Genomic DNA, 56,412 nt, shown 5'->3' on the forward strand with positions numbered 1-56,412 from the left:
GCCGTCGACGCGGGCCACGCCGCGGCCGTCGTGGGTGAGGTCGGTGATATCGACGTCGAGATCGGTCATGCGGAGAAACGAAAAGCCCGGGCCGCGGGGCCCGGGCGTGGATGGCGTGCGCGGAAGCACGGCGCGCTTACTTGCGCTTCCAGGCGCCGGAGCTGTCCTGATAATACCAGCCGGCGTGGGCGCGCTCGATCCAGGTCCTGGCGAAGGTCTGCCGGATCTGCGTCTCCCATTCCGGATGCCCGTTGGCGACGGCGATCGCGCGGTACAGCGCGGCGCGGTCGGCGTTCTCGGCGGCGACCGCGGGGTTGAGCTGGCCGCGCTGCGCCAGCGGTGCGGCAGTGGCGTCGCGCACCGCGACCATGCCGTTGTTGGCGTAACCCACCGCGCCGCTGTCGAGCAGGCCCTGCAGCGGGCCCTGGAAGCGCGCCGCCATGCGCGCGCGGATCGCCTCGATCTCCGGCGTCTTCAGGTTGATGTCGGGCTCGGCCGCCTGCGCGGCCGGCACCACCAGGTCGAGCAGCGCGCCGAGCGCGCCGCCGCCGCTCTTGTCGTCTTCGGGTTTGGCCGGCTTGGAAGGTTCGGCCGGTTTGCTTTGCTGCGCCTCCGGGCCGATCACCTTGTCGACGAACTGCTGCGCGGCCTTCTCGGCGGCGGCGGCAGGAAAGTACACGTTGATGGTGACGCAGCCGGCCAGCAGGGCCAGCGCGGCGGCGAGCGTGACGACGGTCTTGCGCATGACGTGTGCTCCCTTGGGATCTGTGGACCGATACCGGAATCTACGCTGCGGACATGCGGGAGACCTGCTCCCATTCCCCACCCCGGCCTTCGCGCGGTTCACTGCACCACCGGCGCGCTGCCCGAGGCCGCCGCCTTGACGCGCGCCACCAGTACCGACCAGTCCACCTGCTGCTGGTGGCCGACCACCTTGATGTACGGCAGCCCGCGACCTTCGACGATAGTGTAGCCGTCATTGCCTGAATCCACTCCGCCCATGCGGCAGACGTTGCCGCTGAGCGTGCAACTCAGGCCGATGCGCCGGTAGCCGAAGCTGTCGAACATCTTCAGCACCCGCGCCTGCAGGCCAGCGACGAAGCCGCCGCCGCCGATGTCGGTGAGGCTCTTCACCGCGCGCTGGCTGATGCGCCCGCCCTGTTCCGCGTGCAGCTCGGCGGCGAACGCCACCGGCGACCAGTCGAGCAGCTTCAGGCCGCCGATGCGGCCGTCCATGCGGCCGGTGATCTTGCCGACATCGAACACGCCGGTGAGCTTCTCCAGGTCGAGGCCGCGCAGCGCGATGTCGGCGTCCAGTACCGGCGCGTCGCCGAACGGGTGCTGCACGCTGAGGTCGGTCACGTCGACGAAGCCGTCGAACACGTTCAGCGACAGGCCGCCGGCCAGCTCGACGCGGTCGTCGACGTAGCGCAGCGAGGGAATCGCACCGCCGAGCTTGCCCTGGAACGGCGGCCAGCCCAGCGCGCGGCACAGCGCCGGCATGTCGACGCCGGTCACCGCCAGCGACAGCGCCAGCCGGCCCGGCGCGGACGCCGCCGGGCGCAGCGCCAGCGACTGCAGGTTCAGCGTGCCCCGCAGCAGCGGCACGTCCACCGGTGCCAAGGTCTGCAACTGGCCGTCGCGGCCCTGCACGCGCATGCGTCCCGCGCCGAGCGGCACGCGGTACAGGTGGATGCCGCGCCAGCCGAGCGTGGTCGGCGGACGCGCGACGGCGGCATCCCAGTCGATGCTGCCGTCGAGGCCGCTCAGCGCGAGGCGGCCCTCGGCATCGGCCGCATCGACCGCGTTCGCCTGCAGCCGCAGCCGGGTCGGCTGGCCGTCGCGCAAGGCCACGCTGCCGCCGAGGCGGCCGGCGGTGCGCAGGTCCGGGTAGCCCAGCGCGGCCAGCCAACCCTGGCCGTAGCGCGCATAGGCCGCCGGCAGATGCGCGTCGAAGCGGCCGAGATCGAGGGCGGTCAGGTTGCCGTCGGCATCGAGGGCGAGGCTGCCGGCGAGCGCGAGCGCATCGCCGTCGTCGTAGCGCAACTGCGGAATCTCGATGCGGCCGCCGCGCACCCGCGCCTGCACGTCGAGCCGCGCCGGCCGCGCCGGCAGCTTGGCGTACAGCGGGCCGAACAGCAGCTCGCCACCGCGCAGGCGGCCGTCGACGTCGATGCGCGTGCGCCCGCCGGTGCTGTCGAAACCGACGCGCGCGGCGAGGCCGAGTGCCTGGCCCGCCAGCATGCCGCTGCGCGAATCGAAGCCGGCCGCGCTGAGCGCGAGGTCGCCGGTGGCGCGGATGCCGTCGTCGAGCACGTCCAGCGCGAGATTGCCGTCGGCGCGGCCGCCGCCCAGCCGTCCTTCCGGCCACGCCGCGGCCAGCACGCCCTGCAGCCAGGCCAGCGGCAGCCGGGTCAGGGTCAATTGCGCGTGGCTGGGCTGCTGCAGCGGCAGCGCAGCCCGCACGCTCGCCGTGGCCTGCGCGACGGTGAGCGTCAGGGTGTCGTTGTCGGGATCGACCAGCAGCACGACGCGGCCGTCGCGCAACGCCTGGCCGGGCGCGCCGGTCAGCGCGAGCGTGCCGTCGAGCTGCCAGCGCTTGGCGTCGAGGCGGCGCACCGCCGTGTCCAGGCGCAGGCCGACGTTCTTCCAGCCCAGCGCCGGCACCGCCGCGCGCGCCGCGTACAGGCGCAGCCGCGGCGCACCCTGCGGGTCGGCGACCAGCGCGGCGCGCACGCCGGTGAGCTCGACGCCGGGCAGGCGCAACGCGTCGGCGCCGACGACCAGCGCCGCGCGCGCGTCGGGCAGCCATGCCAGCGCGAGCAGCGCCAGCAGCAGGCGCAGCGTCGCGGATGCGCTTGATCCCTGCTTCATGCGGCGTCATTCTGCCAGAGTGCGACCGAATGCCAGGGAAACGGCCATGCACGACGCAACGCCAATCCACCTGCTGCTTGCCGAGGACGATCCGGTCAGCCGGCGCTTTCTCGCCGACGCCCTGCGCGGCCTGGGCTGCGCGGTGGATGCGCACGCCGACGGCGACGCCGCGCTGGCCGCGGCCCGCGCGGCGCGCTACGACCTGCTGCTGCTCGACCTCGGGCTGCCGGGGCGGGGCGGTGCGGCGTTGCTCGCCGCGCTGCGCGCGGATGCGCACGCGGCCTCGCGCGACGCACCCGCACTGGCGACCAGCGCGGGGCTGGACGCCGATCGGCGGCGCAGCCTGCTGGCAGCCGGTTTCGCCGCCGCGCTGGACAAGCCGCTGAGCGTGGCGACCCTGCGCGAGGCATTGCGCGCGCTGCTGCCCGTCCTCGCCGAACGACCGCTGCTCGACGATGCCCGCGCCGCAGCCGCCAGCGGCGACGCCGAGGCGGCGCGCGCGCTGCGCCGGCTGTTCGCGGGCGAACTCGACGCGCTGGCCAACGAGTTCGACACCGACGCGCTGCGCGACGGCGCCCTGCACGATCGCCTGCACCGCCTGCGCGCCGCCGCCGGCTTCTGCGGCGCCGATGCGCTGGAGCACGCGGCCGCGCTGCTGTCCGCGACGCTGCACGCCGGCGGCGACGCGACGATCGCGCTGGCGCACTTCCGCACGCTGCTGCGCGCGACGCGCGAAGCGCTCGGGTGAACGCACGCGGCGTCGGAACGTCGCCTCGCATCCGCACGCGCCACCCGTGAATGCGAAGGTTGGCGCGGGGTCGCGCATCGGCTCGCGACGGCGGCCGCGACGCGCGATGCATCGTCGCTCGCGGGCATGCCGATGCGCGCGGCCGCGCCGGCGAACGGCGCCGATCCGGCGATCGCCGGACCCGCGGCGGCGCGGCCGTCCGAGCCGTCCGGATTCCTGCATTCGGGGTGTTGACGGCCCACGCGTCGCCCCGTATTCTTCCGCGTCTCAGCAGTGGGGCCATAGCTCAGCTGGGAGAGCGCTACAATGGCATTGTAGAGGTCGCCGGTTCGATCCCGGCTGGCTCCACCACTTCGCTTCGTCCCCATCGTCTAGAGGCCTAGGACACCACCCTTTCACGGTGGCGACCGGGGTTCGAATCCCCGTGGGGACGCCAGTTCGATCGAGCCTTCGCGGCGACATCGGCGGCGGCGAAGGCGCTGAGCAGCAAGCAAACGCGGAGCGGTAGTTCAGCTGGTTAGAATGCTGGCCTGTCACGCCGGAGGTCGCGGGTTCGAGTCCCGTCCGCTCCGCCACTTGCATCGCAGACGCCCGCCTCGCGCGGGCGTTTCCGTTTGTGCGGAAGGCTTCGGCGCCCGCGATGCCTGCGCGCCATCGTCCGCGCCCGCGCAGGCATGGCGCCAGGCACCGGTTTCCGGCGCCGCTACCCCGCGCCGCGTTGCAGCGTCCCGGTCGAATGCCCCTGCTCGGCCAGGTACTCCAGCCAGCGGCTGAGGAAGCTGTTCATGCGCATGCGGTGCTGCAACACGGTGTGCGCGGCCGGGAACGGGCCCAGCACCTGCCACAGCTCGCGGCCCGGGTGGCAGTGCATGGCCTCGGCGACGTGCGCGTCCAGGTACATGCGCAACTGCGCCGACGGCGACGGGTGGCCGGTCTCGTCGTCGATGAACCCGTAGCTGAGGCTCAGCTCCAGCGTGTACGGATGGCGCTCGATCACGCGCAGGTGCACCGGCAGGCCGTCGTCGACGTCGGAGACGTAGTCGCCGGCCGCCAGCCGCTGCGGCGCGAACAGCCGCACCAGCCGGTGGTAGTTCTCGGCGTACAGCCCCATCAGGAAGCCGAAGCGTCCCGGCAGCAGCGGCGGTACGGGCGTGGCGATCACGGCGCTCATCGGCTTCGATCTTAGCATCGCCGGATGACGGCCCCGCGCGCGCCGCACCCTCAGAACATGTGCTTCTCGATGCCGAGCTGGGAGAGGATCTTGCTGCCGATTTCCTCGATCGAGGTGTGCGTGGTGTTCAGCGCCTGGATGTTCTCGCGGCGCATCAGCTTGTCGGCCTGCGCCAGCTCCCAACTGCACTGTTCGAGCGTCGCGTAGCGGCTGCCCGGGCGGCGCTCGTTGCGGATCTGCATCAGCCGCTGCGCGTCGATGGTGAGGCCGAACAGGCGCTCGCGGAACGGCCGCAGCAGCACCGGCAGCTCCTGCTGCTGCAGGTCTTCCTCGGTCAGCGGATAGTTGGCCGCCTTCACGCCGAAGTGCAGCGCCATGTACAGGCAGGTCGGCGTCTTGCCCGAGCGCGACACGCCGACCAGCACCACGTCGGCGTCGGCGTAGTTCACGTTGACGCCATCGTCGTGGGCCAGCGCGTAGTTGGTGGCGTTGATGCGCGTCTCGTACTTGGCGAAGTCGACCAAGCCGTGCGCGCGGTTGACCGCGCCGGAGCGCTTGCGCCCCAGTTCGTCCTCGAGCGGGCCGATGAACGGCGCGAACACTTCCAGCATCAGCGCGCCGCTGGTCGACAGGATCTCGTTCAGGACGCTGTCCATCACCGTGTTGATCACGATCGGCCGCTCCCCGCCGTTCTGCGCCAGCGCGGTCTTGATGCGCAGCGCGGCGGCCTGCGCCTTCTCCGGGGAGTCCACGAACGGGATGCGGTGGGTGTCGAAGCGCAGCCCCTCGAACTGGGCCAGGATCGAGTGGCCGATCGTCTCGGCGGTGATGCCGGTCGAATCGGAGACGTAGAAAACCGTCCTGCGCATGAACAGACTCCTCGCGGGGGAGGCCAGTTTAGCGGCTCGACGGCCCCGTCGCGCTTGTTTCGCGGCGCCGGGGAAGGGACAATTTAGCCCCTTTGCGGGCCTTTTCCCCGCCCACCCCACGTACTGAGGAGATCTCCCTTGAGCGATCTGGTGCTTTGGCTGGATGGCCTGCGCATGTCCGACCTCGGCAAGGTGGGCGGCAAGAACGCTTCGCTGGGCGAGATGATCGGCAACCTGGCCAAGCTCGGGGTCTCCGTGCCGGGCGGCTTCGCCACCACCGCCGAAGCCTACCGGCAGTTCATCGCGCAGAGCGGGCTGGCCGAACGCATCCAGCGGCGCCTGGCCACGCTCGACGTCGAGGACGTCGCCGCGCTCACCCGCGCCGGCGAGGAAATCCGCGGCTGGGTCGTCGAAACGCCGCTGATCCCCGCGTTCGACGAGGCCGTGCGCGCCGCCTACCGCAAGCTGTGCCACGTCGCCGGCGCCGACGACATCGCCGTCGCCGTGCGCTCCTCCGCCACCGCCGAGGACCTGCCCGACGCCTCCTTCGCCGGCCAGCAGGAAACCTTCCTCAACGTGCAGGGCGAGGACGACGTGGTGCACAAGGTGAAGGAGGTCTTCGCCTCGCTGTACAACGACCGCGCGATCGCCTACCGCGTGCACCACGGCTTCAAGCACGAGGAAGTGTTCCTGTCCGCCGGCGTGCAGCTGATGGTGCGCTCCGACATCGGCGCCTCCGGCGTGCTGTTCACCCTCGACACCGAATCCGGCTTCCGCGACGTGGTGTTCGTCACCGCCAGCTACGGCCTCGGCGAGATGGTCGTGCAGGGCGCGGTCAATCCCGACGAGTTCTACGTCTACAAGCCGACGCTCAAGGCCGGCAAGCCGGCGATCCTGCGCCGCCAGATCGGCGCCAAGCAGATGCAGATGGTGTACTCGAAGAAGGCCGGCGAGCGCGTCACCGTCGAGGAGACGCCGGCCGCCGACCGCCATCGCTTCTGCATCAGCGACGCCGACGTGCACGAACTGGCCCGCCAGTCGTTGATCATCGAGCAGCACTACGGCCGGCCGATGGACATCGAGTGGGCGAAGGACGGCCACACCGGCAAGGTCTACATCGTGCAGGCGCGCCCGGAGACGGTGAAGTCGCGCGCCCGCGCCACCCAGATCGAGCGCTACCAGCTCAAGCAGCGCGGCGAGGCGCTGGCGCACGGCCGCGCGATCGGCCAGAAGATCGGCGCCGGCGTCGCGCGCGTGGTGCGCTCGCTGGCCGACATGCACAAAGTGCAGCCGGGCGACGTGCTGGTCGCCGACATGACCGACCCCGACTGGGAGCCGGTGATGAAGCGCGCCGCGGCGATCGTCACCAACCGCGGCGGCCGCACCTGCCACGCGGCGATCATCGCGCGCGAGCTGGGCGTGCCGGCGGTGGTCGGCACCGGCCACGCGCTGGACACGATTCCCGACGGCGCCGACGTGACCGTGTCCTGCGCCGAGGGTGACACCGGCTACATCTACAAGGGCAAGCTCGCGTTCGACAAGGTCACCGCCGACCTCGGCGCGATGCCGCCGGCGCCGCTGAAGATCATGATGAACGTGGCCAACCCGGAGCGCGCGTTCGACTTCGCCATGCTGCCGAACGCCGGCGTCGGCCTGGCGCGCCTGGAGATGATCATCGCCAGCCACATCGGCGTGCACCCGCAGGCGCTGCTCGACTACGCCAAGCAGGACGCCGACACCAAACACCGCATCGACGAGCGCATCGCCGGCTACAGCGATCCGGTCAGCTTCTACGTCGACCGCCTCGCCGAAGGCATCGCCACGATCACAGCGGCGTTCGCGCCGCATCCGGTGATCGTGCGCCTGTCCGACTTCAAGTCGAACGAGTACGCCAACCTGATCGGCGGCCGCCAGTACGAGCCGCACGAGGAGAACCCGATGCTCGGCTTCCGCGGCGCCAGCCGCTACGTCGATCCGAGCTTCGAACCCAGCTTCGCCCTCGAATGCCGCGCCATGAAGAAGGTGCGCGAGGAGATGGGCCTGACCAACGCCTGGGTGATGATCCCGTTCGTGCGCACGCTGGAGGAAGGCCGCAAGGTGATCGAGGTGCTGAAGCGCCACGGCCTCGAGCAGGGCAAGGACGGGCTGAAGGTCATCATGATGTGCGAGGTGCCGTCGAACGCGCTGCTGGCCGACGAGTTCCTCGACGTCTTCGACGGCTTCTCGATCGGCTCCAACGACCTCACCCAGCTGACGCTGGGCCTCGACCGCGACTCCGGCATCGTCGCCCACCTGTTCGACGAGCGGAACCTCGCGGTGAAGAAGCTGCTGGCGATGGCCATCAGCACCGCGCGCGCCAAGGGCAAGTACATCGGCATCTGCGGCCAGGGCCCGAGCGACCACCCCGACCTCGCCGAGTGGCTGATGGACCAGGGCATCGAGTCCGTCTCGCTCAACCCCGACACCGTGGTCGATACCTGGCTGATGCTGGCGAAGAAGAAAGCCAACTGAGCGCCGCGGCAGCGCAGCATCGAAAAAGGCGGGCCCGGCCCGCCTTTTTCATGCGGCAACGTCGCTTGATACGCTACGGCGTCGGACGGGCGATGCCGGGCAACGTGCCCGGCGCCCGGGCCCCATCCACGCCGCGACGGAAGCGCAAATGCCCGGTCAAGCCTCCATCCTCTGGGGACTGCTGTTCGGCTCGATCGGGCTGGGCTACTTCGTGTACGGCAAGCGGCAGCGCGCGGTCGTGCCGCTGGCGTGCGGACTGGCGCTGATGGCGTTTCCGTATTTCGTGTCCGGCACCGGCTGGCTGGTCGCGGACGGGCTCGTGCTGGTCGCCGTGCCGTGGTTCGTGCGGCTGTAGCGCATGGCGTGAGCCGCAGGGTGGGCGGTGGGGCGGGCTGCAGCCCACCGAACGCATGAGTCGCCGCATCGATGGTGGACTGAAGCCCGCCCTGCATGCCGCATTTGCCAGCGTGGGCGGAGTTGGCCCTACTTCGGCGCCACCAGCCCCGAAAGCGCGCCCATGTAGCCGCGGTAGTAGCGCAGCTCGGCGATGGAATCGTGGATGTCGGCGAGCGCGGTGTGGGTGGAGTCCTTGGCGAACCCCTTCATCAGCTCGGGCGCCCAGCGGCGCGCCAGCTCCTTGATCGTGGAGACGTCGAGGTTGCGGTAGTGGAAGAACTTCTCCAGCCGCGGCATCTGCCGGTACAGGAAGCGGCGGTCCTGGCAGATCGAGTTGCCGCACATCGGCGACTTGCCGGGCCCGACCCAGGCGGCGAGGAATTCCAACGTGCGCGCCTCGGCCTCGGCGTGGTCCGTGCCGGACTCGAGCACGCGCCGCCACAGGCCGGACTTGCCGTGCTGGTTGCGGTTCCAGTCGTCCATCGCTTCGAGGCGCGCGGAGTCGTGGCGCACCGCGAACACCGGGCCTTCGGCCAGCACGTGCAGGTCGCGGTCGGTGACGACGGTGGCGATCTCGAGGATGGAATCGCGGTCGGTGTCGAGCCCGGTCATCTCCAGGTCGATCCAGATCAGGTTGTCGTCATTCGACGGTGACATGCGTGCTCCCTTGCGCCGGGTCCGTGCTTCTTCGGCGGCGTGCGGGGCGCGGAAGCTCCGCGCTTTGCGTGCCGGCCCGCAAAGATTACATTGGATCGCCGCAGGCGCGGAAATCACGGCGCAGGGAATACGGGATGGGCGCACAGACGTTCTTCTGGCACGACTACGAAACATCCGGCATCGACGCGCGCCGCGACCGGCCGCAGCAGTTCGCCGGCATGCGCACCACGCTCGAACTGGAACCGGTCGGCGAACCCGTCTCGTTCTTCTGCAGGCCGCCGCGCGACGCGCTGCCGAATCCGCTGGCCGCCCTGGTCACCGGGCTGGTGCCGCAGGACCTCGAGCGCGACGGCGTGATCGAGGCCGAGTTCGCCGCGCGCGTGCAGGAGGCGCTGGGCGAGCCCGGCACCTGCGGCGTCGGCTACAACTCGCTGCGCTTCGATGACGAGTTCACCCGCCACCTGCTCTACCGCAACTTCTTCGATCCGTACGAGCGCGAGTGGAAGGACGGCAACTCGCGCTGGGACCTGATCGACCTGGTGCGCATGTGCTACGCGCTGCGCCCGGAAGGCGTCGAATGGCCGCGCCGCAACGACGGCGCGCCCAGCTTCCAACTGGAGGAGCTCGCGCGCGCGAACCGCCTCGAACAGCGCCGTGCGCACGATGCGGCGTCCGACGTGGAGGCGCTGGTCGCGCTGGCGCGCCTGATCCGCGTGCGCCAGCCGCGGCTGTGGGACTGGAGCTTCGCGCTGCGCCGCAAGCAGCGCGCCTTCGAGCTGCTCGACGTCGCCGGCATGACGCCGCTGCTGCACGTATCCGCGCGCTATCCGGCCAGCCGCGGCTGCCTCGCCGTGGTCGCGCCGCTGGCGATGCATCCGAGCCAGCCGAACGCCGTGATCGTGGTCGATCTCGACGCCGACCCCGGCACTTGGCTGCACCTCGACCCCGAGGAAATCGCCGACCGCCTGTTCACGCCGCGCGCCGACCTGCCCGAGGACGTCGTTCGCGTTCCGCTGAAGCTGGTGCACGCCAACCGCTCGCCCGCGCTGGCGCCGCTGTCGGCGCTGAAGGGCGTGGACACCGCGCGCCTCGGCCTCGACCTCGAACGCTGCCTCGCGCACGGCGCGCGCCTGCGCGCGGCGGACGGCGTCGCCGAGCGCGTGCGCCGCGTGTTCGCCCAGCCGGAGGAACGCGGCGCCGTCGACCCCGAGCTGGCGCTGTACCGCGGCTTCGCCGGCGACGCCGACCGCCGCGTCTGCGCCACGGTGCGCGCCACGCCGCCGGCCGAGCTCGGCACGCGCGCGTTCGGCTTCCGCGACCCGCGCTACGCCGAGCTCCTTTTCCGCTACCGTGCGCGCAACTGGCCCGACACGCTGGACGCCGGCGAGGCCGAACGCTGGGAAGCGTTCCGCCGCGAGCGCCTGACCGGCGAGACGCCGCTGACCACGCTCAACCTCGAGGCCTACTTCGCCGAGATCGCGCGCCTGCGCGCGGAACCCGCGCGCGCTCCCGCGGAACACGCCCTGCTGGATCGCCTCGAGCAGTGGGGCCGCGAGATCCTGTGAGACGCGGCCGGCCGCCGCAGGCTCCCCGGTCGCTACCGGTAAAACGGAGCGAAGCCCGATAATGTCGCGCCGGCAATCCGTCGCGCCGTAACGACGCGACCTCGGACCGATCGGAAACCTCATGGCCGAAACCTATTTCACCCCCGCCACCCTCCGCTTCCTGCGCGACCTCGCCGCCCACAACAACCGCACCTGGTTCAAGGCGCAGCAGGCGCGCTACGAGGCGCAGGTGCGCGAGCCTTATCTCCGCCTGATCGCCGACCTGCAGGCGCCGCTGGCGAAGATCAGCCCGCACTACCGCGCCGATCCGCGCAAGGTCGGCGGTTCGCTGTTCCGCATCCAGCGCGACACGCGCTTCTCCGGCGACAAGCAGCCGTACAAGACCTGGGCCGGCGCGCGCTTTTTCCACGAGCGCCGCCGCGAGATGCCGGCGCCGTCGTTCTACCTGCACATCCAGCCCGGCGACTGCTTCGCCGGCGGCGGCGTCTGGCACCCGGAAGCGCCGACGCTGAAGCGCATCCGCGACTTCCTCGCCGATAATCCCGCCACCTGGAAGCGCGCGGTGCACGCCAAGGCGTTCCGCGAGCGCTTCGAGATGTGGGGCGAGCGCCTGACGCGCCCGCCGCGCGGCTACGATCCCGCCCACGAGCTGATCGAGGACCTGAAGCTGAAGAGCTTCGCCGCCGGGGCTGGTTTTCCCGACAAGCTGGCCTGCTCGGCCGAGCTGCTGCCGCACGCGGTCGACACCTTCAGGCGCATCGCGCCGATGATCGACTACCTGTGCGCCGCGCTGGACCTCGAGTTCTGAGCGCGGCATGACGCCGCCCGCCGCGCTGCCCGCGCCGCGTCTGGCGGGGTTCTACTTCGCCTACTACGCAGCGTTGGGCGCGTTCCTGCCATACTGGAGCGTGTACCTCGACGCGCGCGGCTTCGACGCGGCGGCGATCGGCGCGCTGACCAGCCTGTGGTACGCGACGCGCGTGGTTTCGCCGTCGGCCTGGAGCTGGCTGGCCGCGCGCAGCGCGCGCCCGGTGCGCTGGCTGCGCGTCGGCTGCGCCGCCACGCTGCTGTGCTTCCTGCCGCTGCTGGCGCCGCGCGGCTTCGCCGTCACCGCGGTGGCGATGGCCGCGTTCTGCTTCTTCTACAACGCGGTGATGCCGCAGTTCGAGGCGATCACGCTGTCGCACCTCGGCGCGCGCAGCGAGCGCTACGGGCGCATCCGCGTATGGGGCTCGATCGGCTTCGTCGCCGTGGTCGCGCTGTACGGCGCGGCGCTCGACCATCTGGCGGCGACCGCCCTGCCCTGGCTGATGCTGCCGCTGTTCGCCGGCTTGCTGGCCGCGTCGGCCGTCAACGACTACGGCCCTGCGCATCACGCGCGCGAAGCGGACGACGCGGGCGACGCGCCCGGCTTCGCCGCGCGGCTGCGCCGCCCCGAGGTGCTGGCCTTCTTCGCCAGCATGCTGCTGCTGGCGATCTCGTTCGGCCCCTACTACACCTTCTACTCGATCTACCTCGAAGCGCAGGGCTACAGCGGTCGCGCCACCGGCGCGCTGTGGGCCTGCGGCGTCGCGGCGGAGATCGTGCTGTTCTTCCTCGCAGCGCGCATGTTCGCACGCTGGCACGCGGTGACCGTGCTGAGGGTTTCGCTGCTCTCCGCGGTGGCGCGCTGGCTGCTGACCGCGTGGTTTCCGCAACTGATGCCGGTGATGCTGCTGGCGCAGCTCAGCCACGCGCTGAACTTCGCCGCGTGCTTCGCCGCGGCGATCCAACTGCTGGCGCGCTTCTTCCCGGGACGCATGAACGGCCACGGCCAGGGCGTGTTCTACGCCGTCAGCGGCGTCGGCGGCACGCTGGGCGCGCTGGGCTCGGGCCTGGCCTGGCACGCGCTCGGCGGCGCGCAGGCCTTCATGCTGGCCGCCGCCGCCGCGGCGCTGGCTGCATGGGTGGCCTGGCGCGGCCTGCGACCGTATGCCACACCCGCCCAAAGCCCGGCGCCGCCCTGATCCGGTTTGCCATGCCATGCGCAACTGCTAACGTGGCCGCAAACCGCCGCGAGGACGCGTCCATGGCCACCCGCTTCGAGTCTATCCTCAAGGCAACGGGCAATCGGCTGATCGTCGTGGTCGAGCGGCTGGGGCTGCTGATCGTGCTGGGGGCAACCATTGTCGCCGCCGGCCAGGAGATCGAAGCGACCTGGCGCAACGGCCGGGTCGCCGTCACCGACCTGCTGTTGCTGTTCATCTACCTCGAACTGCTGACGATGAGCGGGGTGTACTGGCGCGTGGGTCGCCTGCCCGTGCGCATGCCGCTGTACATCGCGATCGTGGCGATGGCGCGGCACCTCACGCTCGATACCACCGCCGCCTCGCCGCTGGCCGTGCTCTCCGAAGCCGGCGCCGTGTTGCTGCTCGGCGCGGCGGTGCTGCTGGTGCGCTACGGTCACAAGCGCTACCCCTACGACGACGAGGGCGACCGCACGCCGCTCAGCTGAGCGCGTCAGGCCTCGGCGAACGGGAACGCCAGCACGTCGGCGATGGCGTCGGTGCCGGCCATGCCCATCAGCAGGCGCTCGATACCCAGCGCGACGCCGGCGCATGCCGGCATGCCGTCCAGCGCGGCGAGCAGGCGCTCGTCGATCGGCGGTTCGCGGCGGCCGCGTGCGCGGCGCGTGGCGAGGTCGCGCTCGAAGCGCGCGCGCTGCTCGGCAGCGTCGTTCAGCTCGTGGTAGCCGTTGGCCAGCTCATGGCGACCGAGGTAAAGCTCGAAGCGCTCGGCCACCGGCGGATCGTCGCGGCGGACCTTCGCCAGCGCGCACTGCGTCGCCGGATAGTCGTGGACCACGGTGATGCGGCCGGGCGGAAATGCCGGCTGCAACCGGTGCGTGATCAGCAGGTCCAGCCAGTCGTCGCGGCCGAGTCCGTGGGGGTCGATGGCGAAGTCGGCCAGCGGCGCGCGCAGCGCCTCGAGCGGCGCGCGGTGCGGGTCGATGCCCAGTTCGCGCTTGAACAGCGCGCGGTAGCTCAGCGTCTCGACGCGCGCGTCGCGTCCGGCCAGCGCCAGCGCCGCCTGCACCAGCGCCACGGTTTCCTCGGCGAGCCGGCGATGGTCCCAACCGACGCGGTACCACTCCAGCATGGCGAACTCGGGATTGTGGCTGCGCCCGGCCTCGCCGTTGCGGAACACGCGGCCCAGCTCGTAGCAGTCGCCGACGCCCAGCGCCAGCAGCCGCTTCAGCGGATATTCCGGCGAGGTGCGCAGCCAGCGCTCGCGCGCGCCGCCGTCGACGTGGCCGTCGAACGATGTGCTGAAGCTCTCGATGTTGGGCTCGGTGTTGCCCGCCGCCGACAGCATCGGCGTCTCCACCTCGAGCATGCCGCGCTCGGCGAAGAACGCGCGGATCCGGGCGTACAGGCGCGCGCGCAATCGCAGCGCGCCGAGCAGGTCCGGACGTTCAACCACCGTGATGCTCCAGCAGCTCCAGCAGGCGCGCTTCGTCCCAGATCTCGACGCCCAGCTCGCGCGCCTTGTCGAGCTTGGAGCCGGCGGCTTCGCCGGCGACGACGAAGCCGGTTTTCTTCGACACGCTGCCGGCGACCTTGGCGCCGAGCGCTTCCAGCTTGGCCTTGGCCTCGTCGCGGCTCAGCGACGACAGCGTGCCGGTGAGCACGACGGTCTGGCCGGCGAGCGGGCCGTCGGCGCTGCGCTGCGGCGGGCCTTCCTTCCAGGCGACGCCGGCGGCGCGCAGCTTGGCGATCACGTCGAGGTTGTGGCGTTCGCGGAAGAACGCGACGATGCGCGAGGCCACCACCGGACCGACGTCCGCCACTTCCAGCAGCGCCGCTTCGTCCGCCTGCGCGATCGCGTCCAGCGCGCCGAAATGGCGCGCCAGCGTCTTCGCGGTGGCCTCGCCGACGTCGCGGATGCCGAGTGCGAACAGGAAGCGCTCCAGCGTGGTGCGCTTGCTGCGCTCGATCGCCTCGACCAGGTTCTCCGCCCACTTGGTGGCGACCTTGCCCTGCTTGACCGTCTCCGGCACGGTGCCGTCGCGCTCGTCGGCGCGGCGCTTCATCCCGGTGAAGTCCTCGACTGCCAGCCGATACAGGTCGGCGACGGTATTCACGTAGCCGAGGTCGCACAGATCCTCGATGTAGCGTCCGCCCAGGCCTTCGATGTCCATCGCGCGGCGCGAGGCGAAGTGGTGGATCGCCTCCTTGCGCTGCGCCGGGCAGAACAGGCCGCCGCTGCAGCGCCAGGCCGCCTCGCCTTCCTCGCGCACCAGCGCCGAACCGCACACCGGGCAGTGCGCCGGCATGCGCCATGGATGCGTGCCGTGCGGACGGCGCTCCGGCACCACGCGCGCGACCTCGGGGATCACGTCGCCGGCGCGGCGCACGATCACCGTGTCGCCGACGCGCACGTCGAGGCGCGCGACCTGGTCGGCGTTGTGCAGGGTGGCGTTGGTGACGGTCACGCCGGCCACCTGCACCGCCTTCAGGCGCGCCACCGGCGTGACCGCGCCGGTGCGGCCGACCTGCACGTCGATCGCCTCGACCGTGGTCATCTGCTCCTGCGCCGGATACTTGTGCGCCAGCGCCCAGCGCGGCGCGCGCGAGACGAAGCCCATCTCCTGCTGCCAGTCGTAGCGGTCGAGCTTGTAGACCACGCCGTCGATGTCGTACGGCAGCGCGTCGCGCCGCGCGCCGATGCGCCGGTAGTAGTCGAGCAGGCCCTCCAGCCCGCGCGCGTGCTCGACCAGCGGGCTGACCGGAAAGCCCCACGCGCGCAACTGCGCCAGCGTCGCCGAGTGCGTGCGCGGCAGATGCCCGCCCTCGACCGCGCCGATCGCGTAGGCGAAGAACGCCAGCGGCCGCGAGGCGGTGACGCGCGGATCGAGCTGGCGCAGCGATCCGGCGGCGCCGTTGCGCGGATTGGCCAGGGTCTTGTCGCCGCGCTTCAGCGCCGCCGCGTTGTACGCCTCGAACGCGGCCTTCGGCATGTACACCTCGCCGCGCACTTCCAGCACGCGCGGCCAGCCCTCGCCGCGCAAGCGCAGCGGGATCGCCTTGACCGTGCGCAGGTTCGGGGTCACGTCCTCGCCGACGCTGCCGTCGCCGCGCGTCGCGCCCTGCACGAACGCGCCGTCCTCGTAGCGCAGGCTGATCGCGAGACCATCCAGCTTGGGCTCGACCGAGAACTCCGGCCGTTCGATACCGAGCGTGGTTTCGATGCGGCGCACGAAGTCGGCGGCCTCCTCGTCGCTGAAGGCGTTGTTCAACGACAGCATCGGGATGGCGTGGCGCACCTCGGCGAATTGCGCGGACGGGCGCACGCCGACGCGCTGCGTGGGCGAGTCGGGCGTGACCAGCGCGGGATACCCGGCCTCCAGCGCCTGCAGCTCGCGCAGCAGGCGGTCGTACTCGGGGTCGGCGAGGGTCGGGTTGTCGAGGACGTAATAGCGGTAGTTGGCGTCCTCGATCTGCGCGCGCAGGCGTGCGGCGCGCTGGGCGATCTCGGGGGGCACCTTGGCGTGGCTCATCGCGGGCATGGGTCGTGGCCGGATACGCGCAGTTTACCGGCTTGTTGCGCCGCGCCGCGCGGGTGCAGGATGCTTGGGCGCACGCACGGGAGGAGCGCCATGGCGAAGAAAGGCTGGACCGCATTTCCGTATCCCGACGCCGCCTACGACTATCGCGGCGACGCCCTGGCGAAAGCCTGGAAGACGCTGCACGCGGGCGACCAGGAGCCGTTCCCCGACGCGAAGCACATCGGCGCGCTGCTCAGCGCCAACCCGAAACTGGGCAAGGACGCCGACACGCTGGCCGAGGCGCTGCAGGACGCCTGGCGCGCCTTTCACCGCGGCGATTTCCAGGACGCCTACGAACGCGGCGTCGCGCTGAAGGCGCCGGGCGCGTCGGTCGCGGTCAAGGCCGGCGGCATCCACGCCACCTATCTCGTCGAAGCCGAGAAGGAGAAGATCGCGCGCTTCGAGGCGCTGGCCGCGCTGGCGGCCGAGGCGATCGCGGCGCTGCCCGGCGAGGCCAACAGCCACTACCGCCACGCCTTCGCGCTGGGCCGGCTCAGCCAGACGCTGTCGATCGCCAAGGCGCTGGCGCAGGGCATCGCCGGCAAGGTGCGCGCTTCGCTGGAAGCCGCGCTGGAGCTGGCGCCGAAGCACGCCGAGGCGCACACCGCGATGGGGCTGTACCACGCCGAGATCGTCGCCAAGGTCGGCGGCATGCTGGCCAAGCTGACCTACGGCGCCAACGCCGCCGCCGCCGAGAAGCACCTGAAGGAAGCGCTGAAGCTGACCCCGCACTCGCCAATCGCCTGGATCGAATACGGCAACGGCCTGCTGCTGCTGCATGGCGACAAGCGCGAGGACGAGGCCGCGGAAGCCTACGCCAAGGCCGCCAAGCTCAAGCCGCACGACGCGATGGAAGCGCTCGACGCCGCCTACGCGCGCGAACAACTGGCCTGAATCCGCGCGCGGCAGGCGGCGAAAGCCCCGCGAAAGACGCGCGGCCCACGCTGGCACGGGCGGAGGAATGCCCCGCCCGTCGCTCGCCGGAGGCCGCGCATGCGCCGCGTCCTGCTCATCGCTCCGCTTCTCGCCGGCCTGCTCGCGCCCGGCCTCGCCGCCGCGGGCGGCCCGTTCGGCATCGACCACCGCGTCGCCTACGACAACAGCGGCATCTGGAAGCGCAGCACGCAGAAGGACGTCGAGTACGCGACCGTGCTGACCGTGATCGGCGGCGCGCTGCTGCTGGGCGACCAGAGCGACAGCGGCGACACCTTCTGGCGCGCGGTCGACGCCACCGCCTTCTCGGCGGTCGCCGCGCAGGCGATGAAGTGGATGTTCGGCCGCGAACGCCCTTCCGAAACCGACGATCCGAACCGGTGGTTCAAGGGCAGCGGCCACCAGAGCTTCCCCAGCGGCGAGGTGACCCTGGTGGCAGGCGCGGTGACGCCGTTCGTGGTCCGCTACGGCGCCGAGCATCCGGCCGTATACGCGCTGGAGCTGCTGCCGCTGTACGACAGCATCGCGCGGGTCAAGGTGCACGGCCACTGGCAGAGCGACGTGCTGGCCGGCTGGGCGCTCGGCACCGGCTTCGGCATCTGGTCCGCGCACACCGGCCATCCGGTGATCCTGAGCTGGCTGCCGGGCGGCTTCCAGATCGGTATCGTGCACCGCTTCTGAACGGGCCGCGCACGGCGCGCGCCCGCGCCCGGCCGGCGCAGCCGCCCGCGGCTACAATACGCCGCGCATGATCCTGCGCGCCGACGTCCCGCACGCCGCTCCGATCGCCGACGCCGCTCCCGCCGCGACGGGCGGCGCCGCGCCGACGCGCGTCAGCGGGCTGCTGTGGCTGATCTCCGCCGCGTTCTTCATGCAGACGCTGGACTCCACCATCGTCAACACCGCGGTGCCGAGCATCGCCGAGGCGCTGGCGGTGCCGCCGCTGTCGATCAAGACCGCGCTGACCAGCTACGTGCTGACGCTCGCCGTGTGCATCCCCGCCAGCCCGTGGCTGACCGACCGCTTCGGCACGCGCCGCATCTTCGCCGCGGCGATCGCGGTGTTCACGCTCGGCTCGCTGCTGTGCGGGCTGGCGCAGAGCCTGCCGCAACTGGTCGCCGCGCGCGTGGTGCAGGGCCTCGGCGGCGCGCTGCTGCTGCCGGTCGGCCGCTTCGTGCTGGTGCGCAGCTACGGCCACCGCGATTTCGTCGCGGCGATGAGCACGGTGGCGACGTTCGGCCTGCTCGGCTCGGTGCTCGGGCCGCTCCTCGGCGGCGCGCTCTCGCAGCTGGCGAGCTGGCGCTGGATCTTCCTGGTCAACGTGCCGGCCGGCCTGTTCGGACTGTGGCTGAACCGGCGCGAGATGCCGGAGTTCCGCCGCGCCGACGCCGGCGCGTTCGACCCGGTCGGCTTCGTGCTGTTCGCGCTGGCCGCGTCGCTGCTGCTGGCGGTCGCCGAGCGGGCCGACGCGCGCGACACGACCTGGCCCATGATTGTCGCGCTCGCCGCCGGTGCCGTCGCGCTGGGCGCGCTGTACGTGCGCCACAGCGGCCGCGTGGCGCGGCCGGTGATCGACCTCGGCCTGCTGCGCACCCGCAGCGTGGCGGTGTCGCTGGCCGGCGGCCTGTGCACGCGGCTGGGCGTGTCCGGCATGTTCCTGCTGCTGGTGCTGTTCCTGCAGATGGGCTGCGGCTGGTCGCCGATCGCCGCCGGCCTGATGATGGTGCCGCAGGCGCTGGGCGCGATGCTGGTCAAGCCGCTGATCCACCGCCTGCTCGGCCGCTACGGCTACCGCCGCCTGCTCGCCGCCAACACGGTGGTGGTGGCGCTGCTGCTGGCGCTGTTCGCGCTGCCCTCGGCGCAGACGCCGGCCTGGATGATCGCCGCCCAGGTGTTCGTCTACGGCCTGGTGATGTCGCTGCAGTACACGGCAATGAACACACTGACCTTCGTCGACCTGCCGCCCGAGCACGCGGCGATGGCCGCGTCGATGGGCTCGACCGTGCAGTACCTGGCGATGAGCTTCGGCATCGCGCTGGCGACGCTGCTGATGGCCGTGTTCCTGCACGGCCAGACGCCGGAGGCTTACGTCTTCGCCTTCCGCCGCGCGGTGCTGGCCGTGGCGCTGCTGACCCTGGCCGCGGCGGCGGTGTTCCGCCTGCTGCGCCTCGACGCGCCCAGCCCCGCGGCATCGACGCCGTAGCGGGCGAGGGTCGCGGCGGCGGCGTCCGCGGTGATGTCGCCACCCCACTCTTCCATCAGCGCGATCATCACCAGCTTCTCGAACTCGGCGCCGAAGCGCTGCACGATCGCATCGGGGTCGGCGATGCGCTTGGCGTCGGCGATCAGGCCGAAGTGCACGTGGCCGTCGTAGCTGAGGATCGACAGGCCGACGCCGACCGAGCCGGACTGCGGCACCCAGAACATCAGTTCGCGCATCCGGCTGCCGGCCAGGAACAGCGGCTGCTGCGGTCCCGGCACGTTGGTCGCCACCACCGACGCCTTGCGGCTGAACAGCTCCAGCGCCGGACGCAGCAGCGCCGCCGGCGCCATGCCGAGCGCGGCAAGCAGGCCGAACGTCATGACCGCCTGCCGCGAGTTCTTCAATTGGCGCATGTTCGCGGCGACGCGTTCGAGGCGGCGCAGCGGATTGGGTTCGCCGACCGGCAGATCGAGGAACACCAGGCCGAAGTGGTTGCCGAGCCGCTTGGCGTGCTCGAGCGGCCGCAGGTTGACCGGCACGGTCGCGCGCACGGTGAGGCCGTCGACCGCATCGCCGGCGTCGTGCATGTAGGCGCGCAGCGCGCCGGCGGCGCAGGCCATCAGCACGTCGTTGACGGTGCAGCCGAGCGCGCGCCCGAGCGTCTTCACCTCCTCCAGCGCCAACGGCTCGGCCCACGCCACGCGCTTGACCACGCCGAGCGGCCCCCTCAGCGCGGTCGGCGGATCGTCCGCCAGGGCCAGCACCGAGCCGAGTTCGCGGGCGATCTCGGAACCCTCGATGACCAGACCGGCCGCCTGCGCGGGGTCGAGCAGCATCTCCGCAAGCTTGTCCCAGGCCTTGCCGCCGACCTCGACCGCCCGGCGCAGGCCGGCCTGCGCCGGCTCGAGCAGGCGCTGGAACACGCCGCCGCCGTCGTGTTTCAGCCACGTGCGCGCCAGTTCGGCGTGCTGCGCGGGGCCGGGCGCGGTGTCGGTCAGCGACAGCAGCACCTGCACCAGCGCCAGGCCGTCGGCGTAGCAGTGGTGCATGCGCGCCACCAGCGCGCTGCCGCCCCGATAGTTCTCGACCACATGGAACTGCCACGCGGGCTTGGAGTGGTCGAGCGGCATCGAAGCCAGCTCGCTGACGAAGCGTTCCAGCTCCGGCTTGCCGGCCGCGCCCGGCAGCGCGGCGACGCGCACGTGCCAGTCGAGGTCGAAGTCGGGGTCGTTCTCCCAGTAGGCACCGGTGGCGGTGATCGTGGCGCGCTGGGCGAAACGCCGGTAGGCGAGGAAACGCTCCGCGAGCATGCGCTTGAAGCGGGCGACGTCGAGCGCGTCGGCAAAGATCATCACGCCGCAGATCATCATCAGATTGGTCGGCGTCTCCATGCGCAGCCACGTGGTGTCCACCTTGGACATCGACTCGTGCGCGCCCTGCAGCTCCTCGAACATCGCCGCCCCCGCGAATGCGCGGCGGGCCAACGGCGGCCCGCACGCTCGTGTAGCATCCGGACAACAGGCCGAAAACGCAACGGCCGCGACCAGGGAGACGGCACCGCATGCAGCACGCCAGCGAAATCCTGCTCAGCCTGTTCGTGATCTTCGTCGCCGCCCAGATCGGCGCCGAGATCGCCCAGCGCCTGCGCCTGCCCGGCGTGGTCGGCGAGATCGCCGCCGGCTGCGCGATCGGCCCGTCCGCGCTGGGCTGGATCGCGCCGAACGAGCCGCTGGAGGTGCTGTCCGAGATCGGCGTGGTGCTGCTGCTGTTCGCGGTCGGCCTGGAGACGCGGCTCGACGACCTCAAGCGCGTCGGCCGCAGCGCCTTCATGGTCGGCGTGCTCGGCGTGGTCGTGCCGTTCGCGATGGGCACGCTGTGGGCGCACGGCGCCGGCTTCCCCTGGAACAAGTCGATGTTCGTCGCCGCCGCGTTCGTCGCCACCTCGGCCGGCATCACCGCGCGCGTGCTGCAGGAACTCGGCGCGCTGCGCCGCATCGAGAGCCGGGTGATCCTCGGCGCCGCCGTGATCGACGACATCCTCGCCATGCTGCTGCTGGGCGTGGTGGTGTCGCTGCAGGCCGGCGGCGAACTGCACGTCGGCAACCTGCTGGTGGTGCTGGGTGAGGCGGTCGGCTTCGTCGCGGTGATCGGCTGGGTGGGCACGCGCATGATGCGGCGCGGCTCCGCCTGGCTGGACCGGCCGATCCATCCGCTGTCGCCGCTGACCGTGGTGCTGGCGCTCTGCCTCGGCCTTGCCTTCCTCTCCACCGAGTTCGGCCTGGCCGCGATCATCGGCGCGTTCCTCGCCGGCATGATCGCCTCCGAGAGCCGCCAGCGCGAGACGCTGGAGCACCAGACGCAGCCGCTGCTGGCGCTGATGACGCCGTTCTTCTTCGTGATCACCGGCACCAAGGTCGATCTCGCCCTGCTCGGCAGCCGCGAGGCGCTGCTCATGCTGACGGTGGTCACCGGCATCGCCATCGTCTCCAAGCTGGTCGGCGGTTTCCTCGGCGCGCTGGGACTGGGACCGCGTGCCGCGACCATCGTCGGCATGGGCATGGTGCCGCGCGGCGAGGTCGGCGTGGTGATCGCCAGCCTCGGCCTCTCCGCCGGCGTGTTCACCAACCAGGTCTATGCGGTGATCGTGGCGATGTCGCTGCTGACGGCGATGCTCACGCCGCCGCTGCTGGCATGGCTGCTGCGGCGCAGCCCGGAGCCGCGGATCGTGCCGCCGTCCTGATGCGGCTCAGCGGCCGCGCATGCGTTGCCACGCGGCCAGCGCCGCTGCGCGCGAGGCCTTCAAGTCGACCATCGGCGGCGGATAGCCGCTGCGCGCCAGCAGCGCGGGATCGCGCCACGGTTCCTGCAGCAACGCATCGGGCGCGTCCGCCAGTTCGGGCAGCCAGCGGCGCACGTAGGCAGCTTCGGGATCGAACCTCTGCGCCTGTGCCACCGGATTGAAGATGCGAAAGTATGGCGCGGCATCGGCGCCGGTACCGGCATTCCACTGCCAGCCTTGCGTGTTGTTGGCGAGATCGGCGTCGACCAGCGTGTCCCAGAACCAGCGCGCGCCGTGGCGCCAGTGCAGGCGCAGGTTCTTGGTGAGGAAGCTCGCCACGATCATGCGCACGCGGTTGTGCATCCAGCCGGTCGTCCACAGCTCGCGCATGCCGGCATCGACGATCGGCACGCCGGTGCGGCCGCGCTGCCAGCGAGCCAGCGTTTCGCCGTCGGGCTCGGCCCACGGAAACGCGTCGAAGCTCGCGTCGAGATTCGCCTCGGTCGTGTACGGGAAGTGGTACAGCAGGTGATGCGCGAACTCGCGCCAGCCGAGCTCGCGCAAATACGCCTCGACGGCGTCGCCGAGCCGCGCGCGGCCATGGCGGCACGCGCAGTCGTCCAGCGCCCGCACGACCTGCCGCGGCGAAATCTCGCCGAAGTGCAGGTGCGGCGACATCCGCGAAGTGCCGCGGCGGTCGGGGCTGTCGCGCTGCGCCGCGTAGCCGGACAGGGCGTCTTCGCAGAACACATCCAGCGCCTCGCGCGCGCCGGCCTCGCCCGGCCGCCAGGCCGCGCGCAGTCCGACGTCCCAGCCGGGCCTCGGCAGCAGGCCGAGCGCATCCAGCGGCAAGCCGTCGGCGAGAGTCTCCCAGCGCTGCGGCTGCGGTGCCGGCAGCGGCGCAGCCGGCCGCAGGCGTGCCCGCGCGCTGCGCCAGAACGGCGTGAACACGCGATACGGCCCGCCCTTGCCGGTTGCGATCTCCCACGGCTCGAACAACAGCGCGCCGTTGTGGGCATGTGTGGCGATGCCTGCTGCGCGAAGCGTCGACTCGACTTCGGCGTCACGGGCGCGCACCGTCGGCTCGTACAGGCGGTTCCAGTACACCGCTTCGGCGTTCGTCGCGGCCGCGACCGCCAGCAGCGTCTCGGCCGACGGCCCGCCGCGCAGGTGCAGGACGCCGCCGCGCGCGCGCAATGTGGCCTCCAGCGCGGCGAGACTGTGGTGCAGCCACCAACGGCTGGCCGCACCCGGCGCCCATGGCGCCTCCTCGTCCGGCGCATGCACGTACAGCGGCAGCACGCGCGCATGCGCCGCCGCGGCCGCGCTCAGCGCGGGGTTGTCCTCCAGCCGCAGGTCGCGGCGGAACCAGACGATGGCGGCGCCCATGCCCGCAGCTTAGCGGTTCGATGCTGCCGCGGTGTGCGCCTGCCGCTCAGGCCAGCCCGAAGCGGCGGATCAGCCAGCCCTTCGCGAGCTGGGTCAGGCCCATGTAGACAAGCAGGATCGCGCCGAGGTACGGCCAGTAGCCGCCCGGCAGCGGCGCGAAGCCGAACCACGACGCCGCCGCCGAGAACGGCAGCAGCACGCCGATGCCGCAGATCGTCACCGTCGCCACGCGCAGCGGCAGGCTGGCCATGCTCTGCACGAACGGGATGCGGCCGGTGCGGATCACGTGCACGATCAGCGTCTGCGACAGCAGCGACTCGACGAACCAGCCGGTCTGGAACAGCGCCGCGTGCGCGACGCCGTCGGCCTTGAACACGTACCACATCAGGCCGAACGTGGCGTAGTCGAAGATCGAGCTGATCGGGCCGATGCACAGCACGAAGCGCGCGATCTCGCGCATGTCCCAACTGCGCGGCCGGGCGATGTACTCCTCGTCGACCTCGTCGGTGGCGACCGCGGTCTGCGAGAAGTCGTACATCAGGTTGTTGAGCAGGATCTGCACCGGCGCCATCGGCAGGAACGGCAGCAGCGCGCTGGCGCCGAGCACGCTGAACATGTTGCCGAAGTTGGAGCTGGCGGTCATCTTGATGTACTTGATGATGTTGCCGAAGACCTTGCGGCCCTCCTGCACGCCCTCCTCCAGCACGATCAGGCTCTTCTCCAGCAGGATGATGTCGGCCGAGGCCTTGGCGATGTCGACCGCGGTGTCGACCGAGATGCCGACGTCGGCCGCGCGCAGCGCCGGGCCGTCGTTGATGCCGTCGCCCATGAAGCCGACCACGTGGCCCTGCGCGCGCAGCGCCTCGATCACGCGCACCTTCTGCTGCGGATTGAGGCGCGCGAACAGTTGCACCTCGCGCGCGGCCTCGGCCATCTCGGCATCGTCCATGCGGTCGATCTGCGGCCCGGTGGCGACGCGGGTCGCGTCGAGGCCGACCTGGCGGCAGACGTTGCGCGCGACGATGCTGTTGTCGCCGGTGAGGATCTTCACCGCGATGCCGTGGGCTTGCAGCGCCTCGATCGCCTCCGCCGCGCTGTCCTTGGGCGGGTCGAGGAAGGCCATGAAGCCGACCAGGGTCAGGTCGCGCTCGTCGTCGCGGCCGTAGGCCTCGCGGGTCGGAGCCAGTTCGCGGATGCCGACCGCGATCACGCGGAAGCCGTCCTCGTTCAACTCGCGCGCGACACGGCGCACCTCGTCCATGCGCGCTTCCGTCAGCGCCTCGACCTTGCCGTCCACGTCGACGTTCACCGAGATGCCCAGCATCTCGGCGACCGCGCCCTTGCTGACCAGCAGGTGGCGGCCCTCGTGGTCGCGCACCACCACCGACATGCGGCGGCGCTCGAAGTCGAACGGCACCTCGTCGACCAGCGCGAAATCGGCGGCCAGCCGCGCGGAATCCTCCGGCTCGACGCGCTCGAGCACCGCCACGTCGAGCAGGTTGCGCAGGCCGGTCTGGTAGTGGCTGTTGAGAAAGGCCAGCTCGAGAACGCGCGCGTTGTCCTCGCCGTCGGCGCCGACGTGGCGTTCCAGGATCACCTTGTCCTGGGTCAGCGTGCCGGTCTTGTCGGTACACAGCACGTCGATCGCGCCGAAGTCCTGGATCGCCGGCAGGCGCTTGACGATCACGTCCTTGCGCGCCATCGCCATCGCGCCCTTGGCGAGGTTGATGGTCACGATCATCGGCAGCATCTCCGGCGCCAGGCCGACCGACACCGCGATCGCGAACAGGAACGCCTCCAGCCAATCGTGCCTGGCCCAGCCGTTGATCAGGAACACCAGCGGCACCATCACCGCCATGAAGCGCAGCATCAGCATGGCGAAGCGGCGCACGCCGATGTCGAAGCTGGTGGCCTGGCGCGGCGCGGTCAGCGCGCCGGCGAGCGCGCCGAAGCAGGTCTCGCGGCCGGTGGCGGCGACCATCGCCAGCGCGCTGCCGCTGACCACGTTGGAGCCCATGAAGCAGAGGTTGCGCGCCTCCAGCGGCGCGGCGGCGTCGGCGTCCGCACCGGCGAACTTCTCCACCGGCATCGACTCGCCGGTCAGGCTGGCCTGGTTGACGAACAGGTCCTTGGCGGCGAGCAGGCGCACGTCGGCGGGCAGCATGTCGCCGGCCGCCAGCAGGATCACGTCGCCGGGCACCAGGTCCTCGATCGGCAGCTCGACGCGGCCGGCGGCGTCGCCCTCGCCGCGGCGGCGCACGGTGGCGGTGTTGCTGACCATGTGGCGCAGCGCCTCGACGGCCTTGTCGGAACGGCGCTCCTGCACGTAGGACAGCACCACCGACATCGCCACCATGCCGGCCATGATGCCGGCGGCGACCTTGTCGTCGATGGAGAACGTCACCACCGCCAGCGTCAGCAGCAGCACGTTCAGCGGCGTGGCCGCGCGCACGAACAGCTCGCGCAGGATCGAATCCTTGCGGTCGTTGCCGACGACGTTGGGGCCGTACTGTTCGAGGCGCGCCTCGGCTTCGGCGGCATCGAGGCCGGCACTGCGGCTGTCCAGCCGCGCCAGCGCCTCGTCCGCGCCGAGGCGCGCGATCTCGAGGAAGCGGCGCTGCTGCTGCGGCGCGACGCTGGGCGCGGCGCGGCCGCGTCCGTGGGTGCGCTCGGGGATCAGGGCCATCAGCGAAACCAGTCTGAGCATCGCGGACTCCAAACAGGACCATCCGCGCACGTCACGCGCACGCGGAGAGGACGGAGTCGCTGGGGTACTGCGATGGAGCGCTCCGCCGGCTCGACACCCCTCGGGGTGGACCGGCGTAAGCGGGTCAGCCGCGCGAGGGGGACTTCAGATGTGCAGGTCTAGGGCAACTGCAACTGTCCACGCGGACGGACCTCGTGCGAGAAGGATGCGCAAGGGTAATCGCGACCACGCGGCCGGTCAACGCCGCCGGCGTGACGCGGCGCGCAGGCGTTCGGCGACGGCATCGAGAAAGTCCGGCGCAAGCTTCGCCGACACCGGCAGGCTCCACCAGCGCGGCGCGGCGAACGGCCGGCACTTCACCGCGTCCTTCTCGGTCATCAGCACCGGCAGCGAGTCGCCGAAAGCCAGGTCGGCCGGCACGAACCGGTGATGGTCGGGGAATGCGTGCGCGATCACCGCGATGCCCTGCGCGCGCAGTTCGGCGAAGAAGCGTTCGGGGTTGCCGATGCCGGCGACCGCGTGCACGCGCTGCCCGGCGAACGCGGCCAGCGGGCGCGGCCGCTCCGCGCCGACCAGCGCCTCGGCCTGGCGTGCTTCCAGCGTCATCTGCACTTCGCCAGGCGCGGCGACGCCGCCGTTGCAGACGCGGAAATCGACGGCGTCCAGCCGCGCCGGCGGCTCGCGCAGCGGACCGGCGGGCAGCAGGCGGCCGTTGCCGAAACGGCGGTCGCCGTCGATCACGCAGATCTCGAGGTCGCGCGCCAGCCGGTAGTGCTGCAGGCCGTCGTCGGCGATCACCACGTCGACGCCCGGCGCGAGCAGCAGCCGCGCGGCGGCGGGCCGGTCGCGGCCGACCGCGACCGGCGCCCCGGTGCGCGCACGGATCAGGCAGGGTTCGTCGCCGTCCTCGCGCGGATCGCTGGCGTCGTCCAGCAGCCGGTTGCCGCCGCGCGTGCCGCCGTAGCCGCGGCTGACCACGCCGGGGCTGAAGCCGCGCGCGCGCAGCGCCTCGACCAGCGCGATCGTCAGCGGCGTCTTGCCGGTGCCGCCGACGCTGAGGTTGCCGACCACCAGCACCGGCAGCGGCAGGCGCTGCGCAGCCAGCCAGCCGTGCCGGTACAGCGCGCGGCGCAGCGCGACCGCGCCGCCGTACAGCGCCGCCACCGGGCGTGCCCACAGCGGCGGCGGCAGGTCCGCATACCAGCGCTGCTGCAGCCGGCTCGCCAGCGTCATCGCCGCCTACACCGCCGGTTCGCGGAACTGCATGCGGTGCAGCGAGGCGTAGTGGCCGCCGCGCGCCAGCAACTGCGCGTGCGTGCCCTGCTCGACGATGCGGCCCTGGTCGAGCACGGCGATCTGGTCGGCGTGCTCGATGGTGGACAGCCGGTGCGCGATCACCAGCGTGGTGCGGTCGCGCATCAGCCGCGCCAGCGCTTCCTGGATCAATCGCTCGGATTCGGTGTCGAGCGCGGAGGTGGCCTCGTCCAGCACCAGGATCGGCGCGTTCTTCAGGATCGCGCGCGCGATGGCGATGCGCTGGCGCTGGCCGCCGGACAGCATCGAACCGTTCTCGCCGACGCGGCCATGGATGCCTTCGGGCAGGCGGCGGATGAAGTCCATCGCGTTGGCCGCCTCGGCCGCGGCGACGATGTCGGCTTCGCTCGCGCCTTCCAGCGCGCCGTAGGCGATGTTGCGCGCGATGGTGTCGTCGAACAGCACCACGCTCTGGCCGACCCAGGCGATCTGCGCGCGCAGGCTCTCCAGCGTGTAGTCGCCGAGCGCATGGCCGTCGAGGCGCACCTCGCCGGCGCTTGGCTCGTGGAAGCGCGGAATCAGGCTGGCCAGGGTCGACTTGCCGCTGCCGGAACGCCCGACCAGCGCGGTGACCGAGCCGGCCGGACAGCGCAGCGTGATGCCGCGCAACGCCGCCGTGGCCGCACCGGCGTAGGTCAGGTGCACGTCGCGGAACTCGATCTCGCCGCGGCAACGCTCCAGTCGCAGCGTGCCGCCGTCGCGCTCGGGCGCGGCGTCCAGCACGCCGAACAGTTCCTGCGCCGCGGCCACGCCGCGCTGGATGTTCGACTGCACCGTGGTCAGCCGCTTCAGGCACGGCAGGATGCCGCCCATCGCGAACAGCACCGAGGTGAACGTGCCCGGCGTGATCGACGGCAGCATCGACGGCCGCGTGGCGAAGTAGATGATCAGCGCCAGCGCGACCGCCGCGAACAGCTGCACCGACGAGGTGGAGATGCCGTTGGTCACCGCCACCTTCAGGTTGAGCCGGCGCGCGCGGTCGCTGACCTTGCTGAATCGCTGCGACTCGTAGCGCTGGCCGCCGTAGACCTTGACCTCGCGGTGCGCGCCGACCACTTCCTCGACGACGCCGGTGACCGAGCCCATCGAACCCTGGATGCTCTGCGCGATGCGCCGGTAGCGCCGCCCCACCGCGGAGACGATGCCGGCCACCGCCGGCACCATCACGAACAGCGCCAGCGTCAGCGGCGCGCTGGCCCACAGCATCACGCCGACGTAGAACACCACCGACAGGCTGTCGGTGATCGCGCTCTTCAGCGCGTCGGTGGAGGCCGAGGCGACCTGCTCCGAGGTATAGGTGATGCGCGCAATCTGGTGACCGGTCGATTCGCCGTCGAAGAACGCCGCCGGCATGCGCAGGTACTTGTCGAACACCTGTTCGCGCATGTGCTGCACCAGGCCGCGGCCGACGTAGGCCATGCCGTAGTCGGTGACGAAGTTGCCGCAGGCGCGCACCAGGAAGATCGAGATGATGACGATCGGCATCCAGAAGATCGTCGCCGGGTCGTGGCGCACGAACAGGTCGTCGACCATCGACTTGGAGATGCGCGCGAACAGCGCCAGGCCGGCGGCGTCGATCACCATGCCGACGATCGCCAGCGCGCCGATCGCCCGGTACGGCCGCAGGTAGCCGAGCAGGCGCCGGTACGCGGCCAGGCCGGAGCCGGCGCTGTCGGCCGCCGCGCTCACTTGCCGCGCGGCTCCGCGGCTGGCGTGGTGGCGATGCTGAGCCGGCTGAAGCCGAGCTGGGCCAATGCGTCCATCGCCGTCACCACCGACTGGTGCGGGGTCATCGCGTCGGCGCGCAGCAGCACCGGGCGCTCGCGGTCGTCGCCGGCGATGCGCGCAATCGCCTGCTTGAGGCTGTCGGTGTCGGTGCCGAGCACCTCGTCGGCGCCGACCGAAAAGTGCCCTTCGCGGTCGACCATCAGGACCAGCGCACCGCTCTGGTCCTGGCTGGCCTGCGCGCTGGCCTCGGGCAGCGTGACCTTCATGCGCGCGTGCTGCACGAAGGTGGTGGTCATCACGAAGAACATCAGCAACGTGAGGAGCACGTCGATCAGCGAGATCACGTTGATCTCGAAATCGTCCTCGCGCCGCGCCTGGCCGATGCGCATGGCGGCGGCTCAGCGCGCCGCGCGCGCCGGCGCGGCGGCCGCGATCGCGGCCGGCTCGGCCTGCGCGGTCAGCTCGTCCAGCAGCACGGTTGCCTGCTGCTCCATCTCGACGACGAAGCCGGCCACGCGCGAACGGAAGTAGCGGTGCAGCGCGTAGGCCGGGATCGCCACCACCAGGCCGCTGGCGGTGCACACCAGCGCCTCGCCGATGCCGCCGGCCATCTTCAGCGGGTCGCCGACGCCGTTGACCATCACCGCGAGGAACATGCGGATCAGGCCGATCACGGTACCGAGCAGGCCGAGCAGCGGCGAGATCAGCGCGATCGTGCCGAGCGTGTTGAGGAAGCGCTCCATGCGGTGCACGACGTGGCGGCCGGTGTCCTCGATGCGCTCCTTGACGATCTCGCGCGAACGGTTGCGCACCGCCAGCGCGCCGGCCAGCAGTTCGCCCAGCGGCGAGTTGTCGCGCAGCGCCTGCAGGTGCTCGGGATCGAGCTTGCGCGAACGCGCCCAGGTGCGCACCTGCTCGCCCAGGCCGGGCGGCAGCACCGCCCCGCGACGCAGCGTCCAGAACCGTTCCAGGATGATCGCCAGCGCGATCGCCGAGCACAGCAGGATGGGCAGCATCGCCCAGCCGCCCGCCATCAGGATTTCGAGCACGCGGTCCTCCGTCCAGCACGGCCTCGAAAGCGAGCCCGCATCATACCAGCGAACCGGCGCCGGCCTGTGTCGCGGTTGGCAGTGCCGGCGCGGCCTATTCGCGCCAGTAGCGGCGGCTGCGCGCGCGCCAGGATTCGGCCGGCAGGGGCGCGGCGTCGGCCGGGAAGCGCACCCGCAAAGCGCCTTCGCGCGCCGTGTCCAGCAGCGGCACGCCGGCGGCGGCGTAGCGCGCCAGCACCTCCGGATGCGGATGGCCGAAGCGGTTGCGCCAGCCCGCCGAGACGATCGCCAGCCGCGGATGCAGGGCGGCGACGAACGCCGCGCTGGAGGCGCTGCGGCTGCCGTGGTGCGGCGCCACCAGCACCAGCGGCGGCCCCGCGCCGGCGGCCGCCGCGACTTCCGGTTCGACGCCGGCGCCGATGTCGCTCGGCAGCAGCAGGCGTCCGCCCGACGCCTCGACCAGCAGCACGCAGGCGCCGTCGTTGCCGCGCCCCGGCTGCGCCGCCCGCGGATGCAGCACGCGGAAGCGCACCCCGTCCCAGCTCCACGCCTGCCCGGCACGGCAAAGCGCCAGCGGCAGCGGACTGCGCCGCGGTTCGCTGCCGAGCAGGCGCGCCTGCGGAAATGCCGCCGCCACCGCGGGCACGCCGCCGGCGTGGTCGTTGTCGCCGTGGCTGACCATCAGCACGTCGAGCCGGCGCACGCCCAGCGCGTGCAGCGCCGGCACCGCCACCGTCGCACCGAGATCGAAGCCGGACGGATAGCGCGCGCCGGCATCGAACAGCAGCGCGTGCGCACGGGTGCGCACCAGCACCGACAGGCCCTGCCCCACGTCCAGCACCACCGCATCGAAGCCGCCCGGCGGCGGCAGCGCGACGCGCGGCCACAGCAGCGGCAGGAACAGCAGCGCGCCAAGCCCGCGCGCCGGCACGCCGCGCGGCAGCAGCAGCCACAGCGCGCCCAGCGACGCCAGCGCGAATGCCGCCAACCCGGGCTCGGGCAGGTAGCCGTGCGCGCCGGGCCACGCGGCCATCCGCTCCAGCAGCCACCACTGCGCGCGCAGCAGCGCCGCGGCCGCGTGCAGAAGCGGCACGCCCAGCGCGGGCAGCGGAATCAACAGCAGCGTCGCCAGCAGGGTCAGCGGCACGATCGCGAAGCTGACGAACGGCACTGCGACCAGGTTCGCCAGCGGCCCGACCAGCGAGCTCTGCCCGAAGAACCACACGCCGAGCGGCAGCAGCGCGACCGCCATCACGCCCTGCGCCGCGCCCAGCTCGTGCGCGAGTCCGCGCCAGCCGCGCGGCGCGCGTCCGACCACCAGCACCAGGAAGGCGACGCCGGCGAACGACAGCCAGAAGCCGGCCGACAGCACCGCCAGCGGGTCGGCCAGCAGGATTGCCGCCAGCGCCAGTCCGAGCGTGTGCGCGGCGCCCGGCGCGCGCCGCGACAGCCGCGCCAGCGCCACCACGCCGATCATCAGCAGCGTGCGCAGGGTCGGCAGGCCGAGCCCGGCCAGCGCGCCGTAGGCGCAGGCCGCCAGCAGCGCCGCCGGCGCTTCCGCGCGCGGCCGCGGCAGGCGTTCGCCGAGCGCGGGGCACAGCCACCACAGGCCGCGCAGCAGCCATGCCGCGACCACGCCGGCCAGGCCGACGTGCAGGCCGGAGATCGCGATCAGGTGGCCGGTGCCGGTGCCGCGCAGCACATCCCAGTCGGCGTCGCCGAGGCCGCGCTGGTCGCCGACGGCGAGCGCCTGCAGGCGGTGCGCGGTCGCAGCATCGTCCGGCAGCGCCGCGGCGATCGCCGCGGCGAGGCGCGCCCGCAGGCGATCGATGCAGACGCCCTGGGCGAGCCGGCGCCGGGCGCCGCCGTCGCGCACGTAGCCGACCGCGACGATGCCGCGCTCCAGCGCGTGCCGTTCGCTGTCGAAACCGCCCGGGTCGACCAGCCCGCGCGGCCGCTTCAGCCGCACGCGCAGCGCCCAGCGCTCGCACGGCGCCAGCGTCGGCGCGTCGTCGTACCAGGCCAGCCGCAACAGGCCGCGCAGCGGCAGCGGCGCGCCGTCCAGCGTCGCCGATTCGACGCGCAGCTCGAAGCGCGCCTCGCGGGCATCGGCACGCGGCAGGTCGTCCAGCACGCCGACCACGTCGAGGTCGCGACCTTCCAGTGCGCGCGGCAGGCGCGCGTCCAGCGCGAAGTCCGCGCGCAGCGCGCCCCAGCCGAAGCCGGCCAGCACGATCGCCGGCAGCAGCAGGCGCGGCCGGCGCCACGCCAGCAGCAGGCCGGCGAGCAACGCAGCGACGTCGAGCATGCGCGGCGGCAGCGCGGGCAGCGCCTGCACCGCGACCACGCCGGCCAGCAGCGCGGCGCCGAGCGCGAGCCCGCCGGGCGGAGATCGCGGAACCGGGCGTCCCTGCCCGCGTCTGTCCATGGCGGCGTCAGGTCGCCTTCGGCCGCTCGTGCAGGCTGCCGCCGGACAGTTCCAGCACGCGGTCCATGCGCGCGGCGAGGCGCGGATCGTGCGTGACCAGCACGAAGCTGGTGCCGATCTCGCGGTTCAATTCCAGCATCAGCGCATAGACCTGCGCGGCATTGGCCTCGTCGAGGTTGCCGGTCGGCTCGTCGCCGAGGATGCAGGCCGGCCGCGTCACCAGCGCGCGCGCGACCGCGCAGCGCTGGCGCTCGCCGCCGGACAGCTCGCCCGGCTTGTGCTCGAGGCGGGCGCCCAGGCCGACGCGTTCCAGCAGCTCGCGCGCCCGCCGCTGCGCTTCGGGAATCGGCGTGCCGCGGATCAGCAGCGGCATCGCCACGTTCTCCAGCGCGGTGAACTCGGGCAGCAGGGGGTGGAACTGGTAGATGAAGCCAAGCGAGCGGTTGCGCACGTGGCCGCGCTCGGCGTCCGACAGCTTCGACAGCGCGCGTCCCTCCACTTCGACCTCGCCCGCACTCAACGTATCGAGGCCGCCGAGGATGTGCAGGAGCGTGCTCTTGCCGGCGCCCGAAGCGCCGATGACCGCCAAGGTCTCGCCGCGGCGCAGCTCGAAGCTGACCTCGCCCAGCACGACGGTGCGGAGCTTGCCTTCCTGGTAGGTCTTGGCCACGCGCTCGGCGCGCAGCACGATGTCGTTGCCGCGGTTCATGCGCGCCTCACTCATAGCGCAGCGCCTGCGCCGGCTCGGTGCGCGCCGCGCGCCGCGCCGGGTAGATCGTCGCCAGCAGCGAGAACAGGAACGACAGCGAGGCGATCCAGCCGACGTCGCGCCAGTGCAGGTCGCTTGGCAGTTCGCTGATGTAGTACACGTCCGGCGACAGGAACACCACGCCGAAGGTGTGCTCGATCCACTTCACGATCGTCTCGAGGTTCAGCGCCAGCAGCACGCCGAACAGCACGCCCAGCGCGATGCCGATCAGGCCGACCAGCAGGCCCTGCACCATGAACACGCCCATGATGCTGCGCGGCGTGGCGCCGAGCGTGCGCAGGATGGCGATGTCGGCCTGCTTGTCGGTGACCAGCATCACCAGCGTCGAAACCAGGTTGAACGCGGCCACCGCGACGATCAACGAGAGGATGATGAACATCACCTTCTTCTCCATCGACACCGCGCGGAAGAAGTTGGCGTGGCCCTGCATCCAGTCCTGCACGCGGTACATCTGGCCGAGCTGGTCGGCGAGGTCGCGGGCGACGCCGTAGGCACGGAACATGTCGTCGAGGCGCAGGCGGATGCCGGTCGGCCCGCTCATGTCGTACAGCCGCTCTGCGTCCTGCATGTGCATCACCGCCAGGCCGGAGTCGTACTCCTCCATGCCGGCCTCGAAGATGCCGACCACGGTGAAGCGCCGCAGCCGCGGCACCGCGCCGACCGGCGTCGCGCGCACCTGGTTGGCGGCGACCGCGATCACCTTGTCGCCGACGTCGACGCCGAGCTGCAGCGCCAGCTCCTTGCCGAGCACGATGCCGTAGCCGCCCGGCTTGAGATCGGACAGATGGCCCGCGACCATCTTGCGGTCGATGTCGGAAACGTTCGGCTCCATGTCCGGCAGCACGCCGCGGATGGCCGCGCCGGCGCCGTCGCGACGCATGCCCTGCAGCAGCGCGAAGCCGTCGACGTAGGGCGCGGCGCCGAGCACGTGCGGGTTCTTCTTGGCGACCGAGATCGCGTGCGGCCAGTCCTGCACGGCTTCGCCGACGCCGGAAATCGTCGCGTGCGCGACCATGCCGAGGATGCGCGTGCGCAGCTCCTTGTCGAAGCCGTTCATCACCGAGATCACCGCGATCAGCGCGGTCACGCCCACCGCGATGCCCAGCATCGACACCAGCGAGATGAACGAGATGAAGTGATTGCGGCGCTTGGCGCGCGTGTAGCGCAGGCCGATGAAGAGCTCGAGCGGTCGGAACATGGCGGATGGGGATCGGCGGCGAGGCGCGCCGCTTCGGCAGAACCGGCGCGGGCTCTGGGACTACGGTGCGCGCGCAGAGTGCCCTAAAGCGCCGCCGGCCGGCAAGCGGCGCCGGCCGCACAGCGCTGTCAGGCGATGCCCTGCCCCGCGCCCAGCCGAACGCGCAGGCGCCGCCGCGTGTCGGCATCCAGGTTGTCGGGGAGCAGCAGCAGCGCGGCGCGCGAACGCGCGCCCCAGGCCAGCCGCAGCACGATCAGCGGACCGAGCACGCGCGCGCCGAGCAGCGTGCCGGCAGCGTCCTGCCCGTTCGCCAGGCCCAGCTCGACGACGCCGTCGCCGCGCAGGCGCAGCGATCGCAGCGGCGCGCGGCGCAGGCCCGCGCCGGCGCGTATCGCATGGACCAGGGCGGCCACGGCCAGCGCCAGCCGCAGCCAGCTCGGCAGGCCGCTCAGCGCAATCGCCAGCAGCGCGGCGAGGAGCACCAACGACAACATCGCCGCGAGCGCGCGCGAAGGGCGGTACTCAAAGCCGATGGTGGGCGCGGATTTCATCGACGATCGCCCGCCAGCGTGGATCCTCCGGCACGGCGTAGCCCATCAGCCAGTCCCAGACGTCGGGATCCTGCCGGTCCAGCAGCGCGTCGAAAGCGGCCTGGGACGCCTCCTCGGCGCCGGCGTAGCGCTGCTCCAGCCACCAGCCCAGCAGCGCGTCGAGCTCCTTGGTGCCGCGCCGGCAGCGCCAGCGCAGGCGACGCAGCCGGGCCTCGTCCACGTTCGCCGTCATCGCTTTGCGCCCGTGCCGTTCGCGGTCAGGTGCGCCGCTGGATGATCAGCTTCTTGATCTCCGCGATCGCCTTGGCCGGGTTCAGGCCCTTCGGGCAGGTGCGCGTGCAGTTGAGGATGGTGTGGCAGCGGTACAGGCGGAACGCGTCCTCGAGCTCGTCGAGGCGCGTGCCGGTGTCCTCGTCGCGCGAGTCGACGATGAAGCGGTAGGCCTGCAACAGCACGGCCGGGCCGAGGTAGCGGTCGCCGTTCCACCAGTGGCTGGGGCAGCCTGCCGTGCAGCAGCCGCACATGATGCACTCGTACAGGCCGTCGAGCTTCTTGCGGTCTTCCGGCGACTGCAGGCGCTCCTGGTCGGCCGGCGCCGCACTCTGCGTGCGCAGCCACGGCCGGATCGCGGCGAACTGCGCGTAGAAGTGGGTCAGGTCGGGCACCAGATCCTTGACCACCGGCATGGCGGGCAGCGGGTAGATGTTCACCTCGCGGCCCCTGCAGTCGCCGATCGCCTTGGTGCAGGCCAGCGTGTTGGTGCCGTCGATGTTCATCGCGCACGACCCGCAGACGCCCTCGCGACAGGAACGCCGGAAGGTCAGCGTCGAGTCGATCTCGTTCTTGATCTTGAGCAGCGCGTCCAGAACCATCGGGCCGCAGCTGGCGACGTCGACCTCGAAGGTGTCCAGGCGCGGGTTCTCGCCGCTGTCGGGACTCCAGCGGTACACCCTGAACACGCGCACCTGCTTGGCGCCGGGCTTGGCCGGGAAGTGCTTGCCTGGCTTGACTTTGGAATTCTTGGGTAGCGTGAACTCGGCCATGAGAGGTCCTCGATCAGTATCCTGGCGGCCGCGCAATCGCGCGCCGGCGGCACCGCTGCCGGACCGGCGGACCGGCGGTCCGCCGCAGCCCGGCGTGATTCAGTAGACGCGCTTTTTCGGCGGGATCGGCTTGACCTCGTCGGTCAGCGTGTAGCCGTGCACCGGGCGGTAATCGAAGCGCACGCCGCTCTTGTCGTCCACCCAGCACAACGTGTGCTTCATCCACTTCGCGTCGTCGCGCTCGGGGAAATCCTCGCGCGCGTGCGCGCCGCGGCTCTCGGTGCGCTGCTCGGCCGAACTCATGGTCGCGACCGCCTGGCCCAGCAGGTTGTCCAGCTCGAAGGTCTCGACCAGGTCGGAATTCCACACCAGCGAGCGGTCGCTGATGCGCACGTCGGCGAACGAGGCGCGCACCTCGGCGATCTTCGCGCAGCCTTCCTTCAGGGTCTCGCCGGTGCGGAACACCGCGGCGTCGCGCTGCATGGTGCGCTGCATGTTCAGGCGGATCTCCGCGGTCGGCGTGGAGCCGTTGGCGTGGCGGATCGCGTCGAAGCGGCCGAGCGCCTTGTCCAGCACGGTCGTCGGCAGATCCTTGTGCGGCGCGCCGGGCGTGACCACCTCGGCGCAGCGCTTGGCGACCGCGCGGCCGAACACCACCAGGTCGAGCAGCGAATTGGAACCGAGGCGGTTGGCGCCGTGCACCGACACGCAGGCGGCTTCGCCGATCGCGAACAGGCCGGGCACGACGGCGTCGGGGTTGCCGTCCTTCAGCTGCACCACTTCGCCGTGGTAGTTGGTCGGGATGCCGCCCATGTTGTAGTGCACGGTCGGCAGCACCGGGATCGGCGCCTTGGTGACGTCGACGCCGGCGAAGATGCGCGCGCTCTCGGAGATGCCGGGCAGCTTCTCGTGCAGCACTTCGGGGCCGAGGTGCTGCAGGTTCAGGTGGATGTGGTCGTGGTGCTCGCCGACGCCGCGGCCTTCGCGGATCTCGATGGTGATCGCGCGGCTGACCACGTCGCGCGAGGCGAGATCCTTGGCGTTCGGCGCGTAGCGCTCCATGAAGCGCTCGCCGTTGGCGTTGGTGAGGTAGCCGCCCTCGCCGCGCGCACCCTCGGTGATCAGGCAGCCGGCGCCGTAGATGCCGGTCGGATGGAACTGCACGAACTCCATGTCCTGCAGCGCCAGCCCCGCGCGCAGCGCCATGCCGCCGCCGTCGCCGGTGCAGGTGTGCGCCGAGGTGCAGGAGAAGTACGCGCGGCCGTAGCCGCCGGTCGCCAGCACCACCGCGTGGCCGCGGAAGAAGTGCAGCGTGCCCTCGTTGAGGTCGAGCGCCAGCACGCCGCGGCACACGCCCTCGCTGTCGAACACGAGGTCGGTGGCGAAGTGCTCGATGAAGAAGCGTGCCTGGTGCGCCAGCGCCTGCTGGTACAGCGTGTGCAGGATCGCGTGGCCGGTGCGGTCGGCGGCAGCGCAGGTGCGCTGCGCCTTGCCCTCGCCGTAGTGCGTGGTCATGCCGCCGAACGGGCGCTGGTAGATCTTGCCGGCCTCGGTGCGCGAGAACGGAACGCCGTAGTGCTCGAGCTCGATGATCGCCGGGATCGCCTCGCGGCACATGTATTCGATCGCGTCCTGGTCGCCCAGCCAGTCCGACCCCTTCACGGTGTCGTACATGTGCCAGCGCCAGTCGTCCTCGCCCATGTTGCCGAGCGCGGCGGAGATGCCGCCCTGGGCGGCCACGGTGTGCGAGCGCGTCGGAAACACCTTGGTCACGCAGGCGGTCTGCAGCCCCTTCTCGGCCAGGCCGAAGGTGGCGCGCAGGCCGGCGCCGCCGGCGCCGACCACGATCACGTCGTACTTGTGCTGCTGGATCTTGTAGCTTTCCATCGTTCTCAGCTTCCCAGCGCGACGCGGAGCACGGCCAGCGCGCAGGCCAGCGCGCCGAGCACCGCAAGGAATTTCACCAGCACCAGCAGCGCGATCTCGCGCCAGCGCGTGTGCACGTAGTCCTCGATCACCACCTGCAGCCCGAGCTGGGCGTGCCAGAACATCGCCGCGGTGAACGCGATCATCAGCACCGCGTTCCACGGCCGCGCCAGCGCGGCGCGGGCGCTCGCGTAGTCGGCGTGCAGCAGCGACAGCACGAGGCAGACGAACCACAGGCCGAGCACGACCAGCGCGGCCGCGGTCAGGCGCTGCACCCACCAATGCGAAGCGCCGTCCTTCGCCGAACCGAGGCCGCGCGCGCGCGCCAGCGGCGTACGCATCTCCGAGCCCATGCGTGCGTATTTCATCCCGCCACCCCGTTCATCAGCACGTAGCCCCAGACCAGCACGGTCAGCACGACGCTGCCGATCACCGAAAGCCAGCTCGAGCGCACGAACTGCTCGATGCGGAAACCCATGCCGATGTCCTGCAGCAGGTGCCGGATGCCGTTGCACAGGTGATAGAACAGCGCCCAGCTCCAGCCGAGCAGCAGGAGCTGGCCGAACGGGTTCGCGCAGAACGCGCGCAGGGTGGCGAAATCGGCCTCGCCCGCGGCCAGCGCGAGCAGTGCGGCGGCCACCAGCAGCGTACCGAACGAGAGCGCGACGCCGGTCGCGCGGTGCAGGATCGAGGTGACCATCTGTATCTGCCACCTGTAGACCTGCAGGTGCGGCGAGATCGGTCGTTCCATATGAGCCATGACGACTGTCCTTCGGGGTTGCGCGGACGCCATTCCGCTCCGTCGCCGCGACGCGCGGGCGCGCTCAGAAGTCGACGCAGCGGCCGTTCTTTTCCCAATCGCCGTAGCGGGTGGGATCGGGCTGCTGCCGCGGCGCACTCGGAGCCACCGCATCGACGTGCGTCGGCGGCGGCTCCGCTTGCGCGAATTGCGGAGCGTCGGTGGGCTCTGGAGTCGGTTTGGGCATAGGCGTGAAGCAGCGAAAGGTTAATACCACGCGCAGACCAACACAACTGCACGCAGGCGATGCTAGCCTTGCATCGCATGACCGCCGAACCCGCCGCGCCGGCCGATCTCGGCCCGGCAGAAGCCATCCTGATCGAAGGCGCCGACGCGTCCGCATTCGCGCACGCGCAGTTCGCCAGCGACGTGCGCGCGCTCGGCGTCGCGCGCTGGCAATGGAGCGCGTGGCTCGATGCGCAGGGACGCGTGCGCGCGCTGTTCCAGCTTGGCCGCCTCGACGCGCAGCGCTACATCGCGCTGCTGCGCGGCGGCGCGGCGACGGCGCTGAGCGAAGCGCTCCGCCGCTACGTGCTGCGCGCGAAAGTCGCATTGACGCCGCTGCCCGCGCACGCGCTCGCGGCGACGGAACCGCTCGACATGCACGCGCTGCGCGGCGACGGCGATGCGTTCGAGTTCGGCCTCGGCGCGCGCGGCCTGCGCGTGGACGCACGCGCCGCGCCGGCGGACTTCGCGCGCGCGGAAACGTTCCGGCTCGCCGACGTGCGCGCCGGCTGGCCGTGGCTGCCGGCGGCGGCACTCGACGCCTACGTGCCGCAGGCGCTCGGCCTGCAGCAATTGGGCGCAATCGCGCTGGACAAGGGCTGCTATCCGGGCCAGGAGATCGTCGCGCGCCTGCACTATCGCGGCGGGCTCAAGCGCCAGCTCTGGCGCATCGGCAGCGCCGCGGCGATTGCGCCCGGCGCGACGCTGCGCCACGCCGAACAACCGTGCGGCGTCGTGCTGAACGCCGCGGCAGCCGCGGGCGCTTGCGAGGCGCTTGCGGTCGTGCATCGGGAACTGCCGCCGGATACACCCTTGCTGATCGACGACAGCAGCGCCCCCGCGACGCTGCTGCAGCGCTTCCCACCCTGAGCGAACGCGATTGCGATGCCCGGCGCCCGCTCGCGCCGCACGACCGCACCACGCCCACGATGCCGACAGATAGGCGCAAGTTGAGCGGAAATCGGCGACGTCCCGTCGATGTCGACGTGCGCTGAAGCCGACCGGGAGCTGAATGCCGGCCGCCGCCGGGTTGCCAGCGGGCCTCGTGTCGGCTAGCCTGCGAAAAATGCCTCGGCTGTGCGCATCGATGCGCGCGCCGTTCGTGCGGCGAACCGGAAGTCCGTATCGCCGCGCACGCTGGCAAGACGCCAGTTGAATCCGCCCGCGCATGCGCGGGCAGCGCTTCAGGGGCAGCCGGTCCCCATGTCGGCATCCGTCCCCCTGCGCGGATCACAGCGGCCGTCCAGAGCCGCGCACAAATCGAATTGGCCGCGCAAGCGCGCGGTACAGCAACAGCGCCCGCCGCCATCCGCGTCGGACGTCATGTAACTGGCGGAACGGGCTGCCCGTCCGCCGCCCGGGCGCACGCATGTTCCTTATCGGCATGCGCGCGTACAGCGAGGAGGCAGAACATGAAACTTTCCTGGCTGCTCTGGCTGGCATCCATGTTGCCGCAGCCGCTCGCCGACCAGACCTGTCTGGCGACGACCGTCTATCTCGAGGCTCGAAGCGAGCCCACCCTCGGCCAGTTCGCCGTCGCCGAGGTCGCCTTGCGTCGTCGCGAACGCGGCCGTTGGGGCGAGAGCGTGTGCGCGGTGGTATCCGCACCGCGCCAGTTCGCGATCTCCACGACGCCGAAAGGCTTCGAGGTCGAGAACATGACGGCGTGGAACAAGGCGTGGGGCATCGCCGGCCGCGCGATGAAGATGTGGCAGCAGCCGCGCGACAAGCGCTCGGTGGTCGTGCCGCTGGCCGACCACTTCGTCAAGCTCGACGAGGTTTCGCCGGCGTGGGCCAAGGGCGCGCCGCTCGCCACCATCGGCGAGCACAGTTTCTTCGCGGTCAACTGACGCCGCAACGCCGCCGCACAAAAACGCCTCTCCCCGCTGCGGGGGGCGGCTTCTGCTGCGATTCCTGGCTGAACCCCCTCCCGCAGATGCGGGCGGCTCGCGTCCGAAGCAGACGCTTCGCTCCGGAGAAGACCCCCGAAAGCTCCCGACGCGAGCCTCGATTGCACCGCAAGCGCGCCGCTCCGCCGCGGGAACGGCGCGCTGCGTTTTTTCAGCGCACGCGATGCGCTGCGCGCAATCGACGCAGCGACACGGGCGGTTCCGGCCGTCAGCCGTTGCCGGTACCGGCGTTTGCGGTCGCCAGCGTGCCTTCCTTGTCGACCTCGAGCTTGCTGCCCACGCCAGGATCGTGATCCATGCGCGCGTGCCGGGTGACGCCGTTGTAGTCGTACTCGACGTCGTAGCCGACCGTGTTCTCGGTCTTGTCGTTGACCGTCTTGCAGCGCGTTTCGGTCGTGGTGTACGTGGCGTTTTCCTGGTGCCGCTTCTGGATCTCGTGGCCCGCATAGCCGCCCGCCGCCGCGCCGGCCACCGTGGCCAGCGTCTTGCCCTTGCCGCCGCCGACCTGATTGCCGAGCAGGCCGCCGGCGATCGCGCCGATCGCCGTGCCGGCGATCTGGTGTTCGTCCTTGACCGGCTTGGCATGCGTCACGACTTCGTCGTGGCATACCTGACGCGGATGGGTGGTCGTCTCCTTGACCGGCTTGACGCCGACCACCTGGGCGAACTGGACATCGTTGGAAGTGGCGAAGCCGCCGCGCGAAGCGATGCCCAATCCGGCGAGGACGCCGATACCCGCAATCACGACACCGATAATCACTGGCTTGTTCATTGAGTGTCCTCCTGAAACATCCCGAAACCCAGGCACGTTGCGACCGTGCCGGTCCATTCAAGCAACGCGGAACTGAACTCTTCCAAACGGTGACGCGGGCCGCATTCAGAGCACATTAACGGTTGCGCCGAGCGCGGCGCGCGCGATGCTGGCCGAACGCGCCCGCGGTGGCGCTCGACGCCGTCACACGCCGCCACTATCGTGCGTGCATGCCGCTCCTGACCGACAGCCACGCGCATCTCGACGCCCGCGAGTTCGACGCCGACCGCGCGGCCGTGCTGGCGCGCGCACGCGCCGCCGGCATCGCCCACCAGATCGTGCCCGCGGTGAACGCCGCCGGCTGGGAACCGCTGCGCGCGCTGTGCGCGGACGCACCGGACCTGCACCCCGCCTACGGCCTGCATCCGATGTACCTGGCCGATCACGCGCCGCAGCATCTGCATCTGCTCGCCGACTGGCTGCGTCGCGAGCGCGCGGTCGCGATCGGCGAATGCGGCCTGGATTTCTTCATCGAAGGCCTCGCCCCCGACGCGCAGCGCGCCTACTTCCTGCGCCAGCTCGAACTCGCGCGCGAATTCGCGCTGCCCGTGATCGTGCACGCGCGGCGCGCACTGGACGAGGTGATCGCCACGCTGCGCCGCGTCGGCGGCCTGCGCGGCGTGGTGCACAGCTTCTCCGGCAGCGAGGTGCAGGCGCGGGAACTGTGGAAGCTCGGCTTCCGGCTCGGCATCGGCGGCCCGGTAACCTACCCGCGCGCGCAGCGCCTGCGGCGCATCGTCGCCGCGATGCCGTTGGAACACCTGCTGCTTGAAACCGACGCACCCGACCAGCCGGGCATCGGCCATCGCGGCCAGCGCAACGAGCCGGCGCACCTCGTCGAGGTGCTCGACTGCGTCGCCGCGCTGCGCGGCGTCGAGCCGGAAGCGCTGGCCGCGGCGACCACGCGCAACGCCGAGGAACTGTTCGGCCTGGCCTGAACTTCCGCATCGACGCCGCCGCGCGCGATACTCGCGGCTCCGCCACCGCATGGACATCCGCGATGAAGCTCGCCTTTATCGGCCTCGGCAACATGGGGGCGCCGATGGCGCGCAACCTGCACGACGCCGGCCACGACGTGCATGCCTGGACCCGCTCCGCAGCGCGCCGCGCCGCGCTGCGCGCCGAGGGCATGCGCGTGGAGGAACACCTCGCCGCCGCAGCCGAGGGTGCCGCGATCGCGATCAGCATGCTTGCCGACGACGCCGCCGAGCTCGCGGTCAGCGAGGGTGACGCCGGGCTGCTGCGCCACCTGCCGCGCGGCGCGGTGCGCATCAGCATGAGCACGATCGGCGTCGCCGCATCGCACCGATTGGCCGAACTGCACGCCGCGCACGGCCAGGGCTACGTCGCCGCGCCGGTATTCGGGCGCCCGGCGGCCGCCGCGGCGCGCGCGTTGTGGATCGCCGCCGCCGGCGCCGACGATGCGCTGGCGCGCGCCCGGCCGATCCTCGAAGCCCTCGGCCGCGGCCTGACCCTGCCCGGCGGTCCGGCGGAAACCGCGCACGCGCTGAAGCTGGGCGCCAACGCACTCGGCGCGATCATCACCGAGGGCCTGGGCGAGGTGTTCGCCTACGGCGCCAAGGCCGGCGTGGCGCCGGCCGCCTACCTCGAACTGCTCGACCAGTCCATGCTGCAGGCCGGCTTCGTCGGCAACTACGCGCGCATGATCGTCGCCGGCGGCACCGACAGCCGCGGCGGCTTCCCGCTGCGCCTCGCGCTGAAGGACGTCGGCCTCGCCCTCGACGCCGCGGTCGGCCTGCGTGCGCCGCTGCCGCTGGCCGCTTCGGTGCGCGACCGCATGCTGCGCGCGGTCGCCACCGGACGCGGCGAGCACGACCTGCCCGGCCTCGCGCAACTCGCCTTCGAGGACGCCGGGCTCGGCAACGGCTGAACCCGCCGCTTGCGGCAAGCGGCGCATGTCACTACCCTGATAGTCCATTGATGAACTATCAGTCTACGAACCATGGCCGCCCGCGAACGCCCACTCACCGACCGCATCGCCGCGCTCCAGGCAGGCGTGCAGCGCGTCCACGCCAGGATGCCCGCGGTGCCGGTGCGCGAGGTGGTACTGATGCGCGTGCTTTCGCTGCTCGGCTGGGAATTCACCAGCGGCCTCGACCGCCGGCTGCGTCCGCACGGCCTGAACGACGCCGACTTCCGCACGCTGATGGCGCTGTTCAGCAGCCCGGACGGCATGGCGCACCCCAGCGAGCTGTGCCACTTCGTCACGCAAAGCCGCACCAACATGACGCGCATCAGCGACGCGCTGGTGGCGCGCGGGCTGGTCACGCGCACGCCGAGCGTCGAGGATCGCCGCCGCATCGTCATGCGCATCACCGCGAAAGGCGAGGCGCTGGTGCGCAAGCTGCTGCCGCGCCTGTATCCGATCCTGATCGCGCTGTTCGCCGGTTTCAGCGCGCGCGACAAGCAGACCCTGGAGACGACGCTGCTGCGCCTCGCCGCCGCGTTGGATGCCGTCGAAGCCCGCAAGGAGGCCTGACCGTGCCGTCGAAACCGCTCGCCGCGGCGCTGGCCGCCGCCCTGCTGCTCGCCGCCTGCATCGGCGTGCCGCCGAAGCCCGCCGCGCCCGTGCTGCGCGAGGCGGCGCCGCTGGCCGGCGTGCCCGCCTCCGCGCAGGCGCACTGGCCGGACGCCGCATGGTGGCGGCGCTACCGCGATCCGCAGCTCGATGCACTGGTCGAACGCGCCGTCGCCGGCGCGCCCGCGCTGGCCACCGCGCAGACGCGCTTCGAGGCGGCGCGCGCGGCGGTGCGGGTCGCCGCCGCGGCCGGCGGCGCGCGGCTGGACGCGAGCGCGCAGGCCTCGCGCGAACGCCTGAGCGACAACGGCCTGATCCCACCGAGGTTCCTCGGCTTCAACTGGTACACGCAGGGCGACCTAGGCCTGCAGTTCCGCTACGACTTCGACTGGTGGGGCAAGCAGCGCGCCGCCATCGAGTCCGCGCTGGACCAGGCGCACGCGGCCGAGGCCGAGCGCAGCGCCGCCGCGCTGCTGCTGCAGGCCGCCGTCGCCGACACCTACTTCGGCTGGCAAGCCGACCAGGCACGGCTGGCGCTGGCGCGGCAGGCGGTGGCTGCGCAGGCGCGCCTGCAACGACTGGCCGCGCTGCGCGTGCAACGCGGCCTCGATCCCGCGGACGCGCAGCGCCAGGCCGACGCCGCGCTGGCCGCGGCGCGCGAGCAGCAGGCCGCGCTGCAAGGCTCGGCGGAGCTGCGCCGCGTGGCGCTGGCCGCGCTGCTGGGCGTCGCGCCGGCGGAGCTGCCGGCACTGGATCCGCGGCCGCTGCCGGCTGTCGATGCCGCGCTGCCCGCCGACGCCGGTCTCGACCTGCTGGCGCGCCGCCCCGACGTCGCCGCCAGCCGCTGGCGCGTCGAGGCGGCGGCGAAACAGACGGAAGCCGCGCGTGCGGCGTTCTATCCCGACATCAGCCTGCAGGCGCTGGCCGGCTTCTCCAGCGTCGACATGGACAAGCTGCTCACCGGCGGCAGCCGCGTGTTCGCGCTGACGCCCGCGATCCACCTGCCGCTGTTCGACGCCGACCGGCTGCGCGCGCAGTTCGGCGCCAGCCGCGCCGAGCTGGACGCCGCAGTCGCCGCCTACGACGCCAGCGTGGTCGAAGCCGCGCGCGACGTCGCCACGCAAGCCGTCGCGTTGCGGCAGATCGACGCGCGCCGTCGCGAGCGCGCCGCCCAGGTCGAGGCCGGCACGCGTCTGCGCGGCAGCGCCGCCGCGCGCGAACGCCAGGGTCTGACCGACGCGCGCGCCGGGCTCGCCGCCGAAACCGCGCTGCTGCAGCAACGCGACGCCGCCGTGCAGCTCGACGCGCAGGCGCTGGCCGCCGACATCGCCCTGATCAAGGCGCTCGGCGGCGGCTACCGCGCCGACGCCGACCTCGCGCACCGCTAATCCTTTTCCTTCCGGATCACCTGCATGAACGTCGCCATCGATTCCGCCAGCGCCGCTCCGTCGAACGACCAGGGCAACGGCAAGCGCCGCCGCGTGCTGCTCGGCATCGCCGCCGCGTTCGCCCTCGCCGGGCTGCTGTGGCTGCTGCTGTGGCTGCTGGTGTTTTCCAGGCGCGAAGTGACCGACGACGCCTACGTCGGCGGCAACCAGGTGGCAATCTCGGCGCAGGTGCCCGGCACCGTGATCGCCGTGCTCGCCGACGATACCCAGCTCGTGCACAAGGGCCAGGCGCTGGTGCAGCTCGATCCGACCGACGCCGCGGTGACGCTGGCCAAGGCGAAGAGCGCGCTGGCGCAGGCCGTGCGCCAGGTGCGCCAGCAGCGCGAGCTGGCCGCGCAGTACGACGCCGCGGTGGTTGCGCGCACGCAGGAATTGCAGCGCGCCGACGCCGACCTCGCCCGCCGCCAGCCGCTGCTGGGCGAGAAGGCGGTCGCGCCCGAGGAGGTTGCGCATGCGCGCGAAGCTGCCGCCACCGCACGCGCGCAGCTCGAGTTCGCCGCGCGCCAGGCCGCGGCCGCGCACGCGCTGGTTGCCGGCACCGACGTCGCCGGCAACCCGGCGGTGCAGCAGGCGCGCGCGGCGTTCCGCGAGGCCTGGATCAACGCCCAGCGCGACGCGGTGGTCGCGCCGACCGACGGCTACGTCGCGCAGCGCAGCGCGCAGGTCGGCCAGCGCGTGCAGCCTGGCCAGGCGCTGATGACGGTGATTCCGCTGCACGCGCTGTGGGTCGACGCCAACTTCAAGGAAGTGCAGCTCGCGCACATCCGCATCGGCCAGCCGGCCACGGTGCATACCGACATCTACGGCGGCGACGTCACCTATCGCGGCCGCGTGCTCGGCCTCGGCGCCGGCACCGGCAGCGCGTTCGCGCTGCTGCCGCCGCAGAACGCCTCCGGCAACTGGATCAAGGTGGTGCAGCGCGTGCCGGTGCGCATCGCGCTCGACGAGCGGCAGCTCGACGAACATCCGCTGCGCGTGGGCCTGTCGGCCACGGTCAAGGTGGACACCCGCGACCGCTCCGGCGCGATGCTGGCGCAGCAGCCCGCCGCCGCGCCGGTCGCCGCCACCGACGTCTACGCGCGCGACCTCGCCGCCGCCGAGCGCGAGGCCGACGCGGTGATCCGCGCCAACCTCGGCGCCGGCGCGCGCTGAGCGCATACGCATGAACCGGCCCGCACCCGCCGGCGAGCGCGCGCCGCCGCTGCACGGCGGCATGCTCGCGCTGCTGACCGTCGCGATCGCCTTCTCGACGTTCATGGAGGTGCTCGACATCACCATCGTCAACGTCTCGGTGCCGGCGATCGCCGGCAGCCTGGGCGTGAGTCCCTCGGAAGGCACCTGGGCGATCAGCTCCTACTCGCTGGCCAGCGCGATCATGCAGCCGCTGACCGGCTGGATCGCACGCCGCTTCGGCGAGGTGCGCACGTTCTGCGCCTCGGTGGCGCTGTTCGTGCTGTTCTCGATGCTGTGCGGCCTCGCCGCCAGCATGCCGATGCTGGTGGTGTTCCGCCTGCTGCAGGGGCTGGTCTCCGGCCCGATGGTGCCGCTGTCGATGACCCTGCTGCTGGCGAACTACCCCAACGACAAGAAGGGACTGGCGCTGGGGCTGTGGGCGATGACGGTGGTGGTGGCGCCGATCTTCGGCCCGATTATCGGCGGCTGGCTGACCGACAATTATTCCTGGCCGTGGATCTTCTACATCAACGCCCCGGTCGGCGCGCTGGCCGCCGTGGTCACCTGGTCGCTGCTGAAGCGGCGCGAGTCGGCGACCGCGCGCCAGCCGCTCGACATGGTCGGGCTGGCGCTGCTGGTGATCGGCGTGGGCTGCCTGCAGTTCATGCTCGACAACGGCAGCGACAAGGACTGGTTCAGCTCGCCGCTGATCCTGGTGCTCGGCATCGTCGCGCTGGTCAGCCTGACGTTCTTCGTCGGCTGGACGCTGACCGAGAAGCACCCGGTGGTGGACCTGTCGCTGTTCCGCCACCGCAATTTCGCGGTCGGCGTGCTGGCGCTGGCGCTCGGCATGTTCGGCTTCTTCGGCATCAACGTGATCTATCCGCTGTGGCTGCAGATCACGCTGGGCTACACCGCCACCTGGGCCGGACTGGCCACCGCGCCGGTCGGCATCCTCGCCGTGGTGTTCTCGCCGCTGGTCGGGCGCAACCTGCACCGGCTGGAGCTGCGCCAGGTGGCGAGCTTCGCCTTCCTGGTGTTCGCGCTGACCGCGTTCTGGTTCGCGCGCTTCACCACCGACGCCGCGTTCGCCGACCTGGTGGTGCCGCGCGTGATCCAGGGCATCGGCATCGCCTGCTTCTTCATCCCGGTCAACCAGATCATCCTGTCCGGGCTGGGGCCGAGCGAGATCGCCAGCGCGTCGGGCCTGTCGAACTTCTTCCGCACCATCGCCAGCAGCGTCTCCACCGCGGTCACGGTGACGCTCTGGCAGCACCGCGGCGACTACCACCATGCGGCGCTCGCCGAGCACGTGAACGCCGCCAGCCCCGGCTTGACGCACTACGTCGAGCGCCTCGCCGCGCACGGCATCCCCGCGCTGCCCGGCTACGGCGTGATCGAGCGCGTGCTCGGCCAGCAGGCGCTGACCCTCGCCGTGAACGACGTGTTCTGGCTGTTCGGCGTGGTCTTCCTGGCGATCATCGGCGTGCTCTGGCTGGCCAGGCCGCCGTTCGGCAGCGCCGGCCCCGGCGCGGTGCACTGAAGCGCATCGTCGCCCCGGTTCACGCCGCCAGCAGCTTCTCCAGCATCCTGCCGACCGCGGCGAAGCCGAAGCTGGCGGTGACGTGGGTGGCGGCGCCGAGGCCGCCGCCGCAATCGAGCTTCATGGCGTCGCCGCCGGCCGGGCGGGTGCCGCAAACCGTGCCGTCCGGCTGCGGATAGCGCACGTTCTCCAGCGAGTACACCGCGGATACGCCGAAATAGCGCGACGGGTTGCGCGGGAAGCCGTGGTCCTGGCGCAGCTTCTTGCGGATCAGCGACAGCATCGCGTCGTGCTCGGTGCGCGACAGGTCGCGCACGCGCACGCTGGTCGGGTCGGTGCGCCCGCCGGCGGAGCCGACCACCACCAGCGGCAGCTTGCGCCGCCGGCACCAGGCGATCGCCTCGACCTTCACGCGGAACGCGTCGCAGGCGTCCAGCACGAGGTCATAGCCGCGGCCGAGCAGGGCGTCGATGTTGGACGGGGTGAGGAAGTCGGCGATCGCGTCGACGCCGATGCCGGGGTGGATCGCGCGCGCGCGCTCGGCCATCACCTCGACCTTGGCGCGGCCGTAGTGGCCGTCCAGCGCGTGCAGTTGGCGGTTGGTGTTGGTGACGCAGACCTCGTCGGCGTCGATCAGGGTCAACCGCCCCACCCCGCTGCGCGCCAGCGCCTCGACCGCCCACGAGCCGACCCCGCCGACGCCGACCACGCACACGTGCGCGCGCGCCAGCCGGGCGACGCTGCCGACGCCGTACAGGCGCTCGATACCCTGGAAACGTTCCGCGTGCGGCATGGTCATGATCACGAGGCGCGCGAGCCTAGCACGGCCGGCGCTTGTGCCGACACGGCACCGGCCGCATCGTGCGCGTGTCCGCCACCCGGAGGCCGCCATGTCCCATCCGCTGGTCCGCCGCCTGCTCGGCTTCGCCGCGCGCCTGCGCCATCCGCAACTGTTCGCCCTCGTCGCCGCGCTGTTCCTGCTCGACCTGCTGGTGCCGGATCCGATCCCGTTCGTCGACGAGATCCTGCTCGGCCTGGCCACCCTGCTGCTCGGCCGCCTGCGCCGCCCCGCGGGGCGGTCGTGACAGGGCGTGATCTGGTTATCGACTTGACGCGAGGAAAATATTGTAAGCTGCTAACGTGAAAGGATTTGGGGGGCGAACGTGCCATCATGCCACGACCCGCGTTTCTGCATGAAGGGAGGCAAGGCTTGCGGCCGGCCGGCCGCACGACGCCGATGCCCTCCACGGCGCACGCCGCCGACGGCAGCGCTGCCCGCCAACGCGACCACCGCTGATCGTCCGGGGCTTCGCGTCGTGGCTTGCGACACGGCGAAGCGCGCCCACGCACGGCTAGTATCCGCGAGCCCGGAAGACGCGCGCCGCGCGCATGCCGGGATACGGCCGCGAGGAGGGCGATGAACGGCGAACGAGGCCAACGCGACTTGAGGCTGCGCCAGCTGCGACTGGTCGGCTGGATGCTGCGCCGCGCCTTCACGCGCCTGCAGAGCAGCATGTTCGAGCGCACCCGCTACTCCGAGCCGAAGATGGTGGCGATGGCGTGGGTCGGCGGGCTCGGCTTCCCGCTGTACTACCTGGTGTGGACCGACCTGTTCCCGCAGCCCTACGAAAACCTGCCGATGCGCCTGCTCGGCAGCGCGCTGTTCCTGCCGCTGGCGTTCGTGCGCCACTGGCCGCGCCGGCTGAAGCCGTGGCTGCCGCTGTACTGGTACGCCACGATCACCTACGCGCTGGCGTTCTTCTTCACCTACATGATGCTGCGCAACGGCGCCACCGCGCCGTGGGTGATGTCGCACCTCGCCGCCGTGTTCCTGATCCTGCTGCTGTTCGACGTGGCCGGCTTCGTGGTCACCAGCCTGGTCGGCACCGCACTGGCGCTGCTCGCGCTGGCGCTGACCTCGCATCCGCCGCTGCACGAGTCCAACCTGATCGTGTACATCCCGGTGCTGCTGTTCGCGGTGGTCTGCGGCGGCGTCTCCAGCCTGTCGCACCAGATGACCCAGCAGGCGCGGGTCGATGCGCTGACCGCCTCGTCCAACAACATCGCCCACGAGCTGCGCACCCCGCTGGCCTCGGTGCGCGTGGCCGCGCAGGCGGTGCGCCGCTACCTGCCGATCCTGCTGGAGACGCACCGCATTGCGCGTGAGGCCAACCTGGCCGTGCCGGAGCTGCGCCTGGCCCACCTGCAGGGGCTGGAGAAGGGCCTGGACACGATGGAGCGCGAGGTCACCCACGCCAACACCGCAATCGACATGCTGCTGGTGGCGTCGCGGCCGATCGACGAGGTGCGCCCCGAGCGCGTGTCCGCCGCCCACTGCGTGCGCGAGGCGCTGGAGCGCTATCCGTTCGGCTCGCGCATCGAACGCGACCGCGTGAGCTTCGCCGACGACGGCACCGACTTCGTGTTCCGCGGCAGCGAGCTGCTGGTCGTGCACGTGCTGTTCAACCTGATCAAGAACGCGCTGCTGCAGACCGGCCGCGCCGGCAAGGGCGAGATCGGCATCTCCCTGCGGCAACGCGACGAGGTCAACCACATCCTGGTGCGCGACACCGGCCCCGGCATCCCGCCGGACGTGCTGCCGCGCATCTTCGATCGCTTCTTCTCGCACTCGGAGAACGGCGGCCGCGGCATGGGCATGGGTATCGGCCTGGCCTACTCGCGCGCGGCCATGGAACGCATGCAAGGGTCGATCCGCTGCCATTCGCGACTGGGCGAATACACCGAATTCGTGCTTGAATTCCCCCGCGACGACGAGGTACGGCCGCTATGACGCCGGTGATCGCGGGTCCGATCCTGCCGTTCCACTTTCCGACCACGACGATGTTCGTGGACGACCACGAGGAATACCTCGAGGTCGTGCCGCTGCTGCTCGACCCGATGCTGCACGTGCGCACCTACAGCTCGCCGCGGCGCGCGCTGGCGGCGCTGGGCGCCAGCGCCAGTCGGTCGGTGCCGGGCGGCGGCTGGCTGTACCGCTGGAAGGACCAGCCATCGCGCCGGCAGGAGCTGGTCGCCCTCGACGTCGACACCATCCACCGCATCGCCTACGACCCGGAACGGTTTGCCGAAGTCTCGGTGGCGGTGGTCGACCACGTGATGCCGGAGATGGACGGCGTGGCGTTCTGCCAGCGCCTCGACAACCCGCAGATCGGCAAGATCCTGCTGACCGGCCGCGCCGACGACGCGGTCGCGATCGAGGCGTTCAACGCCGGCGTCATCGACCGCTTCATCCGCAAGAACGATCCGCACGCGATCCCGCGCCTGGCCAGCGCGATCCGCGAGCTGCAGCACCGCTATTTCGAGCGCGCCGGGGCGTTCGTCGCCGAGACCCTGGCGCTGGGCGATTTCGGCTTCCTGCGCGACCCGGCCTTCCGGCGCGCCTTCGCCAACATGACCGCCGACTTTCAGCCTGCCGAAAGCTACGTTCATTGCAACCCGACCGGCCTGCTGCTGCTGGACGCCTTCGGCCGCGGCCGCTTCCTGCTGGTACAGACCGACGACGACCTGCGCGCCCACTACGAGATCGCCGAGGAGCTGGGCGCGCCGCAGGAGGTGCTGGCCGCGCTGAGGGACGGCGACGCGGTGCCCTGGTTCGGCAGCAAAGACGGCTATTACACCCCGGCCCTGGCCAATCCGGCGGCCTGCCTGCACCCGGCTACGGCAGTCAAGGGCGATCGGTGGTATTACTACAGCCTGATCGACCGGGTCGAGCGCTTCCAGTTGCACATGGTCAAGCCCTACCGGACCTGGTTGCAGGACCAAGACAACCTGGGGATGCGCCTCGGCCCCGACGCCACGCGCTGACTACCGCCTCTCACTTTTGGCCGCGCCAGGCATGGAGCGGCTTGCGTCCTGCTTCCGCCTGCAGGGCTCGAGGCCATGGACGGCTTTTCCGCGATCCGCACCCGTGAGAGGACCACCGCCATGCTCGACGTCATCAGCCCCGCTCCGGCCACGCCGGAAACCGTAGTCGCCATCCACCCCGGCACGCCGCGCCCGGCCGCGCCGGCGCTGCCCGAAATGCTGCGCGAACGCGTGGAACGCTTCCGCCGCGAGCGCGTGCAGATCGCCTGGGGCGGCAAGCACATCATGCTCGGCAGCCTGCCCAAGCCGGGCGACCTGGTGCTGCAGAGCAACGATTACCTCGCCATCACCCGCCATCCCGAGATCGTGCGCGCGCAGTGCGTCGCGCTCGAAGCCGAAGGCAACGGCATGATGATGTCGGGCATCTTCCTGCAGCACGCGGAAGACCCGATGCGCCGGCTGGAACAGGAGCTGGCCGCCGCGATGGGCGCGGCCGAGGGCATGCTCTGCCAGTCCGGCTACAACGCCAACGTCGGCCTGGTGCAGTCGATCGCCGACGTGCGCACGCCGGTCTACGTCGACATGCTGGCGCACGCCTCGCTGTGGGAAGGCGTGAAGAGCGCCGGCGCGCGCGCGGTGGCGATCCTGCACAACGATCCCGAGCATCTGGAGCGGCAGATCCTGCGCAACGGCCCGGGCGTGATCCTGGTCGACGCGGTCTACAGCACCACCGGTGCGCTGTGCCCGCTGGCCGACTACGCCGACATCGCCGCGCGCCACGATTGCGTGCTGGTGGTCGACGAGTCGCACTCGCTGGGCACGCACGGCAGCCGCGGCGAGGGCCTGGTCGCCAGCCTCGGCCTCGGCGACCGCGTGCATTTCCGCACCGTCAGCCTGGCCAAGACCTACTGCGCGCGCGCCGGCTTCGTCGCCTGCCCCGCCGGGTTCCGCGAGTACTTCGCCAGCGAGTCGCTGCCGGCGATCTTCAGCTCCACCCTGCTGCCGCACGAGCTGGCCGGCATCGCCGCCGCGCACCGCGTGATCCAGGCCGAGGGCTGGCGGCGCAACCGCCTGCGCCAGGTGACCCAGCGCGTGCGCACGGCGCTGACCGCGCTCGGCTATCCGATCGCCAACGGCACCGAGCAGATCATCGGCTTCGAGATCGGCCCCGAGCGGCTGACCATGCACGTGCGCGACGTGTTCGAGGCGCACGGCGTGTTCGGCTCGATCTTCTGCGCGCCGGCCACGGCGAAGAATCGCTCGCTGCTGCGCCTGACCCTGAACGCCGGCATGAGCGACGCCGAGGCCGAGCGCCTGGTCGAGACGCTGTCGGCCGTGCGCGGCGAAGTCGAGCTGCCCGACTGGAGCGGCGCGCGGCGGCAGCGCCGGGGCGAGCCGGCGGCGCTGGAGAACGTTGCCTGAGCGGACCGGCGGATCGCGGATCGGCACGGACGGCGCGCTGCGCCGCCCGTGCCGCCCCGGATTGCCTCAATCGTCGTCCCAGGGCGCGCCGCGGTCGCGATCAGGCTCGCGCATGCCGCCGCCCGCAGCACCGCCGCCGGCATCCGCGGGCGCGTGCTCGGGCACCGCGATCGGCTGCAGCCCCTTGCCGGCCAACGCCGCGTTGGCCTTGGCCAGGTCGCCCTGGCGCAGCGCGTCGAACGACTTGGCGACGTCGTCCATCTCGCGCTGCAGCGCGTCCACGCGCGCGAGCTGGTAGTCGGTCGGCCGGCCTTCGTAGCCGACGATCGCGCCGTACACCTGGTCGAGGTGTTCGCGCAGGCGCTCCTCGCCGGTGATCGCGCCGCCCTCGGTGGTGGCCACCACTTCCTTGCGGATCGCATCGGCCTTGCCGGCCAGGTCGGTCAACTGTTTCGCCAGCACGGCGTCGCCCTTGGCCGCCGCCGCACGCTGGTTGGCGCCGTCGCGCACGGCGACGATGCGGTAGGCCAGGTCGGTCATGTCGCCGAACATGCGGTGCACGCGCATCGCCGCCTCGAACTGCGCCTTGCGGTCGGCCAGCGTGAACGGATCGCGCGGGTCGAGGCCGATGTCGAGTTTCTCGGTGATGCTGCTGTCGCCCTTCACCAGCTTGATGGTGTAGGTGCCGGGCAGCACGCGCGGGCCCTGCACGGCCGACTGCGCCAGCGCGGCGGCCGGCGGCACGCGCGGCGGCTTGACGCGCATGTTCCAGGTCACGCGGTTGATGCCGCGGCGCACGCTGCCGGGCAGCGTATCGACCAGCTTGCCGTCGGCGTCGTGGACCTCGACCTTGAGCTTGCCGAACAGGTGGCGGCTCTTCTGGTAGTAGGTGATCACCGCGCCGTCCGGCGGATTGCGGCCGCTGAACTTGGCGTCGCCTTCCGGCCAGCCGCCCCAGGCCTCGATGCGCTGCTGCACCGGGCGCCCCGGCAGGAAGGTCGCCTCGGACGCCAGCGTCTTCGCATCGAGTTCGCGCAGCGGCGTGATGTCGTCGACGATCCAGATGCCGCGGCCGTGGGTCGCGAGCACGAGATCCGAGGTGCGCGGCTGCACCACCAGGTCGCGCACGGCGACGTCGGGGAAGTTGCCGCCCTTGAACTGCGCCCACTGGCGGCCGCCGTCGATGGAGATCCACAGGCCGAACTCAGTGCCGGCGAACAGCAGCTCCGGCTTGACCGTGTCCTCCTTGATCACGTGCACGTAACCGCGCAGGCCCTTGCTGTCCTTCGGCGTGACGATCGCCGTCCAGCTGCGGCCATAGTCGGTGGTCTTGTAGATGTACGGCGCCATGTCGCCGAAGGTGTGGCGGTCGAAGGCGACGTAGGCCGTGCCGGCATCGAAGTTGCCCGCCTGCACCCACGACACCCACGCGTGCGCGGGCACGCCGCGCACGTTCTTCGCCACGTTGGTCCAGTGCCCGCCGCCGTCGCGGGTCAACTGCACGTTGCCGTCGTCGGTGCCGACCCAGATCAGCCCGGCCTGCTTCGGCGACTCGCTGATCGAGTAGATCGTGGTGTGCATCTCGGCTGCGGAGTTGTCCACGGTGACGCCGCCGGACTGCTCCTGCTTCTGCTTTTCCGCATCGTTGCTGGTGAGGTCGGGCGAGATGCGGTCCCAGCTCTGGCCGTGGTCGCGCGAGCGGAACAGGAACTGAGCGCCGATGTAGATCGTGCCCTTCTCGTTCGGGCTGAGCGCGATCGGCGTGTTCCAGTTGAAGCGCAGCTTTTCCTTGTAGCCGGCCTGCGGCTGGATGAAGCGCACCTGGTGGGTGTGGCGGTTGATGCGGCCGATGAAGCCGCCTTGCGCCTCGGCGTAGATGTAGTCGGGATCGGCCGGATCCTCCCACATCCAGAAGCCGTCGCCGCCGTACATGTTCTCCCAGCGGCTGTTGGTGATGCCGCCCGGATACGCGCTGTCGCCGACCCAGGCGGCGTTGTCCTGCAGGCCGCCGTAGACGCGGTACGGGTCGGCGCCGTCGACACTGACGTGGTAGAACTGCGACACCGGCAGGTTGTCCTGCTTCCACCACTTGTTGCCGCCGTCGAACGACTGCCACAGGCCGCCGTCGTCGCCGGCGAAAACGTGCTTGGGATTGCGCGGGTCGATCCACACCGCGTGGAAGTCGCCGTGCGCCTTGCCGCTGACGTCGCTGAAGCTCTTGCCGCCGTCGGTGCTCTGGATCAGGTTGAGATCCGGCTTGAACAGGCGGTCCGGATCGGTCGGGTCGACGATCAGCGTGGCGAAGTAGAACGGACGCCAGAC

49 protein-coding genes and 3 tRNA genes (1 of these 52 only partly in view) are annotated in these 56,412 nt (G+C 71.5%); 26 read left to right on the forward strand and 26 right to left on the reverse strand.

What is annotated here, in order from left to right:
- Positions 1–136: 136 nt before the first annotated feature.
- Both ABFC67_RS03195 and ABFC67_RS03200 read right to left on the reverse strand, forming a co-directional pair.
- Positions 137–745, reverse strand: a complete 609-nt coding sequence (locus ABFC67_RS03195) for a YdbL family protein (RefSeq protein WP_346736599.1) — start codon at positions 743–745, stop codon at positions 137–139.
- Positions 746–843: 98 nt separating this feature from the next.
- The gene (locus ABFC67_RS03200; RefSeq protein WP_346736600.1) at positions 844–2,874 is read right to left on the reverse strand and encodes a hypothetical protein; all 2,031 of its coding nucleotides are present in this window, start codon (positions 2,872–2,874) and stop codon (positions 844–846) included.
- 46 nt (positions 2,875–2,920) lie between these two features.
- On the opposite strand from ABFC67_RS03200, the gene ABFC67_RS03205 reads away from it, so the two are divergent.
- From ABFC67_RS03205 to ABFC67_RS03220, 4 genes are all read left to right on the forward strand, one after another.
- Positions 2,921–3,622: a response regulator gene (locus ABFC67_RS03205; protein WP_346736601.1), complete on the forward strand. Its 702-nt coding sequence runs from the start codon at positions 2,921–2,923 to the stop codon at positions 3,620–3,622.
- Between the two features lie 275 nt (positions 3,623–3,897).
- A tRNA-Ala gene (locus ABFC67_RS03210) sits at positions 3,898–3,973 on the forward strand.
- Positions 3,974–3,982: 9 nt separating this feature from the next.
- Positions 3,983–4,058: transfer RNA gene (locus ABFC67_RS03215), tRNA-Glu, on the forward strand.
- Between the two features lie 62 nt (positions 4,059–4,120).
- Positions 4,121–4,197: transfer RNA gene (locus tag ABFC67_RS03220), tRNA-Asp, on the forward strand.
- Positions 4,198–4,325: 128 nt separating this feature from the next.
- On the opposite strand, the gene ABFC67_RS03225 is transcribed toward ABFC67_RS03220, so the two are convergent.
- On the reverse strand, positions 4,326–4,793 hold the full coding sequence (locus tag ABFC67_RS03225; protein WP_346736602.1) for a DUF1249 domain-containing protein: 468 nt from the start codon (positions 4,791–4,793) through the stop codon (positions 4,326–4,328).
- A gap of 50 nt (positions 4,794–4,843) precedes the next feature.
- Positions 4,844–5,662, reverse strand: coding sequence for a pyruvate, water dikinase regulatory protein (locus ABFC67_RS03230; protein ID WP_346736603.1), 819 nt, complete (start codon positions 5,660–5,662; stop codon positions 4,844–4,846).
- 138 nt (positions 5,663–5,800) lie between these two features.
- Here ABFC67_RS03230 and ppsA point away from each other — a divergent pair, with 138 nt between their 5' ends.
- Complete coding sequence (gene ppsA, locus ABFC67_RS03235) at positions 5,801–8,173, forward strand: phosphoenolpyruvate synthase (RefSeq protein ID WP_346736604.1); 2,373 nt, start codon at positions 5,801–5,803, stop codon at positions 8,171–8,173.
- A 148-nt stretch (positions 8,174–8,321) separates the two neighbouring features.
- Positions 8,322–8,528, forward strand: coding sequence for a hypothetical protein (locus tag ABFC67_RS03240; protein WP_346736605.1), 207 nt, complete (start codon positions 8,322–8,324; stop codon positions 8,526–8,528).
- A gap of 128 nt (positions 8,529–8,656) precedes the next feature.
- Here ABFC67_RS03240 and orn read toward each other — a convergent pair whose 3' ends face one another.
- Positions 8,657–9,226 carry an oligoribonuclease gene (orn, locus tag ABFC67_RS03245; RefSeq protein ID WP_346736606.1) on the reverse strand — a complete coding sequence of 190 codons (570 nt, stop codon included), beginning with the start codon at positions 9,224–9,226 and terminating at the stop codon, positions 8,657–8,659.
- 134 nt (positions 9,227–9,360) lie between these two features.
- Between orn and sbcB the strand changes: the two genes are divergently transcribed.
- From sbcB to ABFC67_RS03265, 4 genes are all read left to right on the forward strand, one after another.
- Positions 9,361–10,791, forward strand: coding sequence for an exodeoxyribonuclease I (sbcB, locus tag ABFC67_RS03250; RefSeq protein ID WP_346736607.1), 1,431 nt, complete (start codon positions 9,361–9,363; stop codon positions 10,789–10,791).
- A gap of 121 nt (positions 10,792–10,912) precedes the next feature.
- On the forward strand, positions 10,913–11,599 hold the full coding sequence (locus ABFC67_RS03255; protein WP_346736608.1) for a DUF2461 domain-containing protein: 687 nt from the start codon (positions 10,913–10,915) through the stop codon (positions 11,597–11,599).
- Positions 11,600–11,606: 7 nt separating this feature from the next.
- Entirely contained in the window at positions 11,607–12,797 is a 1,191-nt protein-coding gene (locus ABFC67_RS03260; RefSeq protein WP_346736609.1) for an MFS transporter, read from the forward strand.
- Between the two features lie 62 nt (positions 12,798–12,859).
- On the forward strand, positions 12,860–13,285 hold the full coding sequence (locus tag ABFC67_RS03265; RefSeq protein WP_346736610.1) for a phosphate-starvation-inducible PsiE family protein: 426 nt from the start codon (positions 12,860–12,862) through the stop codon (positions 13,283–13,285).
- A gap of 5 nt (positions 13,286–13,290) precedes the next feature.
- On the opposite strand, the gene epmA is transcribed toward ABFC67_RS03265, so the two are convergent.
- Positions 13,291–14,253, reverse strand: coding sequence for an EF-P lysine aminoacylase EpmA (gene epmA, locus ABFC67_RS03270; RefSeq protein WP_346736611.1), 963 nt, complete (start codon positions 14,251–14,253; stop codon positions 13,291–13,293).
- Positions 14,246–16,330: an NAD-dependent DNA ligase LigA gene (ligA, locus tag ABFC67_RS03275; protein WP_346736612.1), complete on the reverse strand. Its 2,085-nt coding sequence runs from the start codon at positions 16,328–16,330 to the stop codon at positions 14,246–14,248. The genes epmA and ligA overlap by 8 nt, the downstream gene beginning before the upstream one ends.
- A gap of 99 nt (positions 16,331–16,429) precedes the next feature.
- Here ligA and ABFC67_RS03280 point away from each other — a divergent pair, with 99 nt between their 5' ends.
- The 3 genes from ABFC67_RS03280 to ABFC67_RS03290 all read left to right on the forward strand — a co-directional run bounded on the left by ABFC67_RS03280 (position 16,430) and on the right by ABFC67_RS03290 (position 19,514).
- Entirely contained in the window at positions 16,430–17,272 is an 843-nt protein-coding gene (locus ABFC67_RS03280) for a hypothetical protein (RefSeq protein ID WP_346736613.1), read from the forward strand.
- Between the two features lie 99 nt (positions 17,273–17,371).
- Positions 17,372–17,992 (forward strand): phosphatase PAP2 family protein, encoded by a 621-nt coding sequence (locus ABFC67_RS03285; protein ID WP_346736614.1) that lies wholly within the window; start codon positions 17,372–17,374, stop codon positions 17,990–17,992.
- Positions 17,993–18,059: 67 nt separating this feature from the next.
- The gene (locus tag ABFC67_RS03290) at positions 18,060–19,514 is read left to right on the forward strand and encodes a DHA2 family efflux MFS transporter permease subunit (protein ID WP_346736615.1); all 1,455 of its coding nucleotides are present in this window, start codon (positions 18,060–18,062) and stop codon (positions 19,512–19,514) included.
- Here ABFC67_RS03290 and ABFC67_RS03295 read toward each other — a convergent pair.
- Positions 19,397–20,968, reverse strand: a complete 1,572-nt coding sequence (locus tag ABFC67_RS03295) for a wax ester/triacylglycerol synthase family O-acyltransferase (RefSeq protein WP_346736616.1) — start codon at positions 20,966–20,968, stop codon at positions 19,397–19,399. The two genes, ABFC67_RS03290 and ABFC67_RS03295, sit on opposite strands and share 118 nt — an antisense overlap.
- Before the next feature lie 107 nt (positions 20,969–21,075).
- On the opposite strand from ABFC67_RS03295, the gene ABFC67_RS03300 reads away from it, so the two are divergent.
- Entirely contained in the window at positions 21,076–22,254 is a 1,179-nt protein-coding gene (locus ABFC67_RS03300; protein WP_346736617.1) for a cation:proton antiporter, read from the forward strand.
- Between the two features lie 6 nt (positions 22,255–22,260).
- Here ABFC67_RS03300 and ABFC67_RS03305 read toward each other — a convergent pair whose 3' ends face one another.
- From ABFC67_RS03305 to sdhC, 15 genes are all read right to left on the reverse strand, one after another.
- Entirely contained in the window at positions 22,261–23,682 is a 1,422-nt protein-coding gene (locus ABFC67_RS03305; RefSeq protein ID WP_346736618.1) for a deoxyribodipyrimidine photo-lyase, read from the reverse strand.
- 46 nt (positions 23,683–23,728) lie between these two features.
- On the reverse strand, positions 23,729–26,389 hold the full coding sequence (mgtA, locus tag ABFC67_RS03310; protein ID WP_346736619.1) for a magnesium-translocating P-type ATPase: 2,661 nt from the start codon (positions 26,387–26,389) through the stop codon (positions 23,729–23,731).
- 237 nt (positions 26,390–26,626) lie between these two features.
- Positions 26,627–27,622 (reverse strand): tetraacyldisaccharide 4'-kinase, encoded by a 996-nt coding sequence (gene lpxK, locus ABFC67_RS03315; RefSeq protein WP_346736620.1) that lies wholly within the window; start codon positions 27,620–27,622, stop codon positions 26,627–26,629.
- A 6-nt stretch (positions 27,623–27,628) separates the two neighbouring features.
- Positions 27,629–29,392, reverse strand: a complete 1,764-nt coding sequence (gene msbA / locus ABFC67_RS03320) for a lipid A export permease/ATP-binding protein MsbA (RefSeq protein WP_346736621.1) — start codon at positions 29,390–29,392, stop codon at positions 27,629–27,631.
- Positions 29,389–29,820, reverse strand: a complete 432-nt coding sequence (locus tag ABFC67_RS03325) for a biopolymer transporter ExbD (RefSeq protein WP_346736622.1) — start codon at positions 29,818–29,820, stop codon at positions 29,389–29,391. Before ABFC67_RS03325 ends, msbA begins: the two co-directional genes overlap by 4 nt.
- 9 nt (positions 29,821–29,829) lie before the next feature.
- Positions 29,830–30,480, reverse strand: coding sequence for a MotA/TolQ/ExbB proton channel family protein (locus ABFC67_RS03330; protein ID WP_346736623.1), 651 nt, complete (start codon positions 30,478–30,480; stop codon positions 29,830–29,832).
- Positions 30,481–30,574: 94 nt separating this feature from the next.
- Positions 30,575–32,908 (reverse strand): DNA internalization-related competence protein ComEC/Rec2, encoded by a 2,334-nt coding sequence (locus ABFC67_RS03335; protein ID WP_346736624.1) that lies wholly within the window; start codon positions 32,906–32,908, stop codon positions 30,575–30,577.
- Between the two features lie 7 nt (positions 32,909–32,915).
- Positions 32,916–33,617, reverse strand: a complete 702-nt coding sequence (gene lolD / locus ABFC67_RS03340; RefSeq protein ID WP_346736625.1) for a lipoprotein-releasing ABC transporter ATP-binding protein LolD — start codon at positions 33,615–33,617, stop codon at positions 32,916–32,918.
- Between the two features lie 7 nt (positions 33,618–33,624).
- A complete protein-coding gene (locus ABFC67_RS03345; RefSeq protein WP_346736626.1) occupies positions 33,625–34,875 on the reverse strand; it encodes a lipoprotein-releasing ABC transporter permease subunit in 1,251 nt (416 codons plus the stop codon).
- Between the two features lie 128 nt (positions 34,876–35,003).
- Positions 35,004–35,426 carry a hypothetical protein gene (locus tag ABFC67_RS03350; protein WP_346736627.1) on the reverse strand — a complete coding sequence of 141 codons (423 nt, stop codon included), beginning with the start codon at positions 35,424–35,426 and terminating at the stop codon, positions 35,004–35,006.
- Positions 35,398–35,658: a succinate dehydrogenase assembly factor 2 gene (locus ABFC67_RS03355; protein ID WP_346736628.1), complete on the reverse strand. Its 261-nt coding sequence runs from the start codon at positions 35,656–35,658 to the stop codon at positions 35,398–35,400. The genes ABFC67_RS03350 and ABFC67_RS03355 overlap by 29 nt, the downstream gene beginning before the upstream one ends.
- 25 nt (positions 35,659–35,683) lie before the next feature.
- A complete protein-coding gene (locus ABFC67_RS03360; RefSeq protein WP_346736629.1) occupies positions 35,684–36,469 on the reverse strand; it encodes a succinate dehydrogenase iron-sulfur subunit in 786 nt (261 codons plus the stop codon).
- Positions 36,470–36,568: 99 nt separating this feature from the next.
- On the reverse strand, positions 36,569–38,356 hold the full coding sequence (gene sdhA, locus ABFC67_RS03365) for a succinate dehydrogenase flavoprotein subunit (RefSeq protein ID WP_346736630.1): 1,788 nt from the start codon (positions 38,354–38,356) through the stop codon (positions 36,569–36,571).
- Between the two features lie 5 nt (positions 38,357–38,361).
- Positions 38,362–38,763, reverse strand: a complete 402-nt coding sequence (gene sdhD, locus ABFC67_RS03370) for a succinate dehydrogenase, hydrophobic membrane anchor protein (RefSeq protein ID WP_346736631.1) — start codon at positions 38,761–38,763, stop codon at positions 38,362–38,364.
- On the reverse strand, positions 38,760–39,155 hold the full coding sequence (sdhC, locus tag ABFC67_RS03375) for a succinate dehydrogenase, cytochrome b556 subunit (protein WP_346736632.1): 396 nt from the start codon (positions 39,153–39,155) through the stop codon (positions 38,760–38,762). The genes sdhD and sdhC overlap by 4 nt, the downstream gene beginning before the upstream one ends.
- Before the next feature lie 303 nt (positions 39,156–39,458).
- Between sdhC and ABFC67_RS03380 the strand changes: the two genes are divergently transcribed.
- Together ABFC67_RS03380 and ABFC67_RS03385 are read left to right on the forward strand one after the other, a co-directional pair.
- Positions 39,459–40,289 carry a folate-binding protein gene (locus tag ABFC67_RS03380; protein WP_346736633.1) on the forward strand — a complete coding sequence of 277 codons (831 nt, stop codon included), beginning with the start codon at positions 39,459–39,461 and terminating at the stop codon, positions 40,287–40,289.
- Positions 40,290–40,831: 542 nt separating this feature from the next.
- The gene (locus tag ABFC67_RS03385) at positions 40,832–41,269 is read left to right on the forward strand and encodes a cell wall hydrolase (RefSeq protein ID WP_346736634.1); all 438 of its coding nucleotides are present in this window, start codon (positions 40,832–40,834) and stop codon (positions 41,267–41,269) included.
- A 268-nt stretch (positions 41,270–41,537) separates the two neighbouring features.
- Here the strand turns inward: ABFC67_RS03385 and ABFC67_RS03390 are convergent, their stop codons facing one another.
- Positions 41,538–42,101 carry a glycine zipper 2TM domain-containing protein gene (locus tag ABFC67_RS03390; RefSeq protein ID WP_346736635.1) on the reverse strand — a complete coding sequence of 188 codons (564 nt, stop codon included), beginning with the start codon at positions 42,099–42,101 and terminating at the stop codon, positions 41,538–41,540.
- Between the two features lie 209 nt (positions 42,102–42,310).
- On the opposite strand from ABFC67_RS03390, the gene ABFC67_RS03395 reads away from it, so the two are divergent.
- The 6 genes from ABFC67_RS03395 to ABFC67_RS03420 all read left to right on the forward strand — a co-directional run bounded on the left by ABFC67_RS03395 (position 42,311) and on the right by ABFC67_RS03420 (position 48,843).
- Positions 42,311–43,078 (forward strand): TatD family hydrolase, encoded by a 768-nt coding sequence (locus ABFC67_RS03395; protein ID WP_346736636.1) that lies wholly within the window; start codon positions 42,311–42,313, stop codon positions 43,076–43,078.
- A 62-nt stretch (positions 43,079–43,140) separates the two neighbouring features.
- Complete coding sequence (locus ABFC67_RS03400; RefSeq protein ID WP_346736637.1) at positions 43,141–44,031, forward strand: NAD(P)-dependent oxidoreductase; 891 nt, start codon at positions 43,141–43,143, stop codon at positions 44,029–44,031.
- Between the two features lie 72 nt (positions 44,032–44,103).
- Entirely contained in the window at positions 44,104–44,640 is a 537-nt protein-coding gene (locus ABFC67_RS03405) for a MarR family transcriptional regulator (protein WP_346736638.1), read from the forward strand.
- A gap of 2 nt (positions 44,641–44,642) precedes the next feature.
- Complete coding sequence (locus tag ABFC67_RS03410; RefSeq protein WP_346736639.1) at positions 44,643–46,067, forward strand: efflux transporter outer membrane subunit; 1,425 nt, start codon at positions 44,643–44,645, stop codon at positions 46,065–46,067.
- Positions 46,068–46,091: 24 nt separating this feature from the next.
- Entirely contained in the window at positions 46,092–47,279 is a 1,188-nt protein-coding gene (locus tag ABFC67_RS03415; protein WP_346736640.1) for an HlyD family efflux transporter periplasmic adaptor subunit, read from the forward strand.
- Positions 47,280–47,289: 10 nt separating this feature from the next.
- Positions 47,290–48,843, forward strand: a complete 1,554-nt coding sequence (locus tag ABFC67_RS03420) for a DHA2 family efflux MFS transporter permease subunit (RefSeq protein WP_346736641.1) — start codon at positions 47,290–47,292, stop codon at positions 48,841–48,843.
- Between the two features lie 19 nt (positions 48,844–48,862).
- Here the strand turns inward: ABFC67_RS03420 and tcdA are convergent, their stop codons facing one another.
- The gene (tcdA, locus tag ABFC67_RS03425; RefSeq protein ID WP_346736642.1) at positions 48,863–49,642 is read right to left on the reverse strand and encodes a tRNA cyclic N6-threonylcarbamoyladenosine(37) synthase TcdA; all 780 of its coding nucleotides are present in this window, start codon (positions 49,640–49,642) and stop codon (positions 48,863–48,865) included.
- 91 nt (positions 49,643–49,733) lie between these two features.
- Between tcdA and ABFC67_RS03430 the strand changes: the two genes are divergently transcribed.
- The 4 genes from ABFC67_RS03430 to cqsA all read left to right on the forward strand — a co-directional run bounded on the left by ABFC67_RS03430 (position 49,734) and on the right by cqsA (position 54,090).
- Positions 49,734–49,928, forward strand: coding sequence for a DUF6116 family protein (locus tag ABFC67_RS03430; RefSeq protein ID WP_346736643.1), 195 nt, complete (start codon positions 49,734–49,736; stop codon positions 49,926–49,928).
- 332 nt (positions 49,929–50,260) lie between these two features.
- Complete coding sequence (locus ABFC67_RS03435; protein WP_346736644.1) at positions 50,261–51,634, forward strand: HAMP domain-containing sensor histidine kinase; 1,374 nt, start codon at positions 50,261–50,263, stop codon at positions 51,632–51,634.
- Positions 51,631–52,668 (forward strand): hypothetical protein, encoded by a 1,038-nt coding sequence (locus ABFC67_RS03440; protein ID WP_346736645.1) that lies wholly within the window; start codon positions 51,631–51,633, stop codon positions 52,666–52,668. Before ABFC67_RS03435 ends, ABFC67_RS03440 begins: the two co-directional genes overlap by 4 nt.
- Before the next feature lie 120 nt (positions 52,669–52,788).
- Entirely contained in the window at positions 52,789–54,090 is a 1,302-nt protein-coding gene (gene cqsA / locus ABFC67_RS03445) for an alpha-hydroxyketone-type quorum-sensing autoinducer synthase (protein WP_346736646.1), read from the forward strand.
- 66 nt (positions 54,091–54,156) lie between these two features.
- On the opposite strand, the gene ABFC67_RS03450 is transcribed toward cqsA, so the two are convergent.
- Positions 54,157–56,412, reverse strand: partial view of a hypothetical protein gene (locus ABFC67_RS03450; RefSeq protein WP_346736647.1) — the 3' portion only. The gene runs 948 nt beyond the window's last position; the window shows 2,256 of its 3,204 coding nt (coding positions 949–3,204); its start codon lies off the right edge, out of view — the gene reads right to left on this strand; it ends in the stop codon at positions 54,157–54,159.

Source organism: Mizugakiibacter sp., from assembly GCF_039680435.1.
GTDB lineage: Bacteria > Pseudomonadota > Gammaproteobacteria > Xanthomonadales > Rhodanobacteraceae > Mizugakiibacter.

Bases quoted from the DNA above. Each gene is read 5' to 3' on its own strand.
- ABFC67_RS03195 (WP_346736599.1), bottom strand. From the start codon at position 745: ATGCGCAAGACCGTCGTCACGCTCGCCGCCGCGCTGGCCCTGCTGGCC.
- ABFC67_RS03435 (WP_346736644.1), top strand. From the start codon at position 50,261: ATGAACGGCGAACGAGGCCAACGCGACTTGAGGCTGCGCCAGCTGCGA.
- tcdA (WP_346736642.1), bottom strand. From the start codon at position 49,642: ATGACCATGCCGCACGCGGAACGTTTCCAGGGTATCGAGCGCCTGTAC.
- ABFC67_RS03295 (WP_346736616.1), bottom strand. From the start codon at position 20,968: ATGTTCGAGGAGCTGCAGGGCGCGCACGAGTCGATGTCCAAGGTGGAC.
- ABFC67_RS03395 (WP_346736636.1), top strand. From the start codon at position 42,311: ATGCCGCTCCTGACCGACAGCCACGCGCATCTCGACGCCCGCGAGTTC.
- ABFC67_RS03380 (WP_346736633.1), top strand. From the start codon at position 39,459: ATGACCGCCGAACCCGCCGCGCCGGCCGATCTCGGCCCGGCAGAAGCC.
- ABFC67_RS03350 (WP_346736627.1), bottom strand. From the start codon at position 35,426: ATGAAATCCGCGCCCACCATCGGCTTTGAGTACCGCCCTTCGCGCGCG.
- ABFC67_RS03345 (WP_346736626.1), bottom strand. From the start codon at position 34,875: ATGTTCCGACCGCTCGAGCTCTTCATCGGCCTGCGCTACACGCGCGCC.
- ABFC67_RS03300 (WP_346736617.1), top strand. From the start codon at position 21,076: ATGCAGCACGCCAGCGAAATCCTGCTCAGCCTGTTCGTGATCTTCGTC.
- ABFC67_RS03305 (WP_346736618.1), bottom strand. From the start codon at position 23,682: ATGGGCGCCGCCATCGTCTGGTTCCGCCGCGACCTGCGGCTGGAGGAC.
- ABFC67_RS03255 (WP_346736608.1), top strand. From the start codon at position 10,913: ATGGCCGAAACCTATTTCACCCCCGCCACCCTCCGCTTCCTGCGCGAC.
- lpxK (WP_346736620.1), bottom strand. From the start codon at position 27,622: ATGACGCTGGCGAGCCGGCTGCAGCAGCGCTGGTATGCGGACCTGCCG.
- ABFC67_RS03280 (WP_346736613.1), top strand. From the start codon at position 16,430: ATGGCGAAGAAAGGCTGGACCGCATTTCCGTATCCCGACGCCGCCTAC.
- ABFC67_RS03390 (WP_346736635.1), bottom strand. From the start codon at position 42,101: ATGAACAAGCCAGTGATTATCGGTGTCGTGATTGCGGGTATCGGCGTC.
- cqsA (WP_346736646.1), top strand. From the start codon at position 52,789: ATGCTCGACGTCATCAGCCCCGCTCCGGCCACGCCGGAAACCGTAGTC.
- ABFC67_RS03360 (WP_346736629.1), bottom strand. From the start codon at position 36,469: ATGGCCGAGTTCACGCTACCCAAGAATTCCAAAGTCAAGCCAGGCAAG.
- ABFC67_RS03430 (WP_346736643.1), top strand. From the start codon at position 49,734: ATGTCCCATCCGCTGGTCCGCCGCCTGCTCGGCTTCGCCGCGCGCCTG.
- sdhA (WP_346736630.1), bottom strand. From the start codon at position 38,356: ATGGAAAGCTACAAGATCCAGCAGCACAAGTACGACGTGATCGTGGTC.
- ABFC67_RS03420 (WP_346736641.1), top strand. From the start codon at position 47,290: ATGAACCGGCCCGCACCCGCCGGCGAGCGCGCGCCGCCGCTGCACGGC.
- ABFC67_RS03260 (WP_346736609.1), top strand. From the start codon at position 11,607: ATGACGCCGCCCGCCGCGCTGCCCGCGCCGCGTCTGGCGGGGTTCTAC.
- ABFC67_RS03405 (WP_346736638.1), top strand. From the start codon at position 44,104: ATGGCCGCCCGCGAACGCCCACTCACCGACCGCATCGCCGCGCTCCAG.
- ABFC67_RS03325 (WP_346736622.1), bottom strand. From the start codon at position 29,820: ATGCGCATCGGCCAGGCGCGGCGCGAGGACGATTTCGAGATCAACGTG.
- ligA (WP_346736612.1), bottom strand. From the start codon at position 16,330: ATGAGCCACGCCAAGGTGCCCCCCGAGATCGCCCAGCGCGCCGCACGC.
- sdhC (WP_346736632.1), bottom strand. From the start codon at position 39,155: ATGGCTCATATGGAACGACCGATCTCGCCGCACCTGCAGGTCTACAGG.
- ABFC67_RS03200 (WP_346736600.1), bottom strand. From the start codon at position 2,874: ATGAAGCAGGGATCAAGCGCATCCGCGACGCTGCGCCTGCTGCTGGCG.
- ABFC67_RS03225 (WP_346736602.1), bottom strand. From the start codon at position 4,793: ATGAGCGCCGTGATCGCCACGCCCGTACCGCCGCTGCTGCCGGGACGC.
- ABFC67_RS03355 (WP_346736628.1), bottom strand. From the start codon at position 35,658: ATGACGGCGAACGTGGACGAGGCCCGGCTGCGTCGCCTGCGCTGGCGC.
- ABFC67_RS03240 (WP_346736605.1), top strand. From the start codon at position 8,322: ATGCCCGGTCAAGCCTCCATCCTCTGGGGACTGCTGTTCGGCTCGATC.
- ABFC67_RS03415 (WP_346736640.1), top strand. From the start codon at position 46,092: ATGAACGTCGCCATCGATTCCGCCAGCGCCGCTCCGTCGAACGACCAG.
- mgtA (WP_346736619.1), bottom strand. From the start codon at position 26,389: ATGCTCAGACTGGTTTCGCTGATGGCCCTGATCCCCGAGCGCACCCAC.
- ABFC67_RS03385 (WP_346736634.1), top strand. From the start codon at position 40,832: ATGAAACTTTCCTGGCTGCTCTGGCTGGCATCCATGTTGCCGCAGCCG.
- sbcB (WP_346736607.1), top strand. From the start codon at position 9,361: ATGGGCGCACAGACGTTCTTCTGGCACGACTACGAAACATCCGGCATC.
- ABFC67_RS03290 (WP_346736615.1), top strand. From the start codon at position 18,060: ATGATCCTGCGCGCCGACGTCCCGCACGCCGCTCCGATCGCCGACGCC.
- lolD (WP_346736625.1), bottom strand. From the start codon at position 33,617: ATGAACCGCGGCAACGACATCGTGCTGCGCGCCGAGCGCGTGGCCAAG.
- ABFC67_RS03335 (WP_346736624.1), bottom strand. From the start codon at position 32,908: ATGGACAGACGCGGGCAGGGACGCCCGGTTCCGCGATCTCCGCCCGGC.
- sdhD (WP_346736631.1), bottom strand. From the start codon at position 38,763: ATGAAATACGCACGCATGGGCTCGGAGATGCGTACGCCGCTGGCGCGC.
- ABFC67_RS03440 (WP_346736645.1), top strand. From the start codon at position 51,631: ATGACGCCGGTGATCGCGGGTCCGATCCTGCCGTTCCACTTTCCGACC.
- ABFC67_RS03230 (WP_346736603.1), bottom strand. From the start codon at position 5,662: ATGCGCAGGACGGTTTTCTACGTCTCCGATTCGACCGGCATCACCGCC.
- ABFC67_RS03205 (WP_346736601.1), top strand. From the start codon at position 2,921: ATGCACGACGCAACGCCAATCCACCTGCTGCTTGCCGAGGACGATCCG.
- ABFC67_RS03285 (WP_346736614.1), top strand. From the start codon at position 17,372: ATGCGCCGCGTCCTGCTCATCGCTCCGCTTCTCGCCGGCCTGCTCGCG.
- orn (WP_346736606.1), bottom strand. From the start codon at position 9,226: ATGTCACCGTCGAATGACGACAACCTGATCTGGATCGACCTGGAGATG.
- ABFC67_RS03265 (WP_346736610.1), top strand. From the start codon at position 12,860: ATGGCCACCCGCTTCGAGTCTATCCTCAAGGCAACGGGCAATCGGCTG.
- ABFC67_RS03400 (WP_346736637.1), top strand. From the start codon at position 43,141: ATGAAGCTCGCCTTTATCGGCCTCGGCAACATGGGGGCGCCGATGGCG.